At 71.5% G+C, this 57,671-nt stretch carries 52 protein-coding genes, 3 tRNA genes, 1 other RNA gene and 2 pseudogenes (1 of these 58 running past the window's edge); 22 read left to right on the forward strand and 36 right to left on the reverse strand.

Features of this window, described 5'->3' with window-relative positions:
* The 3 genes from ABD951_RS12880 to ABD951_RS12890 all read left to right on the forward strand — a co-directional run.
* A partial coding sequence (locus ABD951_RS12880; RefSeq protein ID WP_345345344.1) for a molybdopterin-binding protein occupies positions 1–254 on the forward strand: 254 nt, incomplete at its 5' end.
* Entirely contained in the window at positions 247–660 is a 414-nt protein-coding gene (locus ABD951_RS12885; protein ID WP_345345346.1) for a molybdenum cofactor biosynthesis protein MoaE, read from the forward strand. The genes ABD951_RS12880 and ABD951_RS12885, both read left to right, overlap by 8 nt.
* 244 nt (positions 661–904) lie before the next feature.
* Positions 905–2,488 (forward strand): DEAD/DEAH box helicase, encoded by a 1,584-nt coding sequence (locus tag ABD951_RS12890; RefSeq protein WP_345345347.1) that lies wholly within the window; start codon positions 905–907, stop codon positions 2,486–2,488.
* A gap of 3 nt (positions 2,489–2,491) precedes the next feature.
* Here ABD951_RS12890 and ABD951_RS12895 read toward each other — a convergent pair whose 3' ends face one another.
* The 3 genes from ABD951_RS12895 to ABD951_RS12905 form a co-directional block, all read right to left on the reverse strand.
* Positions 2,492–3,541, reverse strand: coding sequence for a CobW family GTP-binding protein (locus ABD951_RS12895; RefSeq protein ID WP_345345349.1), 1,050 nt, complete (start codon positions 3,539–3,541; stop codon positions 2,492–2,494).
* 145 nt (positions 3,542–3,686) lie between these two features.
* The gene (locus tag ABD951_RS12900; protein ID WP_345345351.1) at positions 3,687–4,865 is read right to left on the reverse strand and encodes an N-acetylmuramoyl-L-alanine amidase; all 1,179 of its coding nucleotides are present in this window, start codon (positions 4,863–4,865) and stop codon (positions 3,687–3,689) included.
* 167 nt (positions 4,866–5,032) lie between these two features.
* Entirely contained in the window at positions 5,033–5,914 is an 882-nt protein-coding gene (locus ABD951_RS12905) for a LysR family transcriptional regulator (RefSeq protein ID WP_345345353.1), read from the reverse strand.
* A gap of 78 nt (positions 5,915–5,992) precedes the next feature.
* Here ABD951_RS12905 and ABD951_RS12910 point away from each other — a divergent pair, with 78 nt between their 5' ends.
* Positions 5,993–7,564, forward strand: coding sequence for an EamA family transporter (locus ABD951_RS12910; protein ID WP_345345355.1), 1,572 nt, complete (start codon positions 5,993–5,995; stop codon positions 7,562–7,564).
* 130 nt (positions 7,565–7,694) lie between these two features.
* Here ABD951_RS12910 and ABD951_RS12915 read toward each other — a convergent pair.
* From ABD951_RS12915 to ABD951_RS12925, 3 genes are all read right to left on the reverse strand, one after another.
* Positions 7,695–7,767, reverse strand: a tRNA-Ala gene (locus ABD951_RS12915).
* 218 nt (positions 7,768–7,985) lie between these two features.
* Positions 7,986–8,732 (reverse strand): DsbA family protein, encoded by a 747-nt coding sequence (locus ABD951_RS12920; RefSeq protein ID WP_345345357.1) that lies wholly within the window; start codon positions 8,730–8,732, stop codon positions 7,986–7,988.
* 43 nt (positions 8,733–8,775) lie between these two features.
* Positions 8,776–9,264, reverse strand: coding sequence for a MauE/DoxX family redox-associated membrane protein (locus tag ABD951_RS12925; protein ID WP_345345359.1), 489 nt, complete (start codon positions 9,262–9,264; stop codon positions 8,776–8,778).
* Between the two features lie 56 nt (positions 9,265–9,320).
* Here ABD951_RS12925 and ABD951_RS12930 point away from each other — a divergent pair, with 56 nt between their 5' ends.
* Complete coding sequence (locus ABD951_RS12930; RefSeq protein ID WP_425569838.1) at positions 9,321–10,100, forward strand: VIT1/CCC1 transporter family protein; 780 nt, start codon at positions 9,321–9,323, stop codon at positions 10,098–10,100.
* On the opposite strand, the gene ABD951_RS12935 is transcribed toward ABD951_RS12930, so the two are convergent.
* Genes ABD951_RS12935 through ABD951_RS12965 form a run of 7 tightly spaced genes read right to left on the reverse strand, consistent with a single transcriptional unit; the run spans position 10,017 to position 15,309 of the window.
* Positions 10,017–11,282 (reverse strand): MFS transporter, encoded by a 1,266-nt coding sequence (locus tag ABD951_RS12935; RefSeq protein ID WP_345345361.1) that lies wholly within the window; start codon positions 11,280–11,282, stop codon positions 10,017–10,019. The genes ABD951_RS12930 and ABD951_RS12935 overlap by 84 nt on opposite strands.
* 21 nt (positions 11,283–11,303) lie before the next feature.
* Positions 11,304–12,947 carry a phosphoglucomutase (alpha-D-glucose-1,6-bisphosphate-dependent) gene (gene pgm, locus ABD951_RS12940; protein WP_345345363.1) on the reverse strand — a complete coding sequence of 548 codons (1,644 nt, stop codon included), beginning with the start codon at positions 12,945–12,947 and terminating at the stop codon, positions 11,304–11,306.
* 54 nt (positions 12,948–13,001) lie between these two features.
* Positions 13,002–13,478 (reverse strand): hypothetical protein, encoded by a 477-nt coding sequence (locus ABD951_RS12945; protein WP_345345365.1) that lies wholly within the window; start codon positions 13,476–13,478, stop codon positions 13,002–13,004.
* The gene (gene crcB / locus ABD951_RS12950; RefSeq protein ID WP_345345367.1) at positions 13,475–13,843 is read right to left on the reverse strand and encodes a fluoride efflux transporter CrcB; all 369 of its coding nucleotides are present in this window, start codon (positions 13,841–13,843) and stop codon (positions 13,475–13,477) included. The genes ABD951_RS12945 and crcB (ABD951_RS12950) overlap by 4 nt, the downstream gene beginning before the upstream one ends.
* Positions 13,840–14,202, reverse strand: coding sequence for a DUF190 domain-containing protein (locus ABD951_RS12955; RefSeq protein WP_345345369.1), 363 nt, complete (start codon positions 14,200–14,202; stop codon positions 13,840–13,842). Before ABD951_RS12955 ends, crcB (ABD951_RS12950) begins: the two co-directional genes overlap by 4 nt.
* Positions 14,195–14,614, reverse strand: coding sequence for a fluoride efflux transporter CrcB (gene crcB, locus ABD951_RS12960; RefSeq protein WP_345345371.1), 420 nt, complete (start codon positions 14,612–14,614; stop codon positions 14,195–14,197). Before crcB (ABD951_RS12960) ends, ABD951_RS12955 begins: the two co-directional genes overlap by 8 nt.
* Positions 14,614–15,309 (reverse strand): LON peptidase substrate-binding domain-containing protein, encoded by a 696-nt coding sequence (locus tag ABD951_RS12965; protein ID WP_425569839.1) that lies wholly within the window; start codon positions 15,307–15,309, stop codon positions 14,614–14,616. Before ABD951_RS12965 ends, crcB (ABD951_RS12960) begins: the two co-directional genes overlap by 1 nt.
* A gap of 72 nt (positions 15,310–15,381) precedes the next feature.
* Between ABD951_RS12965 and ABD951_RS12970 the strand changes: the two genes are divergently transcribed.
* Positions 15,382–18,633, forward strand: a complete 3,252-nt coding sequence (locus ABD951_RS12970) for an arabinosyltransferase domain-containing protein (RefSeq protein WP_425569840.1) — start codon at positions 15,382–15,384, stop codon at positions 18,631–18,633.
* Positions 18,634–18,732: 99 nt separating this feature from the next.
* Entirely contained in the window at positions 18,733–19,920 is a 1,188-nt protein-coding gene (locus ABD951_RS12975) for a lipase family protein (protein ID WP_345345373.1), read from the forward strand.
* Positions 19,921–19,927: 7 nt separating this feature from the next.
* Here the strand turns inward: ABD951_RS12975 and ABD951_RS12980 are convergent, their stop codons facing one another.
* Positions 19,928–20,260: a hypothetical protein gene (locus ABD951_RS12980; RefSeq protein ID WP_345345375.1), complete on the reverse strand. Its 333-nt coding sequence runs from the start codon at positions 20,258–20,260 to the stop codon at positions 19,928–19,930.
* A 55-nt stretch (positions 20,261–20,315) separates the two neighbouring features.
* Here ABD951_RS12980 and ABD951_RS12985 point away from each other — a divergent pair, with 55 nt between their 5' ends.
* A complete protein-coding gene (locus tag ABD951_RS12985) occupies positions 20,316–20,480 on the forward strand; it encodes a hypothetical protein (protein ID WP_345345377.1) in 165 nt (54 codons plus the stop codon).
* 63 nt (positions 20,481–20,543) lie between these two features.
* Here the strand turns inward: ABD951_RS12985 and ssrA are convergent.
* Positions 20,544–20,914: a transfer-messenger RNA gene (gene ssrA, locus ABD951_RS12990) on the reverse strand.
* A gap of 188 nt (positions 20,915–21,102) precedes the next feature.
* On the opposite strand from ssrA, the gene ABD951_RS12995 reads away from it, so the two are divergent.
* From ABD951_RS12995 to ABD951_RS13005, 3 genes are all read left to right on the forward strand, one after another.
* Positions 21,103–21,897, forward strand: coding sequence for a hypothetical protein (locus ABD951_RS12995; RefSeq protein ID WP_345345379.1), 795 nt, complete (start codon positions 21,103–21,105; stop codon positions 21,895–21,897).
* 168 nt (positions 21,898–22,065) lie between these two features.
* Complete coding sequence (locus ABD951_RS13000; protein WP_345345381.1) at positions 22,066–23,187, forward strand: membrane dipeptidase; 1,122 nt, start codon at positions 22,066–22,068, stop codon at positions 23,185–23,187.
* Positions 23,188–23,269: 82 nt separating this feature from the next.
* The gene (locus ABD951_RS13005) at positions 23,270–25,321 is read left to right on the forward strand and encodes an elongation factor G (protein WP_345345383.1); all 2,052 of its coding nucleotides are present in this window, start codon (positions 23,270–23,272) and stop codon (positions 25,319–25,321) included.
* 12 nt (positions 25,322–25,333) lie between these two features.
* Here ABD951_RS13005 and ABD951_RS13010 read toward each other — a convergent pair whose 3' ends face one another.
* From ABD951_RS13010 to prfB, 7 genes are all read right to left on the reverse strand, one after another.
* Positions 25,334–26,194, reverse strand: coding sequence for an EamA family transporter (locus ABD951_RS13010; RefSeq protein WP_345345385.1), 861 nt, complete (start codon positions 26,192–26,194; stop codon positions 25,334–25,336).
* Between the two features lie 55 nt (positions 26,195–26,249).
* Positions 26,250–26,726, reverse strand: a complete 477-nt coding sequence (gene smpB, locus ABD951_RS13015; RefSeq protein WP_345345387.1) for an SsrA-binding protein SmpB — start codon at positions 26,724–26,726, stop codon at positions 26,250–26,252.
* Between the two features lie 67 nt (positions 26,727–26,793).
* Entirely contained in the window at positions 26,794–27,699 is a 906-nt protein-coding gene (ftsX, locus tag ABD951_RS13020) for a permease-like cell division protein FtsX (RefSeq protein ID WP_345345389.1), read from the reverse strand.
* Between the two features lie 51 nt (positions 27,700–27,750).
* Entirely contained in the window at positions 27,751–28,440 is a 690-nt protein-coding gene (ftsE, locus tag ABD951_RS13025; RefSeq protein ID WP_345345391.1) for a cell division ATP-binding protein FtsE, read from the reverse strand.
* Positions 28,441–28,534: 94 nt separating this feature from the next.
* Positions 28,535–28,984 (reverse strand): Rv3103c transmembrane domain-containing protein, encoded by a 450-nt coding sequence (locus ABD951_RS13030; RefSeq protein WP_345345393.1) that lies wholly within the window; start codon positions 28,982–28,984, stop codon positions 28,535–28,537.
* Entirely contained in the window at positions 28,981–29,871 is an 891-nt protein-coding gene (locus ABD951_RS13035; RefSeq protein ID WP_345345395.1) for a mechanosensitive ion channel family protein, read from the reverse strand. The genes ABD951_RS13030 and ABD951_RS13035 overlap by 4 nt, the downstream gene beginning before the upstream one ends.
* Positions 29,872–30,975 carry a peptide chain release factor 2 gene (prfB, locus tag ABD951_RS13040; protein ID WP_345345397.1) on the reverse strand — a complete coding sequence of 368 codons (1,104 nt, stop codon included), beginning with the start codon at positions 30,973–30,975 and terminating at the stop codon, positions 29,872–29,874.
* 68 nt (positions 30,976–31,043) lie between these two features.
* Here prfB and hisN point away from each other — a divergent pair, with 68 nt between their 5' ends.
* A complete protein-coding gene (gene hisN / locus ABD951_RS13045) occupies positions 31,044–31,844 on the forward strand; it encodes a histidinol-phosphatase (protein ID WP_345345399.1) in 801 nt (266 codons plus the stop codon).
* 150 nt (positions 31,845–31,994) lie between these two features.
* Here the strand turns inward: hisN and ABD951_RS13050 are convergent, their stop codons facing one another.
* The 5 genes from ABD951_RS13050 to ABD951_RS13070 form a co-directional block, all read right to left on the reverse strand.
* Positions 31,995–33,479, reverse strand: coding sequence for a DUF4153 domain-containing protein (locus tag ABD951_RS13050; protein WP_345345401.1), 1,485 nt, complete (start codon positions 33,477–33,479; stop codon positions 31,995–31,997).
* Positions 33,480–33,591: 112 nt separating this feature from the next.
* On the reverse strand, positions 33,592–34,578 hold the full coding sequence (locus ABD951_RS13055) for a HAMP domain-containing sensor histidine kinase (protein ID WP_345345403.1): 987 nt from the start codon (positions 34,576–34,578) through the stop codon (positions 33,592–33,594).
* The gene (locus ABD951_RS13060) at positions 34,575–35,258 is read right to left on the reverse strand and encodes a response regulator transcription factor (protein WP_345345405.1); all 684 of its coding nucleotides are present in this window, start codon (positions 35,256–35,258) and stop codon (positions 34,575–34,577) included. The genes ABD951_RS13055 and ABD951_RS13060 overlap by 4 nt, the downstream gene beginning before the upstream one ends.
* A 156-nt stretch (positions 35,259–35,414) precedes the next feature.
* The gene (locus ABD951_RS13065) at positions 35,415–36,242 is read right to left on the reverse strand and encodes a mycofactocin-coupled SDR family oxidoreductase (RefSeq protein ID WP_345345407.1); all 828 of its coding nucleotides are present in this window, start codon (positions 36,240–36,242) and stop codon (positions 35,415–35,417) included.
* A gap of 1 nt (position 36,243) precedes the next feature.
* Complete coding sequence (locus tag ABD951_RS13070) at positions 36,244–37,128, reverse strand: amidohydrolase family protein (RefSeq protein ID WP_345345409.1); 885 nt, start codon at positions 37,126–37,128, stop codon at positions 36,244–36,246.
* A 325-nt stretch (positions 37,129–37,453) separates the two neighbouring features.
* Between ABD951_RS13070 and ABD951_RS13075 the strand changes: the two genes are divergently transcribed.
* The 4 genes from ABD951_RS13075 (at position 37,454) to ABD951_RS13090 (ending at position 44,019) form a co-directional block, all read left to right on the forward strand.
* Positions 37,454–38,890, forward strand: a complete 1,437-nt coding sequence (locus ABD951_RS13075; RefSeq protein WP_425569841.1) for an acyl-CoA dehydrogenase family protein — start codon at positions 37,454–37,456, stop codon at positions 38,888–38,890.
* A 26-nt stretch (positions 38,891–38,916) separates the two neighbouring features.
* Positions 38,917–40,122: an acyl-CoA dehydrogenase family protein gene (locus ABD951_RS13080; RefSeq protein ID WP_345345413.1), complete on the forward strand. Its 1,206-nt coding sequence runs from the start codon at positions 38,917–38,919 to the stop codon at positions 40,120–40,122.
* 419 nt (positions 40,123–40,541) lie between these two features.
* A complete protein-coding gene (locus tag ABD951_RS13085; RefSeq protein WP_345345415.1) occupies positions 40,542–41,999 on the forward strand; it encodes a DUF1254 domain-containing protein in 1,458 nt (485 codons plus the stop codon).
* Positions 42,000–42,396: 397 nt separating this feature from the next.
* The gene (locus tag ABD951_RS13090; protein ID WP_345345417.1) at positions 42,397–44,019 is read left to right on the forward strand and encodes an acyl-CoA synthetase; all 1,623 of its coding nucleotides are present in this window, start codon (positions 42,397–42,399) and stop codon (positions 44,017–44,019) included.
* Here the strand turns inward: ABD951_RS13090 and ABD951_RS13095 are convergent.
* The 5 genes and pseudogenes from ABD951_RS13095 to ABD951_RS13115 form a co-directional block, all read right to left on the reverse strand.
* The gene (locus ABD951_RS13095) at positions 44,005–44,961 is read right to left on the reverse strand and encodes an NAD(P)/FAD-dependent oxidoreductase (protein ID WP_345345419.1); all 957 of its coding nucleotides are present in this window, start codon (positions 44,959–44,961) and stop codon (positions 44,005–44,007) included. The two genes, ABD951_RS13090 and ABD951_RS13095, sit on opposite strands and share 15 nt — an antisense overlap.
* 129 nt (positions 44,962–45,090) lie before the next feature.
* A complete protein-coding gene (locus tag ABD951_RS13100; RefSeq protein WP_345345477.1) occupies positions 45,091–45,462 on the reverse strand; it encodes a type 1 glutamine amidotransferase in 372 nt (123 codons plus the stop codon).
* A gap of 55 nt (positions 45,463–45,517) precedes the next feature.
* Positions 45,518–45,823, reverse strand: a pseudogene (locus ABD951_RS13105) (glutamine amidotransferase-related protein); the annotation flags it as partial.
* A gap of 53 nt (positions 45,824–45,876) precedes the next feature.
* Positions 45,877–45,953: transfer RNA gene (locus ABD951_RS13110), tRNA-Met, on the reverse strand.
* A 255-nt stretch (positions 45,954–46,208) separates the two neighbouring features.
* Positions 46,209–46,285: transfer RNA gene (locus ABD951_RS13115), tRNA-Met, on the reverse strand.
* Positions 46,286–46,768: 483 nt separating this feature from the next.
* Here ABD951_RS13115 and ABD951_RS13120 point away from each other — a divergent pair.
* Entirely contained in the window at positions 46,769–47,347 is a 579-nt protein-coding gene (locus tag ABD951_RS13120) for a transglycosylase family protein (RefSeq protein WP_345345421.1), read from the forward strand.
* A 65-nt stretch (positions 47,348–47,412) separates the two neighbouring features.
* Here ABD951_RS13120 and ABD951_RS13125 read toward each other — a convergent pair whose 3' ends face one another.
* On the reverse strand, positions 47,413–50,340 hold the full coding sequence (locus ABD951_RS13125; RefSeq protein WP_425569846.1) for a UPF0182 family protein: 2,928 nt from the start codon (positions 50,338–50,340) through the stop codon (positions 47,413–47,415).
* Positions 50,341–50,481: 141 nt separating this feature from the next.
* On the opposite strand from ABD951_RS13125, the gene ABD951_RS13130 reads away from it, so the two are divergent.
* Positions 50,482–51,117 carry a PPA1309 family protein gene (locus tag ABD951_RS13130; protein ID WP_425569842.1) on the forward strand — a complete coding sequence of 212 codons (636 nt, stop codon included), beginning with the start codon at positions 50,482–50,484 and terminating at the stop codon, positions 51,115–51,117.
* Positions 51,118–51,173: 56 nt separating this feature from the next.
* Here the strand turns inward: ABD951_RS13130 and ABD951_RS13135 are convergent, their stop codons facing one another.
* The gene (locus ABD951_RS13135; RefSeq protein ID WP_345345425.1) at positions 51,174–52,196 is read right to left on the reverse strand and encodes a YlbL family protein; all 1,023 of its coding nucleotides are present in this window, start codon (positions 52,194–52,196) and stop codon (positions 51,174–51,176) included.
* 118 nt (positions 52,197–52,314) lie between these two features.
* Here ABD951_RS13135 and ABD951_RS13140 point away from each other — a divergent pair, with 118 nt between their 5' ends.
* The 4 genes and pseudogenes from ABD951_RS13140 to ABD951_RS13155 all read left to right on the forward strand — a co-directional run bounded on the left by ABD951_RS13140 (position 52,315) and on the right by ABD951_RS13155 (position 56,808).
* Positions 52,315–53,697, forward strand: coding sequence for a zinc-dependent metalloprotease (locus ABD951_RS13140; RefSeq protein WP_345345427.1), 1,383 nt, complete (start codon positions 52,315–52,317; stop codon positions 53,695–53,697).
* 100 nt (positions 53,698–53,797) lie between these two features.
* Entirely contained in the window at positions 53,798–54,700 is a 903-nt protein-coding gene (locus ABD951_RS13145) for a hypothetical protein (protein WP_345345429.1), read from the forward strand.
* Positions 54,701–54,707: 7 nt separating this feature from the next.
* A complete protein-coding gene (locus ABD951_RS13150) occupies positions 54,708–56,036 on the forward strand; it encodes an ABC1 kinase family protein (RefSeq protein ID WP_345345431.1) in 1,329 nt (442 codons plus the stop codon).
* Positions 56,037–56,087: 51 nt separating this feature from the next.
* Positions 56,088–56,808, forward strand: a pseudogene (locus ABD951_RS13155) (exodeoxyribonuclease III).
* 52 nt (positions 56,809–56,860) lie between these two features.
* Here ABD951_RS13155 and ABD951_RS13160 read toward each other — a convergent pair.
* Positions 56,861–57,103 carry a WhiB family transcriptional regulator gene (locus ABD951_RS13160; RefSeq protein WP_345345473.1) on the reverse strand — a complete coding sequence of 81 codons (243 nt, stop codon included), beginning with the start codon at positions 57,101–57,103 and terminating at the stop codon, positions 56,861–56,863.
* A gap of 537 nt (positions 57,104–57,640) precedes the next feature.
* Positions 57,641–57,671 carry the final stretch of an ATP-dependent DNA helicase UvrD2 gene (locus ABD951_RS13165; protein ID WP_345345433.1) on the reverse strand. 2,144 nt of this gene lie beyond the right edge of the window, so the window shows 31 of its 2,175 coding nt (coding positions 2,145–2,175); its start codon lies beyond the right edge, outside the window; it ends in the stop codon at positions 57,641–57,643.

Below are 57,671 nucleotides of genomic sequence, written 5' to 3' on the forward strand. Positions count from 1 at the left end.
ACCGGACCCCGGAGGCGACCGCCGCCGTCCTGGACCGCGAGCTGCCGGGTGTCGCGGAGGCCATGCGCCGCAAGGGAACCGAGAAGACCGTCCATGCGTCCCTGAGCCGCGGGCTGGTGGGCCTGGCCGGCCGGACCGTGGTGGTGAACCTGCCCGGGTCGCCGGGCGGGGTCCGAGACGGAATGGCGGTGCTGGAGCCGATTCTCGACCACCTGCTCGCGCAGGTGTCAGGTGGAGGGATGCACGATGCGTGACCTGCTGGCCGCGATCTCCGACCAGCCGCTGGATCCGGCCGCGGTGGACGCCGCCGTCGCCGGACCCGAACACGGCGCGGTGGTGGTGTTCACCGGAGTCGTCCGCAATCACGATGGCGGACAATCTGTTTCGGCGCTCGAGTACCAGGCCCATCCCGACGCCGAGAAGTTCCTCCGGCGCTGCTGCGAGCAGGTGTCGACGGAGTCGGGGCTGCTCGTCGCGGCGGTGCACCGCGTCGGACCGTTGACGGTGGGCGACCTCGCCCTCGTCGCCGCGGTCGCGGCCCCGCACCGCGCCGAGGCGTTCGCCGCCTGCGCGCTGCTCGTCGAACGCATCAAGGCCGAGGTCCCGATCTGGAAGCGGCAGCACTTCGACGGCGGCGTCACCGAGTGGGTGGGCCTGTAGCGCGAGTGTGACCCAGGCAACGGCTGAGCGACCGAGCGGTCGGCTATGCTGGGTGCCACTTGGTGCGAGCCTCATGGCACCAGCCGTCGTGGAACCGTTTTCACGTGCCCAGCACGAACTCTTCTTACGGCGATCGATTTTGCCCACCGGCAATCTCGCCACACTTGTGCTGACGAAGGCGCGTGGACCTGCGGGTTCGTGTGCTGCCGGGCGCAACCCGATGCCCGAAAGGCACTCGACGACAATGACCGCTTCCTTCGCCGAACTCGGCGTGCCCGCTCCCCTCGTGACGGCGCTCGCCAACGGCGGAATCACCGCCCCCTTCCCGATCCAGGTCGACACGCTGCCCGACACCCTCGCCGGGCGTGACGTCCTCGGCCGAGGCAAGACCGGCAGCGGCAAGACCCTCGCGTTCTCGATCCCGATGGTCGCGCGCCTGTCCGGCGACCTTGCCGGCCCCCGCCGGCCCGGCAAGCCCCGCGGCCTGGTGCTCGCCCCGACCCGTGAGCTCGCCACCCAGATCACCGCGACGCTGCAGCCGCTCGCCGATGCCGCCGGGCTGCGGGTCACCACGATCTTCGGCGGTGTCAACCAGAACCGCCAGGTCAAGGCCCTCGACGCCGGCGTCGACATCGTCGTCGCCTGCCCCGGCCGACTCGAAGACCTGATGAAGCAGGGCCTCGTCTCCCTGGGCTCCGTCGTGGTCACGGTCCTCGACGAGGCCGACCACATGGCCGACCTCGGCTTCCTGCCGGGCGTCACACGGATCCTGAAGGCCACCCCGGACACCGGGCAGCGGCTGCTGTTCTCCGCGACCCTCGACAACGGCGTCGACGTCCTCGTCAAGAAGTTCCTGCACAACCAGGTGCTGCACTCGGTGGACGAGGCCAACTCCCCGGTCGCCGCGATGACCCACCACGTCTTCGACGTCGCCGGGGCCGCGGACAAGAAGGATCTCGTGCACAAGCTCGCGTCCGGCACGGGCCGCCGAATCCTGTTCATGCGCACCAAGCATCAGGCCCGCAAGCTCGCCAAGCAGCTCACCGAGGCGGGCATCCCGTCGGTGGACCTGCACGGCAACCTCTCCCAGAACGCCCGGGACCGGAACCTGGCCGCGTTCTCCTCGGGTGAGGCGCGGGTGCTCGTCGCCACCGACGTCGCCGCGCGCGGTGTGCACGTGGACGAGGTCGAACTCGTCGTCCACGTCGACCCGCCCGCCGAACACAAGGCGTACCTGCACCGTTCGGGCCGCACCGCCCGCGCCGGCAGCGCCGGCGACGTCGTCACCGTGGTGCTGCCCGATCAGCGCAAGGACCTCGCCGTGCTGATGCGCAAGGCGAAGATCAACGTCACTCCCCAGCAGGTGACGGCCGACTCCCCCGCGGTGACCGAACTCGTCGGCGAGATCGCACCGCACGTCATCCCGGCACCGAAGCCGGCCACCCAGCCCGCCGGTCAGGGCGGCGGACGCCGTGGTGGCGGTGGTGGCCAGCGCGCTGGCGACGGACAGCGGTCGGGCGGGCGGCGCCGCGGTGGGTCCGCTGCGGCCGGCCGCACCTCGACCGAGGGCGGCACGGCCGGCCAGGGCGGCCGCGCCGGCGGTGCCGGTCAGGGCGCACGTGGACGCGGTCGGGGCGCGGTGGCCGGAAGTCGCGGCGGCGCACAGGCTTCCGGCGTCGGCCGGACGACCGGCGGTGGCCGCGGGCGCGGGCACGGTTCGGCCGGACCGACGACGGTCTACAGCAGCGAGACACCGGGATCCGGTGCCGGCGAGTCGACGCGCACGGGCGCCGGCAACCAGCGTCGGCGACGCGCCACCCGCCCCTAGGGGTCAGACCTCCACGACGTAGCGGTGCACGCCGGTCATGGCCTCTGCACCGCTGCGGACCGGGCCGGCGACGCACTCGGCGAGGCGGCGCTCGATGCCGTCGACGTCGATGCCCGAGCCGATCAGCACCAGTTCGGTGCCGCGGCCCGCACCCCGGCCCCACGGCGCCACGTCGAACCGGATTTGCCGCCCCACCGTCTGCAGCAGATACCGCTGCATGTGTCCCGGAACCCCGAAGTACACAAAACCTTTCACGCGATACAGCCCTGCCGGCGGTTCCTCGAGGAACCGCACCAGCGACCGCGGATCCATCGGTTCGGCGCTCGTGAACGTCACGCTCCGGTACTGCTCGTGCAGGTGCCGATGACCGCAGTGCCCGTCGCCGCAGTCGTGGCCCTGTTCTCGTTCGACGAGGAGTTCGTCGAGGGTCAGCTGGCGGGGGCCGTCCTCGACCCGCACCACCTCGTCGAACAGCAGTCGCGGATCGATCCGGCCGTGCGTCGTCTCCAGCACCGGCGAGCGGTCGTTCAGTGCCGCGACCCGGTCGCGCACCGCCGCCGCATCGTCCACGGCGAGCAGGTCGATCTTGTTGAGCACCACCAGGTCCGCCATCCGCACGTGCAGATCCAGCTCCGGGTGACGGACCCGGTTGCTCTCGAACTCGGCGGCGTCGACGAGCACCACGAGGCCGCCGTGGCCGACCCGCGGGTTCTCGCTGCCGAGGATCAACCGCACCAGGGTGCGGGGCTCGGCGAGCCCGCTGGCCTCGACGACGATCACGTCGATGCCGGACCTCGGCTGTGTCAACCGGTCCAGCATCGCGTCCATCTCGCTGACGTCGACCGCACAGCACAGGCAGCCGTTGCTCAGCGACACCGTCGAGTCCACCTGACCGGCGACCATCATCGAGTCGATGTTGACGGAGCCGAAGTCGTTGACGATCACACCGATTCGCACGCCGTGGTTGTCCCGGAGCAGGTGATTGAGCAGGCTCGTCTTGCCCGAGCCGAGGAAGCCGGCCACCAGCACCACCGGAATCCGCCGCCGCACCACCACACCTCCGCCGTCGATCGGTGGTCCATCGTAGTGCGGCCGGTCCCGGCGCTCGCATCCGCACACCCGGACTCGGGCGAACGCGAGGGCCGGACACCACCGTCGGTGTCCGGCCCTCGTCGTGGTTGGCCCGTGTCGGAACCCGTCAGCCGAGCGCCTTCAGCAAGGCGCCGAGCAGGTCGGCGAAGATGCCGAGGTTCCCGGCCGTCGCGAAGTCCTTCAGCCCGTCCAGGCCGTACCCGGACAGCAGGGTCTGCAGCGCGGACAGCCCCTCCGACAGCAGCGTCGCCACCGACGCCGGGGGCGCCTTCTCGGTCGTCGTGGTCGTGCTGGTCGTGCTGGTCGTGGTCGGCGCCGCCCCGGTGGAGTCCGCGGACTTCGCTTCGGGCGCCGCGGCGCTCGTCGGTGCCGCGGCCGTCGTCGTGGTGGTGGCGGCCGCTGCCGTCGTCGTGGCGGTGGCGGCCGCTGCCGTCGTCGTGGCGGTGGCGGCCGCTGCCGTCGTCGTGGTGGCGGCCGCGGCGGGCGTTCCGGTCTCCCCCATCAGGTAGTCGACCGCGCCGACGATGATCGCGACCGCGTGCTTGAGCCGGCCGTCCTGGCTGTCGAGGACCGCGGCGTCCTCGGGGTTGGATCCGTTGCCCATCTCGACGAACGCGAGCGGGACGGTGGTCAGTGCCGGCCCGGCGATGTCGCTGCGCGTCTGGATGCCGTCGACGACACCCGCGTAGTTCGCCGGGGTGAAGCCGCCCTTGACGTAGGCGTCCCGGATCGCGCGCGAGGCCGCCAGCCCCGGTCCCGACTGGACCGCGTCCACCTTCGGGTCCGGGATCGGCAATGTCGGCACGATCAGGTGGAATCCGCGCTTGGCCGTGTCCTCGCCGGTGGCCGTCGAGTCGGCGTGGATGCTCACGGCCAGGTCCGCACCCGACGCGCCGGCGGCGCGGGCCCGCTCGTCCACGCACCCGCCCCAGCCGGTGTCGTCCTGCCGGCTCAGTTCCACGGTGGCGCCGAGCTTCTCGAGGCCGGCCTTGACCAGCTGGGAGACGTCCCAGGTGATCGTGTGCTCGGGGGTGCCGCCGAGGGAGGTCATGCCGGTGGTCTGGCAGTCCTTGGTGCCCCCGCGACCGTCGGGGACCTGGCGGGACAGGTCTTCGTTGTGACCGGTCCCCTGGTGTCCGGGGTCGAGGAAGATCGTCTTGCCGGCCAGCGGCGTCGACACGGCCTCCGGCGCGGCGACCTCCGGCGCGGCGAGCGCGGTTCCCGGCAGCAACGCGGCGGTCAGGGCGGTCGCGGCGAGCCCGGCGAACAGGGAGACTTTCGGCATGGGTGATTGGACGCCGGTGGCGCCGCTCTCCTTCCGGGCAGGTGCAACGTCGGTCACACGGGTCACATTCGCCACACAGTGAACCAGAGCCGACCGGCCCGCCGGCACAACCCTCAACCAATAGTTGAGATTTTGTTACCGAGCGTCGCACCACGAACAGGGCACGGTCAACGTGGCGGCGTCGGCGATGGCAGCCTCTCGACGAGCGCCCGCGCGGCGGGCGCGGGGTTGAAGTCGCTCCAGGCCAGGTACTCGATGCGAGTCGGGCCACCGGACACCGGGATGGTGCGCAGGTCCGGGTCGGCGGGGACGACGGCCGGGGCCAGGAAGGCGATCACCAGGTTGTGCCGGATCAGGCCGAGGATGAGGTCGATGCTCATGGCCTCGAAGGCGACTTCGCGGTGAATGCCCGCCGCCTGGAACGCGAGGTCGGAGGGGGCACGGCCGGGGGTGCCTGCCGGAAAGTCGACGAACGTCTCGCCGGCCAGGTCCGGCAGCCGCAGTCGGCGGCGCCCGGCCAGTCGATGCTCGGCGGAGACGACCGCGACGAGGCGTTCGCGCGCCAGCTCCCGGGTCGCGACTCCGGTGGGCGGCGAGGAATCGGGGAGGCCGAGCACCGCGACGTCGATGCTGCCCTCCGCGATGCCGGCGACGAACTCGTCGCTGCCTCCGCCGCGGAGCCGGATCCGCACGGCGGGATGATCGCGATGAAACCCGGCGAGCACGGCGGGGATGTCGATCGCGGTGACGGTGGGGATCACGCCGACGGTCAGGGTGCCGCGGATCCGCCCGGTCGCGGCGGCCGCATCGGCGACGGCACGCTCCGCCGCCTCCAGGCTCGCACGGGCGGCGTGGAGGAACGCATCGCCCGCAGCGGTCGGCTCGACGCGGCGGCTGGTGCGAGCGAACAGTGTGACGCCGAGCTCCCGCTCGAGCGCCTTGATCTGGTGACTGAGGGCGGATTGCACGACGAAGCACCGTTCGGCGGCGCGGGTGAAGCTGCGCTCCTCGGCGACCGCGACGACGTACCTCATCTGTTGGAGCTCCATGAATACATGATCGCTGTTCATCCTTGAAATGAAAAACATGCGTTGGACTCATCGACCTGTGCGGCCGACGATGGACCGGTGACCACGACCACGACTCCCGCACCCCTCACCACCACGGCGGCCCGCACCGGATGGACCGCGCTGACGGCGATCGCCCCGGCCGTGTGGGGCACGACCTACATCGTGACCACCCACCTGCTGCCGGCGGGACACCCGCTCTTCGCGGCCCTGATGCGGTCGCTGCCCGCGGGCCTGATCGCCCTGCTGCTGTCGCGCCGCCTGCCGCACGGCTCGTGGTGGTGGAAGAGCGCGGTGCTGGGCGTGCTGAACATGGGGGCGTTCTTCCCGCTGCTGTTCCTGGCCGCACAGCACCTGCCGGGCGGGGTCGCCGCCACGCTGGGCGCCGCTCAGCCGATCGTCGTCGCCTTCCTGGCCGTCGCGATCCTCCACGAACGCCTCTCGACCTGGCGGATCGCCTGGGGCGTCGTCGGTGTCCTCGGCGTCGCGCTGGTCGTGCTCGGCCCCGGGGCCGCCCTCGACCCGATCGGCCTTCTCGCCGGGCTGGCCGGGGCCGTGTCGATGGGCACCGGCGTCGTCCTCACGAAACGATGGGGGCGCCCCGACGACGTCGGCGCGCTGGGCCTGGCCGGATGGCAGCTCACCGCGGCCGGACTCGTCCTCCTGGCCCCCGCACTGCTCGTCGACGGCATCCCGCCCGGGATCGACGGCCCGGCCGTGGCCGGGTACCTGTGGCTCGGCCTCGTCGGGGCCCTGCTCAGCTACACGATCTGGTTTGCAGGCATCCGCCGCCTTCCGGTGACCGCGACCGCCCTGCTCGGGCTGCTCTCCCCGCTGGTCGCCGCGATCCTCGGCGCCACCCTCGCCGGCGAAGCCCTCACGCTCGTCCAACTCGCCGGCTTCGCGGTCGCTCTGACCGCGATGGTCGCCGGCCAGTTCACCCCACGACACGCCCCCGTCAACGAAGAAGGGACCCACCCCGTCATGAAGATCGCCGTCTTCGGCGCCACCGGCATGGCCGGCAGCGCGATCGTCACCGAAGCCCTCACCCGCGGACACGTCGTCACCGCGCTCTCCCGTCGCCCCGACGTCGAGGTCGACAGGGACCGGCTCGCGGTGCAGGCACTCGACGTCGCCGACCCGGACACGCTGGACCCGGTGCTGGCCGAGGTCGACACCGCCGTGCTCAGCATCCGCCTCGCCCCCGGCGACGAGCAGCGGCTCGCGCCGCTGACCCACGGATTCCTCGACGCCGCCGCCCGATCCGGCACCCGCGTCCTGGTGGTCGGCGGCTCGGCGCCGCTGCGCTCCCCGGACGACCCGGACCGCCTCGTCATCGACGACCCGAACCGCGTCCCCGACGGATGGAGGGCCGTCGCCCAGGCGAGTCTCGACCAGTTCCGCGTCTGCCAGGACCACCCCTACGGGGAATGGACCTACGTCAGCCCACCGGCGGTCCTGGAACCCGGGGCCCGCGCCGGCCGCTACCGGCGCGGCGTCACGACACTCCTGACCGACGACTCCGGAGACTCGCGCATCACCGCCGGCGACCTCGCGATCGCCGTGGTCGACGAGCTCGAATCCCCCGGCGACGACCGGCACTTCACGGTCGCCCGCGACCACACCGCCTGACGCCCCCCGCACACGACACTGCCCCGCGATCCGGCGGGGCAGTGTCGTTCTTCCCGGCGCACTCTCGGCCCACCGGAACTCCGCAACAACGAAGACCGGGTCGGACGAATGTCCGACCCGGTCTTCTCGGTGGAGCTAAGGGGACTCGAACCCCTGACCCCCACACTGCCAGTGTGGTGCGCTACCAGCTGCGCCATAGCCCCGTGTTCAGTTCTCGAACCCGCTCTCGCGGCCCCGGCGGGAGCGTCTCGGCCGTTTCGGGCCGTTCCGCTCTCGCCTGGAAAAAGTTACACCACCACCGGTCGGCGCAACAAATCGGCTGGTCACAGCGATTTCAATGGCGAAAGCCGAAGCGCCGGAACCCGCACACCCTCACAGGAGAGTGGCCGGTTCCGGCGCCGGTGGACTCGGTCCGCGGGTGTCAGTTCAGCGTGGACACCCAGTTCGGATCGCCGAGCGCGTCGATCACGGTGCCGTCCTTGATCACCGCGGGCGTGCCCGCCGCACCGGTCGCGGCGAGGGCCTGGCGACCGGTCTGCGCGGCCGCCGCCGCCCGATCGACATTCGCACCGTCGGCGATGCAGGTCACGGTCTTGTCGTCGGCGCCGGCGTCCTTCGCCATCTGCGCGAGGTCGGCGTTGCTGTGATCCGACTTGCCGTTCTCCGCCGGCTGGTTCTCCGGCGCGAACAGCGCGGTGTGGAACGCGGAGTACACGATCGCGTTGCCGCTGTCCGCGACGCACAGCAGCGCGCCGGCCGCCCGGGTCGAGTAGTCACCGCTCGCCGAGAGCCGGTTGAGGAAGTCGAGCGTGTGGTAGCGCACCGCGAGCGCACCCTCGTCGATCTTCTGCGCGACCTCCTGCCCGTTGGTGTGCTCGAGCTGGCCGCAGTACGGGCACATCGGGTCCTCGAACAGGTCGATCGTGGTGCGGGCGTCGGGGGTCCCGACCCGGACCACTCCGGCCGCGTCGGTGGTGACCTGCACCGCGGCGTTCGACACCCCGCCGTACCCCCCGTTGCGAGGCTTGCTGCGGTTGCTGCTCCACAGGACGCCCGCGATCACGATCACGGCGATCACGACGACCGCCAGCCCGCCGAGAATGTACGTCGATCGGCTCGACGTCGCCTGGGGTGCGGCCTTGACGGGCTTGACCTTCTTCGTGCTCACGGGTGCGGTCCTCCGGTCCGGTTGGTCCTGTTCGAATTCGGCATCACTCTGCCATTTCTTGCTGTGCGGGAACTGAGAGGGCGCTGCGCGACCCCGGACCGAGCGCACCCGGGCTGCGTGGGTGGACGATCAGCCACACCGCCAGCACGAGGAAGCCGACGTCGCGGGCGATTTCCCGCGCGTAGTCCCAGCCGTCCACGTCGGCGGTGCCGCCGCCGCCGAAGCATCCGCAGTCGATCGACAGTCCCCGGGCCCACACCGAGACGATCACCGCGATCAGGACCAGCAGCATTGCCGCCGACGCGACCGCGGTCCACCGCACCGCGAGCCCGATCAGCAGCAGCAGGCCCAGCGCGATCTCGAACATCGGCATCGTCGCGGCGACCGGCCGCACCAGGCCCTCCGGGAGCAGCTGGTAGGCACGGACCGCGACGACCGTCTGCGTCGGGTCGGCGAACTTGATGCCGCCGGAGACGAGCCACACAGCCGCGAGTCCCAGGCGAGCGAGCAGGCTGACGAGGGGTTTCCACACGCCTCTCACCTTATCGACGAGCGGCGTACCCACAGGGCCGCGCGTACATTCAGGCCATGGACGATGCGTCGGTTCCCCACCCGGGCACGTCACCGCGGCCGGGTTCGCCACAGCCGGGTCTGCCCCACGGCGCGCTGCCGCACGAGTTCGACCACACGCACGCGGACGTCTCGGGGGGCTGGCTGCGCGCGGCGGCGTTCGGTGCGATGGACGGCCTGGTCACCAACACCTCGCTGCTGGCCGGTGTCGGCGGCGCCGGTCTCGGCGCGCACGAGATCGTGATGAGCGGGATCGCGGGTCTGGCGGCCGGCGCGTTCTCGATGGCGCTCGGCGAGTTCGCGTCGGTCTCGACCGCGAACCATCAGATCGACGCGGAGGTGAAGGTCGAGACGCGGGCACAGGCCCGGCATCCGGTGTCCGAGCAGACGGAACTGGTCGGCACCTTCGTCGAGATGGGGATGAGCGAGGAGACGGCCCGGGTCGCGGCCGCCGAGGTGCACCGGGATCCGAAACAGGCGGTGACGCTGCACCTGACGCACGAACTGGGTGTCGACCCGACCGAGAAGCCGTCACCGCTGGTGGCGGGCGCGTCGTCGTTCGTGATGTTCGCGATCGGCGCGATCGTCCCACTGATCCCGTACCTGCTCGGGTTCTCGTCGTTGGTGGCGGGACTGGCCGTCGGCTGCGTGGGTCTGATGGTGGTCGGCGCGGTCACCGCGCACCTGACGTCGCGGCCGCTGGTGCGCGGTGCGCTACGGCAGCTGATGTTCGGTCTCGTCGCGGTCGGCGCGACGTACCTCGTCGGGCTCGCGGTCGGGGTCGGCGTCACGGGTTGACCCGGCGGCGAGCAGCCACGCGATCAGCGCAGGCACGGTCAGCGCCCCGGTCACCGCGAACGCGGCGGAGTACGAGAACCGCTCGGCGAGCAGGCCTGCGACCAGTGGCCCGACCACCGACCCGACGTCGGAGGCCATCTGGAACGCGGCGAGGACCGGTCCGCCGCGCGCCTTCGACCCGACGACGTCGGCGACGGCGGCCTGCTGGGCCGGATTCATCAGACCGGACCCGATGCCCGCGACCGCGGACACGGCCAGCATCGCCCACAGCGTCGGGCTGAACCCGATCGCCACCGTGCACACCCCGGTGATCACCAGTCCCGCGAGCACGAACGGGCGCCGGCCGTGGACGTCGGACAGCCGGCCGGCCTGGATCTGGACGAGCGCGTTGCCGACCGCGAACACGGTCAGCGCGATCCCGGCGTAGCGGTCGCTCGCGTGCAGCGCCTGCACGACGAACAGCGGCACCAGCGCGATCCGGACCCCGAACACCGCCCAGCCGTTCGCGAAGTTCGACAGCAGCGCGGCCCGGTAGACCGGCGAACGCAGGGCGGCGCGGAAGGTCATCGTCACGGCCTCGGCCTGGCGTTCCGGTGCGGCCAGCGGGGAATCCTTGAGCCGGAAGTACACGACCGCGGCGGCGACCAGCAGCGCGACCGCGTAGATCACGAACGGCACCCGCAACCCGAACCCGACGAGCGCCGCCCCGACCAGGGGGCCGCCGATCGAACCGAACAGGAACGCGGTCGCGTACAGGCCGGCGACGCGGCCGCGCAGCTGCGGCGGGCTGATCCGGATCAGCAGACCGAGCGCGGAGACCGTGAACATCGTCGAGCCGATGCCGCCGATGCCGCGAAAGACCAACAGCTGCCAGTAGTTCGACGCGAACGCGACCGCGCCGGTGGAGCCGGCGACGATCAGCAGCCCGGTCAGGTAGGTGGGGCGCTCCCCGATCCGCTGCACGAGGGATCCGCTGACCGGCGCGAACAGCAGTCGCATCAACGCGAACGAGGAGATGACGACCGTGGCGGCGAACGCGCCGACCCCGAAACTGACCGCGAACTGCGGCAGCGCGGGCGCGACGATGCCGAAGCCGAGGGCGATGACGAAGCTGGCGCTGACGAGGACCCAGATCTCGCTGGGAAGTCGGGTGGTCCGGGGGGCGGATGCGGGTGCAGTCATGACCGCCCCCAGGCTAGTCAGTCAGTCGACGACCCCCAGCGCCCGGGACACCAGCTCCCGTGCGGCGTCCTGCACCCGCGCGAGATGGTCGGGCCCCCGGAACGATTCGGCGTAGATCTTGTACTTGTCCTCGGTCCCCGACGGCCGGGCCGCGAACCACGCGTCGGCCGTGCACACCTTCAGTCCGCCGAGCGGTGCGCCGTTGCCGGGCGCGGCGGTCAGGATGGCGGTGATCGGTTCCCCCGCGAGTTCGGTCGCGGTCACCGCGTCCGGCGACAGTGCGGCCAGCGCCGCCTTCTGCGCCCGGTCGGCGGGCGCGTCGACACGCGCGTACACGGGGTCTCCGTGACGAACGGTCAGCTCGCGGTACCGCTGCGACGGGGAACGGCCGGTGACGGCGAGGACCTCGGACGCGAGCAGCGCCATCACGATGCCGTCCTTGTCGGTGGTCCAGACGCGGCCGTCGCGACGCAGGAGCGACGCACCGGCGCTCTCCTCGCCGCCGAACCCCAGCTCCCCCGACAGCAGACCTGGCACGAACCACTTGAACCCGACCGGCACCTCGACCAGCTCCCGTCCGAGGCCGGCGACGACGCGGTCGATCATCGACGAGCTGACCAGTGTCTTGCCGACCTTCGTCCCGGCACCCCACTCGGGGCGGTGCGTGAACAGGTGGTCGATTGCGACCGCGAGGTAGTGGTTCGGGTTCATCAGGCCGGCGTCCGGGGTGACGATGCCGTGCCGGTCGGCGTCCGCGTCGTTTCCGGTGGCGACGTCGAACCGGTCGCGGGCACCGATCAGCGAGGCCATCGCGTCCGGGGACGAGCAGTCCATCCGGATCTTCCCGTCCGTGTCCAGGGTCATGAATCGCCACGTCGCGTCCACGACCGGGTTGACGACGGTCAGGTCGAGGCGGTGCCGCTCGGCGATCGCACCCCAGTAGTCGACGGCGGCCCCGCCCATCGGGTCGGCGCCGATCCGGATCCCGGCACCGCGGATCGCGTCCACGTCGACGACGTGCGGCAGGTCGTCGACGTAGCTGCCGAGGAAGTCGAACGGCCGCGCGACCGTCGCGAGCGCGGTCGCGAGCGGCGCTCGCCGCACCCCCGCGAGGCCGGCCGCGAGCAGCTCGTTGGCGCGATCCTCGATGACCGACGTCGCGTCGGAGCCGGCCGGGCCGCCGCTCGGCGGGTTGTACTTGAACCCGCCGTCCCGCGGCGGGTTGTGCGACGGCGTGACGACGATGCCGTCGGCGAATCCCGACGTGAGCTGCTCGTTGTGCCGGAGGATCGCGTGGCTCACCGCCGGCGTCGGCGTGTAGCGGCCGGCCGCGTCGATCAGCACGTCGACGCCGTTGCCGCCGAGCACCTCGAGTGCGCTGGTCCACGCCGGCTCCGACAGCGCGTGGGTGTCGCGGCCGAGGTACAGCGGGCCGGTGTACCCGCGGCTCGCCCGGTACTCGACGATCGCCTGCGTCGTCGCCAGGATGTGGGCCTCGTTGAACGCGCCGTCGAGGCTCGATCCGCGGTGCCCGGACGTGCCGAACGCGACCCGCTCGTCGGGGTTCCCGGGGTCCGGGGTGCGGGTGTAGTAGGCCGTCACCAGGTGCGCGAGATCCTCGAGGTCCTCGGTGCGGGCGGGGGTTCCAGCTCGTTCGTGCGCCACGACTCTCCTTCTTCGAGGCGCTGCCGTGCATCGACAGGCCGCCCGGTCATTCGATCACGAGACCGGCGCGCGCGTCGCGGCGGCGACCGGCGTTCCGGCCCACCGCGTCACCAGCCGCGCGGTGACCACGGGCAGCACGGCGAGGGTCGCGAACACGGCGACCCCGCACACCGCGACGCCGAGGAGCCGAACCGTCCCCGTCCCGCCCAGATCGCCGACCTCCTCACCGGCCACCCCGACCGCGGGCACGCACAGGAACAGGGCACCGGCGGTGAGCAGCACCCGCGACACCAGCCGGGAGCCGGCCGCCGCCGCCAGCGCGCCGGGCACCATCGCGGCCGCGTACAGCGCGAGGATCCCGGCGGTCCCACCCGACGAGAAGCCCTGGGTCCCTCCCCCCACGACCGTCGTCAGGCTCATCAACGTGCGTGCGAGCACCCCGACGACCGCGCCGGCGACGACGGCCGCGGCCACCCCGGCGGCGAGTCTCCGCAGCGTCGGGTGTCGCACCCGGTCCGGTCCCCCGGTCACGCCGTCACCGCGTGCACGACCGCGAACCCGAGGGCGGCCGCGGCGAGCCCGGCCACGACCGTGACCACCACGTTGCCGACGGCGAACAGCCGCGCGCGGTCCTCGAACAGGCGGACCGTCTCGTACCCGAACGTGCTGAACGTGGTCAGGGCCCCGCAGAAGCCGGTCCCGACCAGCGTCCACAGCGCCGAGTCGTGGGCCGTCGCGGCGCCGGCCAGCGCACCGAGGATCAGCGAGCCGATGATGTTGACGCTCAGCGTTCCCCACGGGAACACGCTGTCGTGACGGGACTGCACCGTCCGGTCGAGGAGGAAGCGCGCGGGGGCACCGACGGCCCCGCCGAGCAGGACCAGCAGCACCGTCACGCCTGGTCGCCGCTCACGTGGAGCCGCTCGACCTCGTCGAGCGTCACGGTCGCCTGGGTGAGCAGTTCCGCGATCGCGTCCACGAAACCGCGGACCCGCTCGGGTTCGTCGACGAGAACGACCAGCACCGGCAACCCGTCGGCGAGGTCGAGCAGTCGGGCGGTGTGGATGTGGGACGAGGCGCCGTAGCCCTCGACCCCGCGCCACACGCTCGCGCCGGCGAGGCCGGCGTCCCGGGCACGCCGCACGATCTCCTGGAACTTCGGCCGGTGGTGCCACATGTCGTCGAGTCCGAGGATGATCGACAGCCGCAGTTCGGGCCGAGACACCACCGAGTGGGGGCGCTGCTCGTCAACCATGTCCCATTCCCTTCCCGACCCGGGCCGCGGCGACCGCACGGGTGACGAACAGTCCGGCCAGCACCGCGGCGAGCGAGGCCACGACGGTGCCGACGAGGTAGCCGGCCGCGAGCGCGGCGTGGCCGTCGGCGTAGAGCCCGCGGACCTCCACGGCGTACGTGGAGAACGTGGTGAAGCCACCGAGGACCCCGACCCCGAGGAACGGCCGCAGCAGCCGGTGGGCGGTCCACACCTCGGTGATCAGCACCATCAGGATCCCGATCAGGAAGCAGCCGGTCACGTTCTCGATCGCCGTCGCCCAGGGCACCTGCCCAGTGTGCACCGGGATCGCCTGCGACAGTCCGTATCGGGCGAGCGAACCGATGGCGCCGCCGACGGCGACGACCGCGACCAGGGCTCCGTCGCCCCGCATCACGTTTCCCTCGCGGCGTCGTCCCGGTCCGCACCGCCCGGGTCCGCGAGGCGGAATCGCAGTGCCGCGACGACGTCGGCGAGCGCGTCGGCGAGGGCGGGCACCCGCTCCGCGGGCCCCGGCGCCGAGAGCACCCGGAGCCGGTCGATCGCGCCGAGCGGCAGCGCCGCCGCCAACGCGAATGCGCGCGCGCCTGCGTCTCCGGGCAACGACTCCCAGTCCGGGAAGCGGGGCGGCGGCATCCCGCGGGTCCGCGCGAACGCCGCGGCGAGGTCGGTGAGCTCACCGACCCGATCGGTGAGTGTCGCGACGTCCGCGGCGTCCGGGTGCGAGTACTCGTCCGGCCACGGCCGCACCCGCGCCCGCGGGTAGGGGTCGTCGGGCAGCCAGTCGTCCACGCGGAGGCGCGCCTCGCCGACGCAGCCGAGGAGCACCCGGCCGCCGGCCACCGGCCGGCCGGACACGATCCGGGCGACGGTGCCGACGTCGGTGCGCTCGTCGCCGCCGCCGACCTCGTGTCCGCGTGCGATCAGCACGACCCCGAAGCGCATCCGGTCCGGTGTCGCGGTGCAGTGGTCGACCATCGTCAGGTAGCGCGGTTCGAACACCTGCAACGGCAGCGTCTCCCCCGGCAGCAGCGCGGTGCCCAACGGAAACATCGGCAGCACCGGCGCGCGGTCCTCGTCCCAGCCCACCGACACAGGCTAGCAACCCTCCCACCTGCGGGTCTGCAATGAGATCAGGACCGGTCGTTACCCTTTCGAGTCGTGACCGACACCAGAACGATCGCCGATCCGCCGCTGCCCCCACCCGGGGAGAGCCGTCCGCAGGCACCGCGCGCGGGCGTCGCCGGACCGCGCCTGGTGGCCGCGATCAGCGCCGCGATCGGCATCCTGCTGGCGATCACGATCCCGTTCCTGCCGGTCCGGCAGACCGAGGCGAGCGTGTCGTGGCCGCAGAACGGCACCACCGCCGGCGTGACCGCACCGCTGGTGTCCTACGCACCGACCGCGCTCGACATCGCGATTCCGTGCACGGCCGTCGACCGGCTCGCCGGGACCGGCGGCGTCCTGGTGTCGACGGCACCGATCGGCGCCCCCGACACCGAGCGGTACGGCCTGGTCGCGAAGGTCGTCACCGACTCCGACCCGCACCGCGTCGACGTCGTCGCCCGCGACCGGGTGCTGCTGTCCGCGCCGCTGACCGACCTCGGTCCGGGCTGCACAATCGTCGTGCACTCCTCTCCGACCGGAACGAGCGCCACCGTCGGATCGGTCACCGGCGCCGTCGACGACGACCTGCGCCCGCAGGTGGTCGGGGTGTTCTCGCAGCTCACCGGCCCGCCGCCGGACGGGCTCGCGGTCACCGCGCAACTCGACACCCGCTTCACCACGTCGCCGACCCCGATCAAGATCGCGGCGATGCTGCTGACCGTGCTCGCGACCGCGGTGTCGCTGGTCGCGCTGCACCGCATCGACGCCGCCGACGGCCGCCGCACCCGCCGGTTCCTGCCTGCCCGGTGGTGGACCTTCACCCGGATCGACGCGCTGGTGGTCGGCACGCTCGCCGTCTGGCACGTGATCGGCGCGAACACCGCCGACGACGGCTACCAGCTGGGGATGGCCCGCGCCGCGGGTGAGGCCGGGTACATGGCCAACTACTTCCGCTGGTTCGGGGTCCCAGAAGCGCCGTTCGGCACCCCGTTCTACGACGTCCTCGCGTGGATGACGCACGTGTCCACCGCGAGCATCTGGATGCGCCTGCCAGCCCTGTGTGCGGGTCTGCTCGGCTGGTGGCTGATCAGCCGCGAGGTCGCGCCCCGACTGGGTGCCGCCGCCCGCGCGTCGCGGGGCCCGCTGTGGACGGGGGCCCTGGTGTTCCTGGCGTTCTGGCTGCCGTTCAACAACGGCCTGCGCCCCGAACCGATCGTCGCGGTCGGCGTGCTCGCGACGTGGTGCTCGGTCGAACGCGCGGTCGCGACCCGGCGGCTCCTGCCCGCCGCGGCCGCGGTCGTGATCGGCGCGATCACGGTCACCGCCGGACCGTCCGGGATCATCTGCTTCGCCGCGCTGATCGCCGGCGCCCGCCCGGTCGCGCGGATCGTCGCGGCCCGCGCCCGCACCGCCGGCTACGCCGCCACCCTGCTGCCGTTGGTCGCGTCGGGTCTCGCGGTGCTGACCTTCGCGTTCGCCGATCAGACCGCCGCTGCCGTGATCGAGATGCAGAAGGTGCACGCGATCGGCCCCGACGTGCCCTGGTACATGGAGTACCTCCGCTACCAGTACCTGCTGCAGATCACGGTCGACGGGTCGCTCTCGCGCCGGTTCGCGATGTTCACGATGTTCCTGTGCCTGGTCACGGTGATCGTGGCGATGCTGCGCCGCGGCGGTCAGATCCCCGGGACGTCGCAGGGACCGACCCGCCGGATCGTCGGCGTCACCCTCGGTGCGCTCGTGCTGATGATGTTCGCGCCCACCAAGTGGACGCACCACTTCGGCATCTACGCGGGCCTCGCGGCCGGCGTCGCGATCGTCGCCGCCGTCGCGGTCTCCCCGGCGGTGCTGCGCTCGCGCCGCAACCGGGCCCTGTTCGCGGCCGCTGTCGCGTTCGTCGTCACGATGTCGTTCGTCAGCACCAACGGCTGGTGGTACGTCTCCAGCTACGGCGTCCCGTGGTGGGACAAGCCGCCGTCCGTCGCCGGGTTCGGGTTCGCGACCGCGTTCCTCGCCCTCACCGTCCTGCTGCTGGCGGTCGCGGCCTGGTACCACGTGCATCCGACCGCGGACCGGCGCCGCGACGCCGGCCGGGGGTGGGCGATCCCGCCGCTGACCGTTGCGGCGGCCGCGCTGGTGCTGTTCGAGGTGCTCTCCCTCGCGAAGGGCGCGATCGCGCAGTATCCGGCGTACTCGGTCGCACGGTCCAACGTCGACGCCCTGACCGGCGACGGCTGCGGCCTCGCGAACGACGTCCTGCTCGAAACCGATCCGAACGCCTCGACGCTGCGCCCGCTGTCCGGGGACGTGGGCGGCGCGCTGGCCGCCGGTGGGGCGGTCGGGTTCACCCCGAACGGTGTCGCGAGCGACCTCACGCCCGACGACGAGGACCTCGCGGCAGGCACCGCGAACACCGTCGACCGCACCTCCGACGCCCAGTCGTCCGCGGGCGCGGGCACCGGCGGCGGGTTCGGCGGCCGCGGCGTCAACGGCTCCACGGTCGCGCTGCCGTTCGGCCTCGATCCGGCGACCACCCCGGTGCTCGGCTCCAACGGCGCGAGCGGCGCGGCGAACGCGACCACCGACTGGTACCGCCTGCCCGACACCGACGCCGCCGGATCCCGCGGCGACCTGATCTCGATCGCGGTCGCCGGGCGGGTCCACTCGGTCGACGCCGACGGCATCGACACCTACGGTCAGCGCCTCGACGTCGAGTACGGCGCCACCGAAGCCGACGGCACCGTCCGCCCGCTCGGGTCGACCACGCCGATCGACATCGGCCCGGCCCCGTCGTGGCGGAACCTGCGGGTGCCGATGGACCGGCTCCCGGCGGAGGCGGACGTCGTGCGCATCGTCGCGGCCGACACCGACATCTCCGGCGACCAGTGGCTGGCGTTCACGCCGCCGCGGGTGCCGCAGACGCAGACCCTGCAGGAGGTCGTCGGCACCCGGACTCCGGTGCTGCTGGACTGGGCGGTCGGCCTGAACTTCCCCTGCCAGGCGCAGATGCTGCACCGGAACGGGGTCGCGCAGGTGCCCGCGTACCGGATCCTGCCCGACCGGCACGGCGCGATCTCGACCAACCTGTGGCAGGACCACAACGGCGGCGGGCCGCTCGGCTGGACCGGGCTGCTGCTCGGCGCCCGCACGATCCCGTCGTACCTCGCGCACGACTGGGACCGGGACTGGGGCTCGATCGAGCAGTTCGTGCCGATCGACCGGGGCGCCGGCCCGGCCTCGATCGAGACGGACACCGCCGTCCGGTCCGGCTGGTGGACCCCGGGACCGATCATCACCGCCTACTGAGCGGCTCCCTCGGCCCGTGAGTGATTTTCACCGCAATAGTGGCGAACATCACTCACGGGCGGCGCGGCCGCTTACCCTGTAGAGCGGAAAGGGACTTCCATGCGCACCTTGCTCTGGCGGTCCGCCGCCGCCTTGTTCGCGACACTGACCCTCCTCCTGATCGCCGGTCCGCCCGCCGAGGGGCAGCCGACGACACCCGCCGCCGACCCAGACGCCTTCTACTGGCCGCCACCGGACCTCGCGGCCCACCCGAACGGCGCCGTGCTCCGCACCCGGCCGGTCGACGTGTCCCGCTACGGCAACGCCGACGGCTGGCAGATCCTGTTCCGCTCCACCAACTCCGCGGGAGCCCCGATCGCCGCCACGACGACGCTGATGGTGCCGCGCGGCGGCGTCGACCGGCCGCTGGTGTCGTACCAGGCGATCATCAACTCGCTGGGCACCCAGTGCGGACCGTCGCACACCCTGTTCACCGGACAGTTCCAGGAGGCGCCGGCCCTGGGTCCTATCCTGGCCCGCGGATGGGCGCTCGCCGTCCCGGACCATCTCGGCCCGACCAGCGCCTACGGTGCCGCACGCCTCGGAGGACAGATCGTCCTCGACGGCATCCGGGCGGCGAAGCAGCTGCCCGAGATGCGCCTCGTGCGCAGCCCGGTCGGTCTCGTCGGCTACTCCGGTGGCGGCATGGCGACGGGCTGGGCCGCGGCCCTGGCCCCGACCTACGCGCCGGACCTGCCGATCGTCGGGGTCGCGCAGGGCGGCGTACCGACGAACCTGAACGAGATGGCGACCGGGCTCGGCTTCGCCCCGCACCCGCTGTTCGGGTTGGCGTTCGCGGCGACGCTCGGGCTCGAGCGCGAGTACCCCTCACGGTTCGTGGTGGAGCCGTTCCTGACCCCCGCCGGCGCGGCGTTGCGCGACCAGATCGTCAACGCCTGCTCGCAGCAGATCATCGACGACGGCGCCGGTCACAGCACCGCCGAGGTGACCCGCGATGCCGGTGCTGTCCTGACCGCGCCGCTGCGCGCGGTCTTCGACGACAACAGCCTCGTCGCGTCCCCGCTCGCCCCGCGGGCGCCGGTGTTCGCATGGCACGGTGCGGGCGACCAGTTGGCGCCGCTGGACTCGACGACCACGACACTGCGCCGATGGTGCGCCTCCGGCACCCGGGTGCTGCTCAACGTCCTCCCCGGCGACCACGGCCCCGCCGCGATCGAGGGCATCCCGGGCGCGTTCGGCTACCTGGGCGACCGGTTCGCGGGAGTGCCGGCGCCCAGCAACTGCTGATCCCCGGTCAGGTCCCCGGCCAGGGCGGCAGCGGCGGTTTCACCCAGGTGATCTTCTCGTCGGCGTGCGACCGCAGCGCCCGCGGATCGCCGGGATGAGCGCGCGCCCAGTCGTCCTTCTCGTCGAGGAGTTCGGCGACGACGGTCCACGTCTCGCGGGTGCTCGGCGGGTTGGCGCCGGCGGCGCGGGCGAGTTTGCGGAGCCGGTCGTCGGGCATCGCCAGCAGCTCCGCACCGGTGATCGCGTGGTCCCACGCGAAGCGGGCCAGACCGAGCGCCTTCTCCCGACGCCTGCGGCCCGCCTGCTCGGTGTGCGCGAAGTCGAGGTCGCCGGAATCCACGACGCCCAGGGTAGCCGTGCGCGACGAAACGGCCGCGAGAGTGGACACTCGAACCATGCCCCAGTGGATCGTCATCGCCCTCGTCGCGTGGATCGCGGTCTCGATCGTCACGGCGTTGGTGCTCGGCGCGGCGATCCGCCTGCGCGACACCCACGAGTCACCGCGGGACGCGAACACGGAATCGGACTCCGCCGAGGCCACCCGGTCGGACGATCCGTGACGTCGAGCGGTCCACCGGGAAAAGCGAAGCCCCCCACCTGCGATCGTGCAGGTGGGGGGCTCTGTGTGGAGCTGCCGGGAATTGAACCCGGGTCCTACGCAGCTTCGCCTGGGCTTCTCCGTGTGCAGTTCGCTATGCCTCTACTTGGATCTCCCGGTCTCGCGAACAAGCCGTGATGACGATCCCAGTCACTGTTTGATGTCCCGTCCGACTCCGTGACCGAGCCGACCGGTGGAGCCCTCTAGCTGATGCCAGTACCCGACCCGAGGGCGAGATCGGACTGACAGACACGCTTCGCTACTTAGGCAGCGAGAGCGTAGTCGCGCTGATTGGAATCGGCGCTTAATTGGTTGCAGCGACGCTCACGGTGGTCTCTTGCCTGCACCGACACGCTTCCCCTGACTCAACGTACGCAGTCGAAACCGTTCAGCCCCGTACGTTCCCAGCACCCTGCTGGGACCACACACTGTAACGCCCCGCGGCGGAGAAATCATCCTCGTTTCCGCTCCGGCGTGTCGCGGGCACTATTTTGGACAAATGTCCAGCAGCGGTTTACCCTGCGGAACCAATTCGGCAGATGATTTCGCCCACACACCGCTTCCCGGGGAGACGTGCGACACCCATGAGACCCGCAGCCCGCATCGTGACCGCCCTCGCCGTCGCCCTGTCGCTCGGGCTCGGCACCGCCGCCGTCGCCACGGTGGCCGCGGGCGCCGCACCCGCCCCGGCACCGACCGGCCCCGGCGACGACCCGGTCTTCGGCCTGGCGAACGGGTGCTACGCGCTGCGGTCCGAGCAGACCGGGTCCTTCACCCGCCTCACCCCCGACGGGTACCGCGTCGACGCCGCCGGCCCGGCCGACGCCGAGGCGTTCCGGATGCACGCCGCGCAACTGGGCCGGTTCATGTTCTACGGGCGCGGCGGCGACCTGCTCGCCCACGACGACGCCCACGCGATCATCGCGACCCGCGACGCGACGCCGGCGACGGACTGGACCCTCACCCACACCGACGGCGGTTACAGCATCACCGCGACCGCGACCGGCAACCAGCTCACGGCCCACGACGGCCTGCTGTTCTCGACCGACCCCGGGGTCGACCCGGCCGGCGGACGGTTCACCCTGGTCCCGACCACCGGGTGCGCGGACTTCCCCGACTCCGAGGTGAACGCGACCGGCACCCCGCTGTCGGGCACCGGCCCGAACGGCGAGGTGCGCGGCTTCATCGACGCGCACGTGCACCTCGACGCCAACCTGTTCATCGGCGGCCAGGTGCACTGCGGCACCCCGTTCGACCCCCAGGGCATCACCGTCGCCCTGCGCGACTGCGCCGACCACGGCACCGACGGCTTCCCGGCCCTGCTCGAGAACATCCTGTCGCACGGGACGCCGGTCGCCGGGCACGACACCGTCGGCTAGCCGACGTTCAAGGACTGGCCGAACGCCGATTCGCTGACCCACGAGCAGACCTACTACCGCTGGGTCGAGCGCGCCTGGCGCGGCGGCCTGCGCATCTTCACGAACCTGCTGGTCAACAACCGGGTGCTGTGCGACGTCTACCCGCTGAAGAACCGCTCCTGCAACGACATGGACACCATCCGCGCGCAGGCGGAGCAGGTCCACGAGATGCAGGACTACATCGACGCCCAGTACGGCGGTCCGGGCCGCGGCTGGTTCCGCATCGTCAGCTCCCCCGCCGAGGTCCGCAAGGTCGCCGGGGAGGGCAAACTCGCCGTCACCATCGGCATCGAGACCTCCGAGCCGTTCGGGTGCGGCCTCCGCGACGGCGTGCCGCAGTGCACCGAGGCCGACATCGACCGCGGGCTCGACGAGGTCTACGCGATGGGTGTCCGGCAGATGATCGTCACCCACAAGTTCGACAACGCGTTCGGCGGCGTCCGGTTCGACGGGGGTATCCAGGGTGTCGCCGTCAACGTCGGCAACTTCCTCGGCACCGGGAAGTTCTGGGAGGCCGAGCCCTGCACCGGCCCCGAGCACGACAACGAACTGCTCTCGGTCGGGGACGGTCCGGCCGAGGCGCTCGCGGCGCTGCCGCCGGGCGTGACCACCCCGGTGTACCCGTCGGGGCCGCTGTGCAACACCCGCGGGCTGACACCACTGGGCGAGCACATGGTCCGCGGCATGATCGACCGCGGCATGATCGTCGACATCGACCACATGGGCGTCAAGACCGCCGAGGACACCCTGCGGATCCTGGAGGCGGAGAAGTACTCGGGCGTGGTGTCGAGCCACAGCTGGACCGACCCGCTGAACTACGAACGGATCTACGCGCTCGGCGGGTTCGTCGCCGCGTACGCGTCGAGCCTGCAGGACGACCCGAAGAAGGAGGACTTCATCTCGACGTGGCGCAAGGCCCGCGACATGCGCAGCGACGGCTACTACTTCGGCTTCGGCTACGGCGCCGACACCAACGGCTTCGGGCCGCAGGCCCGGCCGCGCGCGAACGCCGCGAACAATCCCCTGCACTACCCGTACACCACCTTCGACGGCGGCACGGTGATGGACCGCCAGCGGACCGGCGAGCGGGTGTTCGACCTGAACGTCGACGGTGTCGCGCAGTACGGCCTGATTCCGGACTGGATCGAGGACATGCGGAACGTGGCCGGTGCCGACGGCGACCAGATCGTCGAGGACATGAGCCGCGGCGCCGAGGCGTACCTGCAGATGTGGGAGCGCGTGGCCAAATAGTGCTGTCGAATCCTCCGGTTGCGGTGGAGGTCCGGGCCTAGACTCGACTGCGAGCCGACACCGCGACCGCGAGGAGGCCGACGTGGCCGACCGAACCTCACCCCGTGCGAGCCAGGTAGTGCCCGTCACTTCACCCGAGCAGATCCGCAACGTCGTGCTCGTCGGCTGCAGCGGTGTCGGGAAGACGACGCTCGCCGAGTCCCTCGCCCTGGCCGCGGGGGCGGTCGGCAAGGCCGGGCGCGTCGTCGACGGCACCACCGTGTCCGACTACGAGGACATCGAGCACCAGCAGCAGCGGTCCGTGCAGCTGGCGGTGCTGCCGATCGACTGGAACGGTGTGCGGGTCAACCTGCTCGACCCGCCCGGCCACCCCGACTTCGACGCGGAACTGCGGGCCGGGCTGCGCGCCGCCGACGCCGCGGTGTTCGTGGTCTCGGCCACCGACCCGGTCACCGCACCGACCCGCGCGCTGTGGCGCGAGGCGGCGGAGGTCGGGGTGCCCCGCGCGATCGTGGTCTCGAAGCTCGACCTGGCGCGGGAAAGCTTCGACGATATCCTCACCGCCTGCCACGACGCGTTCGGGCTCGGGCCGGACACGCTGCGCGCGGTGTACGTGCCGGTGTTCCGGGACGGGTCACCCAGCGGGTCGGTCGATCTGCTGACCGGTCGCGGCTACGGGGACGTCGAGGCCGCCCCCGACACCTCGGCAGCCCGGGAGAGTCTCGTCGAGGCGATCTCCGGTCTCGACGACACCCTGATGGAGCGGTACCTCGCCGGCGAGGAGCTCGACACCGAGGCGCTGTTCGCCGGGCTGCGGCACGAGATCGTGGACTGCACGCTGCATCCCGCCCTCGCGGTCACCGAGGCCGGGTTCGGCACGGCCGAGCTCCTCGACCTGATCACCGGGTCGTTCCCCGACCCGACACGCCGGGTCGGTCCGGGGCCTTTCGCCGACCCCGATGCCCCGCTGACCGCGCAGGTCATCCGGATCACCGGGGACGCCTACGTCGGCCGGATCAACCTGGTGCGGGTGTACGCGGGCACCCTGCGCCCGGACACCCGCCTGCAGGTCCTCGGGGCCGACGGCGCCAACGAGGACCGGATCACGACGCTGGCCGGGCCGTTCGGGAAGTCGACCCATCCGGTCCCGGAGGCCGTCGCCGGCGACATCGTGTGCGTGCCGAAACTCGCGTCCACCCACATCCGCGACACACTCGCCGACGATCCCGCGACCACCCCGATGCCGGCGTGGCCGTTGCCGCCGGCGCTGCTGCCGATCGGGGTCGAGGCGCACAGCAAGGCCGACGAGGACAAGCTGTCACAGGCGCTGGTCCGGCTCACCGTCGAGGACCCGGCCCTGCGACTGGAGCAGAACCCGCACACCCACCAGCTGGTGTTGTGGTGCACCGGCGAGGCGCACGCAGAGGTGACGCTCGACCGGCTGCGCAACCGGCACGGGGTGCACGTCGACACGGTGCCCTACCAGGTGGCGCTGCGGGAGACGTTCGGTGCCAGCGCGTCCGGACACGGCCGGCTCGTCAAGCAGTCGGGCGGCCACGGCCAGTACGCGATCTGCGATCTCGAGGTCGAGCCGCTGCCTGCCGGGGAGGGATTCGAGTTCGCGGTCCGCGTCGTCGGCGGCGCGGTGCCGAAGAACTTCATCCCGTCGGTCGAGAAGGGGGTCCGCACGCAGCTGCGGGCCGGGGTCGCGACCGGCCACCCGCTGGTCGACGTGCGGGTCACGCTCGTCGACGGCAAGGCACACTCGGTGGACTCCTCGGACGCCGCGTTCCAGACGGCGGCGGCGCTCGCCCTCAAGGACGCCGCCAGCCACACCGAGATCCGGCTCCTCGAACCGGTCGCGGCGGTGCGGGTCATCGTCCCCGACGACTATCTCGGCGCGGTGCTCAGCGACCTGTCCGCGCGGCGCGCCCACGTGCTCGGCACCGAGACCCCCGAGCCCGGCACCGCGCTGCTGCGCGCCGAGGTACCCGAGATCGAGTTGGCCCGGTACCCCGTCGACCTGCGCTCGCTGACCCACGGCACCGCCGAGTTCGCCCGCGCCCACCTGCGGTACGAGATGATGCCGCAGGCGGTCGCCGCGAAGCTCACCGGCAACGGCGCCGCCCGCTGACCCGCGGTCCGCTCACGCGGCGGCGATCATCGCGACGGCGGCAAGCGCGAGCACCATCCCGACCTGCTGGAGCCGTCCGATTCGCTCCCCCAGCATCGTCATCGCCAGCAGCACCGTCGCCGCCGGATACAGCGACCCGATCACCGACACCAGCGACAGCATCGCCCCGGCGAACGCGTACAGCATCGCGCCGTTCGCGACGAGGTCGAGCAGCGCGATCCCGACCGCGAGCCTGACGACGTCGCGGGGTGGCCGGGTGAACTGCCGGGACCCGACCGCCACCGCCCACACGACGACGGTCGCGGTGGCCCGCGACACCACCAGCGGCCACAGTCCGGACTCGTCGCCGATCTGGTGCAGGAACACGAAGGCCAGCGCGAACGCGATCCCCGAGCCGACGGTCAGCCAGGCGACGGCCGGGGTGAACCGGGCCGGGTGACCGTCGACGGCCTCCCCCGCCGACTCCGGGGTCTCGCGGCTGACCAGTACGACGGCGACCAGCGCGAGCGCCACCCCGGCCAGGGCCAGGGCCCCGGGCCGCTCCCCGATCAGCAGTCCGACGAGGACCGGGATCCCGGCGACGAGGACCGCGGTCAGCGGCGACACCACCGACATCGGACCGTCGGCGAGTGCGAGGTAGAACCACCACACCGCGATGCCGCCTGCGATTCCGGACGCGGCGCCCCACAGCGCGGTCGAGGAGGTGAGCGTGCCCCCGAACAGCGGCGCCACGGCCAGCGCAATCAGCAGCGAGATCGGGTACGAGACGATCACGACCCGCAGGGCGGCGACCCGCCGGGACGCCAGGCCGCCGACGAAGTCGCTGACCCCGTACCCGACGGCGGCGACCAGGGCGAGCAGGATCGCCGTCACGGCTCGTGTCGCAGCCGCGACGGAGTCGGCGGCTCCTGTCGCAGCCGCGACGGGGTCAGCGGCTCATGCCTTTCACCCGCCGGCCCAGTTCGCGGGTCACCTCGCGCTCGGCGGTGCGGCGGGCGATGTCCTGCCGCTTGTCGTAGTCCTGCTTGCCCTTGGCGAGGGCGAGCTCGACCTTCACCTTGCCGTCGCTGAAGTACATCGACAGCGGCACCAGCGTCTGGTTGCCCTCCCGCGACTTGCCGACGAGGCTGTCGATCTCGCGCCGGTGCAGCAGCAGCTTGCGGGTGCGACGCGGCGAGTGGTTGGTCCAGCTGCCCTGCCCGTACTCGGGGATGTGCAGTCCACGCAGCCACACCTCGCCGTCGTCGACGGTCGCGAATGCGTCCACCAGCGAGGCCTTGCCCTCACGCAGGCTCTTGACCTCGGTGCCGACGAGCGCGATCCCGGCTTCGAAGGTGTCGAGGATGGTGTAGTTGTGCCGTGCCTTGCGGTTCTGGGCGATGACCTTGCGGCCCTTTTCCTTCACGTCGGGGCCCCTTCAGTACCTCAGCGAGAAATCAACACTGACCAGGATAGTTCGATCTGGCAATCGATTATTCCCGCACGTACAGCCGCAGCGTCACGTACGCGGTGATCGCGGCCATGCCGACGCCGACGAGCACGAGGAACGGCGAGACCAGCAGCACGTCGCTGTTCGAGATGCGGGCGACGATGTTGGCGTCGTAGACGTCGGTGAGCACGTCGTCGATGAACAGGTTCTTCGCGGTGAACAGTGCGACGATCGCGAGGACCGAACCGACGAACGCGGCGACGACCGCCTCGAGCAGGAACGGCAGCTGGGTGTACCAGCGGGTGGCGCCGACGAGCCGCATGATGCCGACCTCGGTGCGGCGGGTGAACGCGGCGATCTGGACCATGTTGGCGATCAGCAGGATCGCCGCGACGGCCTGCACGATCGCGATCGCGAACGCGGCGTTGCGGATGCCACCGAGCACGCTGAACAGGCGTTCGACGAGGTCGCGCTGGTTGAGCACGCTGTCCACGCCGGGCCGGTGCGCGAACGTGTCCTCGATCACCCCGAATCGTTCCGGGTCGGACAACCGCACCTTGAACGAGGCGGGCAGCGCCTCCGGGCTGACCATCGACGCGAGCTCCGGCTGGTCCTTGAACACGCGTTCCTTCGCGTCCGCGACGGCGTCCTCGCGGTTGAGGTACTGCACCGACACCACCGAGTCGGTGTGCTCGAGGTCCTCCCGCAGGCCGCGGCAGATGTCCTGGGTGCACCCGGGGTCGGTGGCGGACACGTCGTCGGTGAGGAAGAGCTGCACCTCGACCCGGTCGAGGAAGATCTGTTGGGTCTTGCCGGCCATCTGCACGACGAGGAGGCCGCTGCCGAACAGGGCGAGGGAGATCGCGGTGGTGAGGATCATCGCGATCGTCATGGTGATGTTGCGGCGCAGTCCGGTGAAGACCTCGCCGAGGATGAAGCTGGCACGCATCGGAAGTGGTGGTCCTTCGTGTGTCGGGGCGGGTTCGGGGCGTTCGGGCGGCTAGCGCCCCACGCCGTAGACGCCCCGCGCCTCGTCGCGCACCACGCGGCCGAGGTCGAGTTCGACGACCCGGCGGCGCATCGAGTCGACGATGTGGTTGTCGTGGGTGGCCATCAGCACGGTGGTCCCGGTCCGGTTGATCCGTTCGAGCAGCAGCATGATGTCGCCGCTCGTGTCGGGGTCGAGGTTGCCGGTCGGTTCGTCGGCCAGCAGCACCAGCGGCCGGTTGACGAACGCGCGGGCGATCGCGACCCGCTGCTGCTCGCCGCCGGAGAGCTCGTGCGGCAGGCGGTCCGCCTTGCCGGACAGCCCGACCAGGTCGAGCACCTCGGGGACGGTCCGGTCGATCGTGGCGCGCGGCTTGCCGATCACCTCGAGCGCGAACGCGACGTTCTCGGCCACCGTCTTGCTCGGCAGCAGCCGGAAGTCCTGGAACACGCAGCCGATCGACTGCCGCAGCTTCGGCACCCGCCGCGCGGCGAGCTTGTTGACGTGGAAGTCGGCGACGTGGATGTCGCCCGACGTCGGCGTCTCCTCCTTGAGCAGCAGCCGCATGAAGGTGGACTTCCCGGAGCCGGACGGTCCGATCAGGAAGACGAATTCGCCCTTGTCGATCGAGACGTTCACCTTGTCCAGGGCGGGACGCGAGGACGCCTTGTAGGACTTGGACACACTCTCCACGCTGATCACGAGGAGCCAGTGTAGACATGCCCGGCGGCCCGCCGTGGCCCTGTGAGCGGCCACCGGTCGCCGAGCGGGACGCATGTCGACGGGTCGACGCGGGTCAGGACGTCGGCGGTGTCGCGGTCGCGGTCGGCGCGGTGGTCTCGACGGCGACGCCCGGGGGCAGTTCGACTCCGGGTGGGACCAGACCCGGCGGCAGCACGATCAGCGGCGACGTGGTCGGCGTGCCGCTCGTGCCGACGGTTCCCGACGGAGGCGACGCCGGCGCCGTCGTGCTCGGTGTCGGGGCGGTCGGGGTCGTGCTCGTCGGGTGCGGGGTCGTGCGCTGCGGCGCCGGGGCCGGGGTGGTCTGCACCGGCACCACCACCTCGCCCTGCGGCTCGTCCAGTTCCGCCTCGCTGATGAAGTAGCCGCGCAGCAGCGCGGTCGCGATGAACGCGAGCACCATGACGACGGTCGACGTGCGGAACCGGCCCAGGTGCCGCGGCCACGTCCAGGTGCGGGCCGCGGTGTGGTCCGGCGTCGGGTCCGCGCCGGCGGGGCGCGTCATGTCGCGTCTCCGTTGTCGGTGGACAGGTCGGGGCCGACGAAGATGCCCTCCCGGCGCAGCGCCGCCGCGACCCGGATGCGGAGCGCGCGCCCGACCTCGAACTGCTTGCCGGGCAGGGTGCGGGCGACGAGCCGGATGTTGACGGTGTCGAGTTCGATCGACTCGACCCCCATCACGGTGGGGGTGTCGAGCAACAACGGTTCGAGGTCGAGGTCGGCGAACGCGTCGCGGCCGACGGTGCGGAGCACGTCGTTGACGTGGTTGAGGTCCGCGGACGCGGGGATCGGGACGTCCACGACCGCGCGCGCCCAGTCCTTCGACAGGTTGACCGCCTTGACGATCTGCCCGTTCGGGACGGTGATCACCTCGCCGTCGGACGAGCGCAGCCGCGTCACCCGCAGGGTCACGTCCTCGACGGTGCCGTACGCGTCGTCGCCGGAGCCCGTGATCGCGATCTTCACGACGTCACCGAAGCCGTACTGCTTCTCCGCGATGATGAAGAAGCCGGCCAGGATGTCCTGCACGACCCGCTGCGCGCCGAAACCGAGCGCCGCACCGAGCACCGTGGCGGGCGCCACGAGACTCCCGATCGCGAACCCGAGGCGCTGCAGCACCTCGATCGCGACGAGCACGTAGACGATCGAGATCAGCACCCAGGTGATCACCTGCGCCAGCGCGTGCCGGTGCTTGGTGGCCTCGGACCGCACCAGCGCGTCGCCCTGGTTGTAGTTCAGGTCGATCCGGTCGGTGATGCGGCCACCGAGCCAGCTGAGGAACCGCCCGGCGAGCAGGCCGCCGAGAACGTACAGGACGATCTCGAGGCCACTCGACTCGAGCCAGTTCGAGAAGTCCGTCTCCGGACCCCAGCCGAACGCGAGGACGGCCAACTAGTCCTGCTCCCCGCGCATGCGCCAGCGGATCCCGGACTCGATGAAGCCGTCGATGTCGCCGTCGAGCACCGCCGACGGGTTGTTGACCTCGTACTCGGTGCGCAGGTCCTTGACCATCTGGTACGGGTGCAGCACGTACGACCGCATCTGGTTGCCCCACGAGCTGCCGCCGTCGCCCTTGAGGGCGTCCATCTCGGCGCGCTCCTCCTGACGCTTGCGTTCGAGGAGCTTCGCCTGCAGGACTCGCATCGCGGACACCTTGTTCTGCAGCTGCGACTTCTCGTTCTGGCAGGTGACGACGATGCCGGTCGGGATGTGCGTCAGCCGGACCGCGGAGTCGGTGGTGTTGACGGACTGGCCGCCGGGACCCGACGAGCGGTAGACGTCGACGCGGACGTCGTTCTCGTCGATGTCGATGTGGTCGGTGGTCTCGACGACGGGCAGCACCTCGACCTCGGCGAAGGAGGTCTGGCGGCGGCCCTGGTTGTCGAACGGGCTGATCCGCACCAGCCGGTGGGTGCCCATCTCGATCGACAGGGTGCCGTACGCGTAGGGGGCCTTGACCGCGAACGTCGCGGACTTGATGCCCGCCTCCTCCGCGTACGAGGTGTCGTACACCTCGACCCCGTAGCCGTGCTTCTCCGCCCAGCGGATGTACATGCGCATCAGCATCTCGGCCCAGTCCGCGGCGTCGACACCGCCGGCACCGGACCGGATGTTGACCAGCGCGTCGCGCTCGTCGTACTCGCCGGAGAGCATCGTCTTGACTTCCATCGCGGCGATGTCGTCGCGCAGCTTCACCCGCTCGGCGTCGGCGTCGGCGACGGCGTCGCCGCCCTCCTCCTCGGCGAGCTCGTACAGCACCTCCATGTCGTCGAGGCGGGAGCGGAGCTCCTCGACCCGGCGCAGTTCGGCCTGCGCGTGCGACAGCTGGCTGGTGACCTGTTGGGCGTGTTCCTGGTTGTTCCACAGGTCCGGGTCGGCCGCCTGGTGTTCGAGCTCGTCGATGCGGCGGCGCAGCTCCTCGACGTCGAGCACCGTCTCGACGGTGGTCAGGGTGGTGTCGAGTTCGGCGAGGTCAGCGGAAACGTCGGGATGCACAACAAAAGGTTACCGGGTGCGCGGAGTGCCCCGACTGGCGGAGTGAGCCGCCGGTAGCCTGTGACCCCGTGACCGATCTCTCCACCGACCTGCACCTCGCCCTGCGCGTCGCCGACGCCGCCGACGCCATCACCCGGGACCGGTTCGGGGCCCTCGACCTGCGGGTCGACGACAAGCCCGACCTGACCCCGGTGTCGGACGCCGACCTCGCGGTGGAACGGGAGGTGCGGGCGATCCTGTCGCAGGAGCGGCCGGAGGACGCGGTGCTCGGTGAGGAGTTCGGCGGCGAGGCCCGGTTCGAGGGCCGGCAGTGGGTCGTGGACCCGATCGACGGCACCAAGAACTTCGTCCGCGGTGTGCCGGTGTGGTCGACGCTGATCGCACTGCTGCAGGACGGGGTCCCGGTCGTCGGGGTGGTCAGCGCTCCCGCCCTGTCGCGACGCTGGTGGGCGTCCGCAGGCGCCGGTGCGTTCACGACGTTCGACGGCGGCGCGCCGAAGCGGATCTCGGTGTCCGCGGTCGACCGCCTCGGGTCGGCGAGCCTGAGCTTCTCGAGCCTGAGCGGCTGGCGCGACCTCGGCATCCGGGACCGCTTCCTGGACCTGACCGACGCCGTGTGGCGGGTCCGCGGCTACGGCGACTTCTACTCCTACTGCCTGCTCGCCGAGGGCGCCCTCGAGATCGCGGCCGAACCCGAGGTGTCGCTGTGGGATCTGGCGCCGCTGGACCTGCTGGTCCGGGAGGCCGGGGGCCGGTTCACCGCGCTGGACGGCACGCCGGGCCCGCACGGCGGCAGCGCGGTCGCCAGCAACGGGCTCCTGCACCGGGCCGTGCTGGATCGGCTCGGCACCGGCGCCGACCGGGCGTGACCCGCGCGCCGGGGGCGCTCCCCCGCGACCCCCGGCCGTGACCGGATCACACCGCGCTCGGCGGGCGGTCGCGGTGAGAGCTCGTGCACACCGCCGAGCGCATCGGCCGGGTGCGGCCGCCGCCGTGGTGGATCCGAACGGGCGGACACCTCACCCCCACACCGGCTCGCACCGACCGATCGGGCGCTCGCGCAGGATCTCCCGGGCACGCGAGCGCGCGGCGTTGTACTCGTACCAGGCCCCGTCGGCCCCGATGTCGACACCGGCCAGCGCGCAGGAGCGGGCCGGCTCCGGCAGCCGGTCGAGGGCGGGCACCGCGTCGGCCGACAACCCGCGCAGGTATCCGACGTCGAGGTCGCCGGTCCGCTCGTACCGCTGGACGTTCCGCTCCGCGATGTACCCGTCCGGGTTCACCACCGCCAGCGCGAGGACCCCGGCCACCGCCGACACCAGCACCGCCGTCGGCAGCCACCGCCCGCGCAGCCGCCACCCCGCCGCGAGCAGCAGCCCGACGATCGCGCCGAACCACAGCTCGGCGACCATGACGCCCAGCCTCAGCCGGGTGAGGCCGAACACGGTCTCGTACAGCGACATCCGATGGACCGCCGATGCGACGACGACCAGCGAGAGCAGGCACAGCGCGCCGAGGACCAGGCGGGCGAGGACCCGGTCCCGCGGCCGCGTCCGGTCGATCCGCCGGACCGCGACCGCGATCACGACCAGGGTCAGCGCGGTCACCGCGCACAGCTGCCAGAAGCCCTGCCTGGCATAGCCGGCGTAGGTCAGGTCGGTGCTGCGCAGCACGTGCCCGCGGCCGCCGAACAGCTCCCGCAGCTGCACCGCGACGAACCCGGCGAACAGCAGGTCGAGCGCCGCCACCGGCACCGCCCACTCCCAGCGGGCGCTGGGGCGACCCGGCGCGGGAGCGAACGCGTCCGGCCGCGGCGGCCGGCGCCGCAGGTACGCCGCGGACAGCGCGACGGCGGCCACCGCGGCGCCGACGGCCAACCGCCCCAACGGATTGCGCACCCGCACACTCGGCACGAGCGCGTCGAAGACCGCGCCGAACTCGGGGTCGGCGCTGACCAGCAGGGCGCCGAACACCGCGACCAGCGCGACACTCACCGCGGCCACCACCAGAACGCGGCCGAGCGGCACGCCGCCCCCGGATCGCGTGCGCCCCCGGCGCACCCAGCCCGCCACCCGCAGCGGGGTGCACCACGGGACGAACGGCGCGAGCGCGTGCCCGGTCCAGGTCCGCGTCCCGAGCAGCGCGGCGGTCCACACCAGCCAGCTCAGCAGGACGCAGGCGAGCACCAGCCCGGGCGCGTCGCGGAGCGCGGCCACCACGAGCAGCGCCAGCGCGGCCGCGGCGCCCACCAGCAGCGCGGGCCGAGGGCGCGGCGGGACGGTCGCGAGCACCGTCGCGGCCACCGCGATGCCCGTCAGCGGGTAGGCGACGCCCGCCACGGACGGCTGCAGGGTGAGCGCGCCGAGCAGGCCGACGCCGAGCGCCGCGCCCACGGTGGCCCGCGGCGGGATCGACGTCCGGTCGGGTCGCCACACGTCCCGGGGCCACATCAGCGGGTCGGGCACTGCGCCCGCCGCGGGGCGGTGCGGGATGGTCGTGGTCATCGTGGATCCTCCTCGTCCACGCCCGCCCCGGATCCGGGCAGGCGCCCTCGCGGGACGGCGATCTCGTCGTACCGAATGGGTGAATCGTTCTGTCGGGGTGGGTACTTCGGCGTTACGGCGGCGGCAGCACGACCCGGATGCAGCAGCCGGTGTCGGTGTCGACCACCTCGATCCGGCCGCCGTGCAGCTCGACGGCCCAGCGGGCGATCGCCAGCCCCAGCCCGGTGCCGCCGTCGGGTGAGCCGCCGCGGGTGAAGCGCTCGAACACCCGGGTGCGGTCGGCCACCGCGATGCCGGGTCCGTCGTCGTGGACGTCGACGACGAGCGCGCCCGCCTGGCCGGTCCGGGCCCGCACGGTCACCGGCGCGGGCGCCGAGCCGTGCCGTGCCGCGTTGTCCACGAGGTTGGCCACCACCTGGTGCAGGCGTGCGGGGTCGGCGTGGCCGCGCAGGCCGGGCGGCTGGACGTCGATCCGCACCTGCGCGGGGTGCTCGGGGTCCGACGCCTGCCGGACCACCTCCTCGAGGAAGGGACGCACGGCGAAGCCGACCCGCCGCAGCGGCACCGCGCCGCCCTCGAGGCGAGAGAGGTCGAGCAGGTCGGCGACCAGCCCGCCGAGGCGCTCGGTCTGCGACAACGCCACCCGCAGGGTCTGTTCGTCGGGTTCCTGCACCCCGTCTACCAGGTTTTCGAGCACCGCGTGCAGCGCGGCGATCGGGGTGCGCAGTTCGTGCGAGACGTTGCCGATCAGCTCCCGGCGGTACCGGTCCTCCGCCTCCAGGTCGGCGGACATCTGGTTGAACGCCGACGCCAGTTGCCCGATCTCGTCGCGCGAGGTGGCCCGCACCCGGCGCGAGTAGTCGCCGGTCGCCATCGCCCGCGCGGCCTCCGTCATCTCCCGCAGCGGCGAGGTCATCCCGTGCGCGAGCACCTGCGTGACGACCAGGGACACCACCAGCGCGGTCAGCAGGGCGAAGCGGAACTGCCACTGGGCCGTCACCCAGAACGTGACCGAGGAGAACAGCAGCGACGCAGCCACGAGCAGGCCGGTCTTGACCTTGAAGGACCGGAACGGGTCGAGCGGCCGCGGCCACCTCATCGCGGCGGCTCCAATGCGTAGCCGACGCCGTGCACGGTCCGGATCAGGTCGCCACCGAGCTTGCGCCGCAACGCCTTCACGTGGCTGTCCACGGTCCGGCTGTTCGCCCCGTCGGCCCACCCCCACACCTGCTCGAGCAGCGATTCACGGGCGATGGCGGCCCGCGGTCTGGAGGCGAGGTGCGCGAGCAGGTCGAACTCGGTCCGGGTCAGGTGCACCTCCGCGTCCCCGAGCCGGACCCGCCGCTGGGTCAGATCCAGCGACACCGTCCCGAACACCATCGGATCCGGTTCCCGCGCCGCGTCGGCGGTGCGCTGCGCCCGGCGCAGCAGGGCGGACACCCGGGCCACCAGCACGCGCATGCTGAACGGCTTGCTCAGGTAGTCGTCGGCGCCGACACCGAGCCCGATCACCATGTCCGTCTCGTCCGCACGGGCGGTGAGCATCAGCACCGGTACCGGGTCGGCGGCCTGGATGCGCCGGCACACCTCGAGGCCGTCGAAGCCGGGGAGCATGACGTCCAGCACCACCACGTCGGGGGCGAACTCGGCACACCGGGCGACCGCGTCGGGGCCGTCGTACGCGGTCCGCACCTCGTATCCCTCCGCGCGCAGCCGCGCGGCGATCGACTCGGAGATCGTGCGTTCGTCGTCGACGACGAGCACTCTTCGCTGGGTCATGCACCCGACTGTATTGCCCGGATGAGGGGATCCTCGGGGGGCCGTGTGAAGGTTCGGTGCAGGTTCGCGGGCGATGCCGGAGCGCCGGCCGGGCAGCCGGGCGTCGACCCCCCACCAGCCCGGTCACGCGCGCCACGCCGTGCGAGCGCCGCGGCGTCAGGTCCGGTTCGCCGAGCTCCCCAGATCGACCTCGAGGACGGCGCCGCTGGTGTGGGTGGCGCCGACGAAGTACAGCACCGCGCGGGTGATCTCCTCCGGCTCCACCCAGGGCTGCCGCATCGGCGTGATTCCGGCGAACCGGGGTCGGGCGTCGTCGAGCGTCGGATGCTCGAGTTCCGGGCAGAAGACGCGGAACGTGCTGTCGTTGAGCACCATCGGCGTCGCGACGGTGGTCGGGCAGACGACGTTCGCGGTGATCCCGTCGGTCGCGACCTCCAGCGCCACGGACTTGACGAGCCCGATCAGACCCCACTTCGAGGCGGCGTAGTGCGCGAGGTTGCGCATGCCGCCGCGGCCCGCCCCGGACGAGATGGCGACGATCCGGCCGAACCGGCCCCGCCGCATCAGCGGAACGGCGGCCCGGATGCACCGGAAGGCCCCGGCGAGGTTGGTCTCGACCATGTCCGACCACGCCTCGTCCGAGATCTCGTGGACCTGCGCGAAACCGCAGATGCCTGCGTTCGCGACGAGGACGTCCAACCGCCCGTAGCGCGCGTCGACCTCGTCGAACAGCGCCTGCACCGACGCCGAATCGCGGACGTCGGTGACCACACCGATCGCGGTACCGCCGGCCGCGGCGATCGCGGCGACGGTCTCGTCGAGGTCGGCTCGGGTGCTCATCGGGTAGGCCACCGTCGGGACCTGGTCCGCGATGTCGGCCGCGACGACCGTCGCGCCCTCGGCGGCCAGGGCGAGGGCGTGGGCCCGCCCCTGCCCGCGTGCGGCGCCGGTGACCACGGCGATCTTCCCGTCCAGAGAACCCATGTCAGTGCTCCTCGGTGGTGTCGAGTCGGTAGAGGCGGCGCGCGTTCGTCTCGAACAGCGCCGCCCGGTCGCCGGCCTCGAACTGTGCTGCGGCGTCGAGATATCCGTCGTAGAGCCGGTCGAACTCGCCGTACATGCGGTCCACCGGGAAGTTGCTGGCGAACATCGCCCGACGCGGACCGAACACGTCCAGGCAGCGCTGCACCCACGGTCGCTGCACGGCGGCGTCGAGGGTGTGCAGGGTCATCCCGAGCCCGGAGATCTTGCAGTGCACGTTCGGGCGCTCGCCCAGCCGGGCGAGCGCGGCCGACCAGTCGTCGAAGTCCGTTGCCGCGATGGGCCATCCGGCGTGCTCGAGCACCACGGTCAGGTCCTCGTGGTCGCGCAGGACCTCGGCCCACGCGGGCATCGAGTGCGGGTGGGCGACGAGGTCGAAGACCAGCGAGTGCCGCCGCAGGTGGTCGAGCAGCCGCCCCGTCACCGGCGCGGCCGGATCGAGCCCGCGCAGCACCCGGATCCCGCGGAAGAGCGGGCTGCGGCGTTGCGCGTCGAGCTGGGCTTCGATGCTCGACCAGTCGGAGTCCGGGTCCACGGCGCCGACCGCCGCGGCCGGCCAGCCGCTGTCGCGGGCGAGTTCGTCGAGCCAGGCCAGCTCGTCGAGGTGGGCGCCCGGCCGGCTGGTCGCGGACACGTGCACGATCGCGGTGACGTCGTAGCCGGCGGTGTCGGCCCGGTAGTCGGCGGCGGTGTAGTCGTGGGCCATCCTCGTCAGGTCACCCAGCGTCGACGGCCGGGCCTCGTCCGGTTCCTGCATCAGCGGATACCACCGCTGCACGGACGGCAGCCAGTGGTGGACGTGTGGATCGACGATCGGGAGTTCCGCCATCTGGACGAGCCTGCCCTACCCGCCGTCGACGTCCAAGCTCGTCACCCGCTGACCGGAAATCCGAGGGTCCCGCGGACCGGAAGGCCGCCCGCGTGGCCCGACGGGAACGGGCCGTCCCGGTCGGCGAATCGCATTCAGGCGCCGACGAATCGGGGGCACGCTTCTCCCGGAACGCGGCGACCGCCTCGGCGGAATCGCGAATGGACCGCACGACGGCCTGCTCCGCGGCGACCGTCGACAGCGCGGGGCCACCGCAGAACGCTCGACTTCACTTCTTACTCTGAAGTAAGATAGCGACGTCCCAAGACCGAACACCGAGAAACTGGTGATCATGAGCAAGCAAGACAGCGTTGTGAATACGAACGGTGCCGCGCGACACGCAGACGATTCGGCGGCTCGCCGCAAGCGCGACACCTCCGCGGTCGGCCTCAACCCGATCAAGCGAGACGCGATGGGCGCCGCCATGCGCGTGCTGACCAAGATCACCGGGTCGGACATCGCCGAGAAGTACAACCTCCGCGAGCCGATCAACCGGGTCACCTACGAGGGCACCAAGACCGGGTTCAAGACGCTCGGCGCGGCCACCCGCACCTTCGCGAAGGTCTCCGGCGGCGGCAAGCCCACCCGTCTGCCCGACGGCGAGGCGAAGAACGCCGACTACTTCGATCTCACCCCCACCGACGAGCAGCAGATGATCGTCGACACCGTGCGGGAGTTCGCGGCCGAGATCCTGCGCCCCGCCGCGTACGACGCCGACGCGGCCGCCTCCTCCCCGGCCGACCTCGGCACCCGTGCGGCCGAACTCGGCATCACGCTGATCAACGTGCCGGAGGAGTTCGAGGGTGTCGCCACCGAGCGCGGCGCCGTGACCAACTCACTGGTCGCCGAGGCCCTCGCGCACGGCGACATGGGGCTGGCGCTGCCGATCCTCGCGCCCAGCGGTGTCGCGGTCGCGCTGACCCAGTTCGGCTCCGAGGCACAGCAGAAGACGTACCTGCCGTCGTTCACCGGCGAGAACGTCCCCGCCGCGGCGCTGGTCGTCACCGAGCCCCGCGCGCTGTTCGACCCGTTCGCGTTGCAGACGAAGGCGGTGCGCTCCCCCAGTGGCTACCGGCTCAACGGCGTCAAGTCCCTCGTCCCGGCCGCCGCGGACGCGGAACTGTTCGTCGTCGCCGCCGAACTCGACGGGCGCCCGGCGCTGTTCATCGTCGAGTCCGACTCCAAGGGCCTTGTCGTGGAAGCCGATCCGAGCATGGGCCTGCGTGCGGCGGGCCTCGGCCGGCTGAACCTCACCGACGTCGCGGTGCCCGAGTCCGCGATCCTCGGCGAGGGCGACGCCGATCAGCGCGCCGCCGACTACGCCGACGCGATCCGCCTGGCCCGCCTCGGCTGGGCGTCGCTCGCGGTGGGCACCGGACAGGCCGTCCTCGACTACGTGATCCCGTACGTCAACGAGCGCGAGGCGTTCGGCGAGCCGATCAGCCACCGCCAGGCGGTGGCGTTCATGGTCGCCAACATCGGCATCGAGCTCGACGGCCTGCGGCTGGTGACGCTGCGCGGCGCGTCCCGTGCCGAGCAGGGCCTCTCGTTCGGCCGTGAGGCCGCCCTCGCCCGGAAGCTGGCCACCGACAAGGGCATGCAGATCGGCCTCGACGGTGTGCAGCTGCTCGGCGGGCACGGCTTCACCAAGGAGCACCCGGTCGAACGCTGGTACCGAGACCTTCGCGCCATCGGCGTTGCCGAGGGCATCGTCCTCATCTGACGCCGACGCCACAGGAGAAACAGACAATGATCAATCTCGAACTTCCCAAGAAGCTGAAGGCGTCCGCGAACCAGGCGCATCAGGTCGCCGCGCAGATCCTGCGCCCCGCCTCGCGCAAGTACGACCTCGCCGAGCACGAGTACCCGGTCGAGCTCGACACCATGGCCGCGATGGTCGAGGGCCTCAACGACTCCGGTGTCGGCGCGTCCGGCGCGGCGCTGGGCCGAGGCGACGCCCCGTCGGTGATCGGCAACGCCAACGGCGGCAACATGGCGTCCCTGATGAACGTCATCGAAACCTGTTGGGGTGACGTCGGTCTGACCCTGTCGATCCCGTACCAGGGCCTCGGCAACTCGGCGATCGCCGCGGTCGCCACCGACGAGCAGCTCGAGCGGTTCGGCAAGGTGTGGGCGTCGATGGCCATCACCGAGCCGAGCTTCGGCTCCGACTCGGCGGCCGTCACGACCACCGCGGTCCTCGACGGGGACGAGTGGGTCCTCAACGGGGAGAAGATCTTCGTCACCGCCGGCGAGCGCTCCACCCACGTCGTCGTCTGGGCGACCGTCGACAAGTCCAAGGGCCGCGCGGCGATCAAGTCGTTCGTCGTGCCGCGCGACGCACCGGGACTGTCCGTCGCCCGGCTCGAGCACAAGCTCGGCATCAAGGCGTCCGACACCGCGGTCCTGCTGCTGCAGGACTGCCGGATCCCGAAGGACAACATTCTCGGCAATCCCGAGGTGAACGTCGAGCAGGGCTTCGCCGGCGTGATGCAGACCTTCGACAACACCCGCCCGATCGTCGCGGGCATGGCCGTGGGCCTCGGCCGTGCGGTGCTCGAGGAGCTGCGCACCGTCCTGTCGGAGGCCGGTGTCGAGGTCTCGTACGACATCCCCGCGAACAACCAGCACGCCGCGGCGGCCGAGTTCCTGGCCCTCGAGGCCGACTGGGAGGCGGCGTACCTGCTGGCGCTGCGCGCCACCTGGATGGCCGACAACAAGAAGCCGAACTCGCTCGAGGCGTCGATGTCGAAGGCGAAGGCGGGCCGCACCGGCACCGCGGTCTCCCTCAAGGCCGTCGAACTCGCCGGCACCGAGGGGTACTCGCAGCGTCCGCTGCTCGAGAAGTGGGCCCGGGACAGCAAGATCCTCGACATCTTCGAGGGCACGCAGCAGATCCAGCAGCTGATCGTGGCGCGGCGCCTGCTCGGCAAGTCGTCGACCGAGCTCAAGTAGCCTGCGCAGCAGCTTTTTTCACGAGACGATCCGCCCCGGTCGCATCCACTGCGACCGGGGCGGAATTGTCGCTGCACCACTTCTCGTCCGGCCCCGAGATCGTGTCGCGCCTGCTCGGTGACGTCACCGAGGAGCGTTTGCGTGTCGTCGATGCGCACGAGCCACACCGCGGTCGCCAGGGCGACCGCGCTCGGGGCGGTGACCAGTCGGCCCCGCCAGGTCATCGGAGCACCGGCGTCAGCGGGTCGGGCCGGTCACCCCGCCATCGTTGCATCAGATGCAACGGGACCTCCCTCGACGCGGCGCCCCGATGCAGTGACAGGAGAAGGACGAGAGACCATCCCTGACGGGTGAGGCGGACCGGCCCGGTGTCCACCAGAGTCGGACGTGTTCAGCAATGACACACGGACGGAGCGGCAATGACCGAGGCGGCGAAGGCGACAGAGGCGGAGACCGGCGGTGTCCGAGACGACGAGCCGATGTCCCCGCTCCTGCGGCAGATCAACGGCGGCCGGTGGTTCCCTGAGGAGGAAGCGGAAGCGTTGCGTGCGGAGTTGTACTACCAGCGCGCGGTGCACGCCTACACCACGATGCTTCCGGCGTTGAACGTGATCGGGATGCGCGACGGCTCCGAGGCCACGTTCGGCAGGGGCTACCACGTCCTGCCGATCTGGAAGGATCGGATGGACAGCCGCACCTGGGTACCCACCCCGAACGCGGACGTCATCTACGCCATGAGCTACCTCGACCTGGGCAAGACCGGGCCGCTGGTGGTCAACGCACCGGCGAACGTCATCGGCATGTTCACCGACTTCTTCCAGCGCACCCTCACCGACGTCGGCGCGGTCGGGCCCGACCGCGGGCGCGGTGGCCTGTTCCTGTTGCTGCCCCCGAACTACGACGGACACGTTCCGGCGGGCTACTACACGTTCGAGTCCTCGACCTACAACGTCTTCCTGTTCTTCCGCACCATCATGGGACAGGGCGACGGCGAACCGGACCCGTCGGCAGGTGTCGCTGTGGCCGAACGCACCCGCGTCTACCCGCTGTGGGAGACGGAGAAGGACGTGCCTGCGATGGAGTTCCCCAATGCCAGCGGCGTCCGGGTCAACATGATGTACCCGACGGACTTCACCTTCTGGACCAAGCTCAACGAGTTCGTGGACTACGAGCCGGTCGCCGCGATCACCCCGGAGCTGCGTGGTGTGCTGGCCTCGATCGGGATCGTCAAAGGCCGGCCGTTCGAGCCCACCGACTGGCAGCGGGCTCAGCTCGAACGCGCTGTCGTCGACGCGCCGAAGATGATCCTCGCCAGCGCCCAGCTCGGCCGTCCCGACGAGCGCAACCTCTACTACGACGACCGCCAGTGGGAGGCGGCCTGGGCGGGCGGCACTGCGGAGTGGATGCAGCGGTCCTATCTCGACATCGACGCCCGCGCGCGGTTCTTCCAGTACGCGTACTCGTCGGCGCCGGCGATGAACATCCACACCACCGGCGCCGGCGCCAAGTACCCGTACGCGATCCGGGACCGCGACGGCGAGTTCCTCGACGGATCCCACACCTATCGGCTGCATCTGCCGCCGAACCCGCCGGCGGGCCTGTTCTGGGCGGCGACCGCCTACAACGTCACCGACGGCACGATGCCCGAAACCGACGAACTACTGCCCTCGACCAACGGCTACTACGACATCCCGAAGAACGAGGACGGTTCGATCGACCTGTGGTTCGGACCCGACAAGCCCGACGGCGTGGCCGACGCAGCGTTCGTCAAGGTGATCCCCGGACGCCACTTCGTCGGCGTGTTCCGGCTCTACGGCACCGGCGCCGAATTCTACGACCAGTCCTGGAAGCCCGACGATTTCGTGAAGACGACATAGGACACCGTGCCTGCCGCCGGCGCAACAAGACTCGTCAAGATGGCGGCGGACGCCCCGCCGTCGCCGTTCCACGCCGTGTCACGCTTGCGATGAGTCTCACGAGATGAGCGGAAGGCCCGGCCTTCGCCGGTTGTATCCCGTCGAACAATGCCCGGTCTGCCGGTGCTCGCACGCCGTCCACCCACCGTCTCGTCGCCTCCTCGTGGTGGGCCACCGCCACGACCCCGATCCTGCCGGCACCACGCGCCAGTGCGTCCGAACGAACTCCCTCCGGCGTCCACCGGAAGGCGCCCCCGACCGCGGCTTCGGCGCGGGGGCGCCTTTCGGCGCGTCCGCGGGCCCGCGACGGTCTAGTCTGTGACCGTCGACGCACCGGAGCCTAGGTCAGGGGGACGCGATGCCGGGCCTACGGACCAGGGTCACCGACACGTTCGGTGCGGTCCGGGTGATGGTGCGCTCGGGTCTGGTCCCGTTCCCGCGCCTCGACCGCGGCCTCGCGTCGATCCGTGCCGCCGGGACGTACGGACCCTTCGCCGGCGCGGTCCACGCACACGCCGTCGCCGGTCTCGACGCGGTCGCGATCGTCGACGAACTCGGCCAGCTCACCTACGCCGACCTCGACCGCAGGTCCAACGCGCTGGTGCGGGCGTGGGCCGCGGACGGGATCACCGCCGGTTCGGTGGTCGGCGCGATGTGCCGCAACCACCGTGGTCTGGTGCTGACGATGATCACCGCGTCCAAACTCGGTGCGAAGCTGGTCCTGATGAACACCGGATTCGCGGCCCCGCAGTTGGTGGATGTGGCTGCGCGCGAACAGGTCCGGACGTTGGTGTTCGACGAGGAGTTCGCCGCGGTGGCGGCGGCGCTGCCCACGGACGTGCTCCGCTACCGATCGTGGGGCGAACGCGCCGAGACGGTCGCGCACCTCGACGACCTGATCGACGGCCGGTCCACCGACCCGGTGCCGACACCGTCCGCCCACGGCAGCTTCGTGCTGCTGACCAGCGGCACGACCGGCACGCCGAAGGGCGCACCTCGCGAGCGGACGTCTCCGCTGGCGTCCGCCCAGTTCCTCGACCGGGTGCCGCTGCGGCCCGGACAGACGATGGTGATGGCGGCGCCGGCCTTCCACGGCACCGGCCTCTCGCAGCTCGGGCTGGCGCTGGCACTCGGGCAGACCGTGGTGCTCCAGCGGCGATTCGACCCGCTCCGGGCGGTCGAACTGACCGCGGACAACCGCGCCGACGTCCTGGTCGTCGTGCCGACGATGCTCCAGCGCATCGTCGATCTCGGGCCCGACGTCCTGTCCCGGCACGACACGACCAATCTGTCGGTGATCTTCGCGGCCGGGTCGGCGATCTCCCCCGACCTGTGCCGTCGCACCACCGCGGCGTTCGGCCCGGTCCTGCACAATCTGTACGGCTCGACGGAGGTCGCGGTCGCGACGGTCGCGACACCCGCCGACCTGGCCCTCGCTCCCGGCACCGCGGGTCGCGCCCCGGTCACCTGCCACGTCGCGCTGTACGACGACGCCGGCACCCGGGTCACCGAACCCGAGGTGGTGGGCCGGATCTTCGTGGCCAGCGGCCTGAGCTTCAACGGCTACACCGACGGCCGGGACAAGGAGCGGATCGACGGCCTGCTCTCGACCGTCGACGTCGGGCACTTCGACCGGAACGGTCTGCTGTTCGTCGACGGCCGCGACGACGACATGATCGTCTCCGGCGGCGAGAACGTCTACCCGCTCGAGGTCGAGAACCTCCTCGCCGAGCACCCCGACGTCGCGGACGCGGCGGTGATCGGGGTCGAGGACGCCGAATTCGGCCAACGGTTGCGGGCTTTCGTGGTCGCGGCCCCCGAATCAGACCGCGACGCGCAGGCCCTCGAGACGTTCGTGAAGGGCCACCTCGCCCGCTTCAAGGTGCCGCGCGAAGTGGTGTTCGTGGACGACCTGCCCCGCAACGCGACCGGCAAGCTGGTGCGCGGAGCGTTGCGGGACCTGGATCTACCGGGCGACTGAGTACTCGGCGACCGCGGCCGCGACGTCCTCCTCGATCAACGCGGCGTTGATCATCGCGCCGACCGCGACGCCCTGCGCGGCGGCCGAGATGACCTGCGCGCGTGGATCGGTGACGTTTCCGGCCGCCCACACCCCCGCCGCGGCGGTCGCGCCGGTCTGATCGGCGGCGAGGTACGTGCCGATCACCTCCCCGCCCATCTGCTGCGTCGCCGGTTCGAGACCGAGACCGTCCAGGAAACCCATGCGGGCGGCGAACTTCGGCGGCACGACGAGCGCCTCGCGGGCGACGACCGCACCGTCGGCGAGCCGGATCCCGGTGAGCCGGTCGTCGGTCACCTCGAGTCCGGTCACCTCCCCGTCGACCACGCGGATGCCGCGGGCGGCGAACTTCTCCAGGTCCGCGGCGTCGAAGGCCGCCGCCGTGTGGGTGAACAGCACCACGTCGTCGCTCCACTGCCGCCACATCAGAACCTGGTGCACCGCAAGCGGACTCGTGGCGAGAACTCCGATCGGCCGGTCGCGCACCTCCCAGCCGTGGCAGTACGGGCAGTGCAGCACGTCCCGACCCCAGCGCTCCCGCACTCCGGGCAGGTCGGGAAGCTCGTCGACGAGACCGCTCGCGACGAGGAGCTGCCGTGCCGCGACCTCGCGGGAATCATGCAGCGCCACCAGGAATCCCCGCTCGACACGGCGCACCGCGACCACGTCGCCGGCCGTGAACTCGGCCCCGTATCCGGCGACCTCGTCGCGGCCGGTCCGGAGCAGATCGCCCGGCGCCGCACCCTCCCGCCCTAGATAGTTGTGCATGTGCTCGGCCGGCGCGTTGCGGGGCTCGGCAGCGTCGATCACCAGCACCGACCGGCGCGCCCGCGTCAGGGACAGCGCCCCACCGAGTCCGGCCGCGCCACCGCCGACGATCACCACGTCGTACCTGTCGTTCATCAGTTCCTCCGTTTCGAATCCGCGGTCACCGACCACTGTCCGACCCGCCATCCCGTTTCCGCAAGTGTATTTGCCACATCAGCAAGAAGGTGCGCCGAGTCACCCCGTCTTCGGATTCGCGAGGTACCCCTACGCCGGGTCGAGGACGTTGCCGATCAATCGTCGGCCGACACTCTCGACCGCGCCGAGGCGGTCGGCGTCGGGCACGGTGCCCGAAGGCATGTGCTCGACCAGCGCCGGCAGCTGCGCGGCCGTCAGCTCCACGTGGAACTGCAGGCCGTAACCGGTCTCGCCGACCCGGAAGGCCTGGTGCGGGTACCGGTCGCTGCTCGCCGGCAGCACCGCCCCGCCGGGCAGGTCGAACGTGTTGCCGTGCCAGTGCACGACCGGCACCGTGGTCCCGAGGCCGCCGAACACCGCGTCGCGGGCGGCGTCCGGGGTCGCGGTGACGAACCCGGCACCGAACTCCCCCGTCCGGGGTCGCGGTGACGAACCCGGCACCGAACTCCCCCTCCGGCCCGGCGTACACCCGGGCGCCGAGCGCCGCGGCGATCAGCTGCGCACCGAGGCACACCCCGAGCACCGGCACACCACGCCCCAGACAGTTCGCGATCGGCTCCCGCTCGGCGGCCAGGTGCGGATGGGCGGCGTCGTCGAGCGCGTTCGTCGGCCCACCCATCACGACCAGGCCGGCGCAGTCCGCCGCGGACGGCAGCGGCTCCCCGGCAAACGGCGCACAGGTCTCGTGGCGAATCCCCTTGGCGTCCATCATGGTCGCGATCAGCGCGGGCCCCTCGAACGGGACGTGGGTGACGATCCGCCAGTGCATGCGAGCATCCTCACACAACCGCGCGAGGGCCATCGACCGCAGAGACGACGAAGGCCCGGTCTCGTGTGAGACCGGGCCTTCGTCATTGGTAGCGGGGACAGGATTTGAACCTGCGACCTCTGGGTTATGAGCCCAGCGAGCTACCGAGCTGCTCCACCCCGCGCTGCATCACCTACTGTACACGAACTTCGGAGCACTCCTGACCACCCCTCCCGAGGGTTCCCCGATGTCACATTCGCTCACCCGAAGTGACCCGCTGCGACATCAGGGGACCGTGCGACGGGGATCACACCCGAGCCCGGAACGCGGCGAGCCGGAACATCGGGCACCCGGACGCCGGCGAGGGCGGGGAGGACGGACCGAGGAAGGCCGGAAACGACAGAAGACCCGGTCTCGGGTGAGACCGGGTCTTCGTCATTGGTAGCGGGGACAGGATTTGAACCTGCGACCTCTGGGTTATGAGCCCAGCGAGCTACCGAGCTGCTCCACCCCGCGCTGCATGAACGAAGTTACACGAACGGATGAAGCGAACACAAATCGCCAGGACGGCTGTCCACGCCCACGTCCGCGAGCCCTCCGACGACGACGCGGCACGCGCCCCCGACCCCGCACATCGGAGTGACGCACTCCACAGAAATCGGGTGATCCCCGCCACATAACGGTGGGGTAACAAAGATACTGCCGAGTAGCCAGGACGCCCGATGACCTGGCGAAAGTCGCGTTACATCGATGACTTGCGTTGCGGCAGGCCACAGTTCGACGGGGATGACCCGTCGCGGATTGTTGGCTAGCGTCGTTTCCGGCCCGAAACGACCGGGCTCAGCCGACCCGCCGCTGCTCGACTCTGCCCCGCGGGATCGGAACCCCGAAACCTTCGAGGGGCAGGGACGGCGAGCCACTCGCGAACGCCTGGCGACGAACAGCAGTCTGTCCGCCACGGCCGGCCCCGTCAGCAAGCGCGGAGAGGATTCACCCCGCATGACCACTCGCAAGACAACCACGCGCGCCCTGGGCGCCGTCGCCGCGACCGCGGCGCTCGCCGCCGTCCCGATGGCCCTCAGCGCCGGCACCGCCTCCGCCGCCACCCACAACTGGGACGGCGTCGCGCAGTGCGAGAGCGGCGGCAACTGGTCGACCAACACCGGCAACGGGTACTACGGCGGCCTGCAGTTCTCGCAGAGCACCTGGTCCGCCAACGGCGGCACCGGTTCGCCGCACACCGCGTCGAAGGCCGAGCAGGTCCGCGTCGCGGAGAACGTGCTCAGCACCCAGGGTGCCGGCGCGTGGCCGGTGTGCGGTCAGTACCTGACCGCCGGCGAGCCCGAGCCCGCCCCCGCCCCGGCTCCTGCGCCGACCCCGGTGTCCCAGGTTCCGGGCGCGATCGCGCCGGTCGCCACGGCCCCGGCCCTGCCCGCGGGCATCCCGGCCCCGACCGCCGACCAGATCAAGGTGGCCACCGACCGCGCCGTCGCGACCGCCGCGCAGTTCGGCTACGGCGACCAGGCCCGCTCGCTGGTCGATGCCAACAGCGTCCTCCTGGCCGGCCTCACCCGCTGACCTGAAGCACCAAAGAGGCGCCCTGCCAACCGGAATCGGTCGGCAGGGCGCCTCTCGTCGTGTCGCTACTTGGGCAGGCCCTGGTACGCGGTCACGGCCTTCTGGAGCCGGTCCAGCGCGGCGCCGTAGGCGTTGAAGTCACCGCTCTGCTGAGCCGACTTCAACGCGGCCAGCGACGCGTCGATCTCGGCGAGCGCCTTGTTCACGTCGCCGGACGGCGCGGGGGGCGCGACCGGCACGGCGGGTGCGGGAGCCTGCGCCTGCTGCTCCGATTGCCCCGGCGGCTGCAACTCGGACGGCGTCGCCGACGGCGCGGTCGCCAGCGCACCGGCCCCCGGGAACACCTGGCTCAACGCCTCCGACAGCGTCGGCGCGTACCCGACCCGGATGCCGTTGGTGTCGCTGAAACTCACCAGCACACTGGTCAGCTGCGGGAAGGCGTTCGCCGAGTTCCGCTGCGTGTACAGCGGCTCGACGTACAGGATCCCGCCGTCGGAGATCGGCAGGGTGAGCAGGTTGCCGTACTGCACCCGGTTGGACTGCTTGAGCAGGGTCAGCGAACTGGCCACTCGGGAGTTCGACGTCATCGACGACTGCGCCTGCTGCGGGCCCTGGGTCTGGGTGTCCGTCGGCAGCTGCAGAACGGTGAACTTGCCGTAGTTCTGCGGGTCCGCGGCCACCGAGATGTACGCCGAGAGCAGTTCGCGGTTGTAGCCGACCATCGGGCTGGTCAGGCGGAACTCCGGCTTCGCGGTGTCCTGGTTGCCGAGCAGCACGTAGTACGGCGGCTGCGCCTTGTCCGTCTCGACGGTCGGATCGGTCGGCACCGACCAGAACGCGTTGTTGGTGAAGAACTCCTTCGGATCGTCCACGTGGTACTTCGCCAGCATCTCGCGCTGCACCTTGAACAGGTCCTCGGGGTAGCGGAAGTGCGCGCGCAGGTCCGGGGTGATCGCGCTCTGCGGCTGCACGGTCCCGGGGAACACGCCCATCCAGGCCTTGAGGACGGGGTCCTTCTCGTCGACCTGGTACAGCGTCACGGTGCCGTCGTACGCGTCGACGGTCGCCTTCACCGAGTTCCGGATGTACGAGACCTCCTTCTTCGGCAGCAGCCGACCGGTGTTGGCGTCGACGCTGTCGGCGACCAGGCCCTCCAGCGAACTGCGCTGCGCGTAGGGGTAGCTGTCGAGCGTGGTGTACGCGTCGACGATCCACTGCATCTTGCCGTCGACCACGGCCGGGTACACGGTCCCGTCGGTGGTCAGCCACGGCGCGACCTCGCCGACCCGGTCCCGGGGGTCACGGTTGTAGATGATCTTCGAGTCCGACCCGATCGCACCCGAGAACAGGATGTTGCGCTCGGCGTACTTGGCCGCGAATGCCACGCGGTTGAACCAGTTTCCGATCGGGACGCCGCCCTTGCCGGAGTAGGTGTACTTCGAGTCGTCGGTGTCGTACTCGCGCGGCGTGGCGCCTGCGGCGCCGACGATCGCGTAGTCGGCGTCCGTCTTGGCGATCACCTCGCCGAAGTAGATGCGCGGGTTGTCGACCTTGAGCACCGGATCGGCGGGCTGGGTCTTGAGGTCGCTGACGCTGTAGATCGGGTACCCACCGGTCGCGTTCTGGCTCTCGCCCTCGACCGCGGTGACCTGGTTCGCCGGCGCCGCGACGAAGCCGTTGCCGTGGGTGTAGACCGTGTGCCGGTTGATCCAGTCGGTCTGGTTGCCCTGCAGGTTCGACGGGGACAGCTCGCGGGCGGCGACCACGAAGTCGCGCAACTGTCCGTTGACGTTGTACCGGTCGACGTTCAGGCTCGGCGGGAACGCGTAGAAGTTCTTCAGCTGCTTCTGGGCGGTGAAGGTGGGCGAGAGGATGTTCGGATCGAGCAGCCGAGTGTTCGCGATCGTCGTCACGTCCGCGGGCAGGTCCTGGGGCTGCTTCTTCGCGACACCGCTGTAGTCGACGTACTCCACCTGGTCGTCGGTGATGCCGTACGCCTGGCGCGTCGCCTGGATGTTGCGCTCGATGTACGGGCTCTCCTTCTGCGCCGCGTTCGGCTTCACCGAGAACTGCTCGACCAGCATCGGGTAGACAGCACCGATCAGCACCGACGACAGCACCAGCAGGGCGGTCGCGAGCGCCGGGATCCGCATGTCCCGCAGGAAGATCGCCGCGAAGAACGCGAGCGCGCAGATCACCGCGATCGCCATCAGGATCAACTTCGCCGGCAGCACCGCGTTGATGTCGGTGTACCCCGCGCCGGTGAACGTCGGCTCCTTGCGGCCGCTGGAGAGCAGCGAGTAGCGGTCCAGCCAGTACGCGGCCGCCTTGAGCAGGATGAACGTTCCCGCCAGCACGCACAGCTGGATGCGGGCGGCACCGGTCAGCGCACCCTCGTGCCCCGACAGTCGCAGCCCGCCGAAGACGTAGTGGGTGACCAGGTTCGCGAGGAACGCGATCACCACGGCGACGAACAACCAGTTCAGCACGAGCCGGAAGAACGGCAGGTCGAACGCGTAGAAGCCGACGTCGAGGTGGAACTGCGGATCGTCGATGCCGAAGTCACCGCCGTGCAGGAACATCTGCACCGCAACCCAACTCGACTGCGCGACGAGGCCGGCGAGCGCGCCGATCACCACGGGCACGACAATGCCGAACAGCTTCAGGCGGCCCATCACCGTGGTGCGGTAGCGGGCGATCGGGTCGTTCGGGCCCGCCGCAGGCACGAACACCGGACGGGACCGGTACGCCATCAGCATGCCGGCGAACACCGCACCGCCGACGACCAGACCGACGACGAGGAAGAGCACGAGCCGGGTGAGCAGAACCTTCGTGAAGACGCCGCGGAACCCGACCTCGCCGAACCACAACCAGCTCACGTAGGCATCGATGAGCCGTGGCCCGATCAGGAGCAGTACCGCCGCAACGAGTGCCAGTACCAACAACACTCGGCTCCGTTTGGACAACGAAGGTAGTCCGGTGGGGGGCCGCATGCCCACGTGTCACGCTCCCGTGGTCGGGCGGCACGACGAGCGGGCCGCGGGGGTTTTGTCCCACTCTACGTTGGTTTCCTGTGTGGCCTCCGGCGTCGTCCGGGTTGTCCGGGTGCCGTGTCCGGGTGCGAGGATGACGGGGTGAGCGACTTCGACGGCGACTACACCCACCCCGGCCCGTCCGGCGCCGAGACCTACTCGGCGCAGGCCCTGGCCCGGTGCGTGCGGGAGGTGGCGGACCACGTGGACGCGGGCGGCTGGGGCCAGCCCCCGCAGATGTTCGCGCTCGTCCCCACCGCGGCCCTGGCGGCCGCGGAACCCGACCTGCTCGACCAGCTGGAGGACGGTGCCGAGCTGACCCCGGTCGAACAGGAGCCGTTCCCCGAGGACGTCGGCGGCGGCTCCCCCGCGCTCGACGAGTTCCTCGCGACGACCAGCTGGCCGGCCGGGGTCGTCGGCTGCGTCCTGGTCCAGGAGATCGTCGTGCTGCCGCCGGACGCCGCGTCGGCGCTCGATTCCGCGGTCGCGCCGGTGCTGGCGGACGAGCACGCCGCCGACGAGATGGCCCGCGCCACCGCGGGCGCGCATCCGGAGCGGCGCGACGCCCGCCTGATCGCGGCGGTGCTGCGCGACGGCCCGTCCGCGTGCGTGCTCGCCCTCAAACCCGACGAGGACGATCCCGACGCCGAGCCGGAACTGCTCACCCACGAGGATCTGGCCCCGAACCTGGTCAACGCCCTCTACGCGACGTTCGACGTCACCGACGACGACTGGTGAGGTGGCCCCCGGTCACGTGAACCGAACGCCGGGCACCGCGCTCACCCGCGTGGGCGTCAGCAGGACGGGGCGTCCGCGCCGGAGTTCAGCGCGTCGAGGGCGCCGACCGCGCCGTTCAGGTCGTCCACCCGGACCAGCCGCAACCCGTCCGGCACCCGCTGCCGGGCCTCGTCGCAGTTCTTCGCCGGGACCAGGAAGGTGGTCGCCCCCGCCTCGCGGGCGGCGATCATCTTGTACGGGATGCCGCCGATCGGCCCGACCTTGCCGTCCGAGTCGATCGTGCCGGTGCCCGCGACGAACCGGCCGCCGCTGAGCTCACCCGGTGAGAGCTTGTCGATCACGGCGAGGGTGAACATCAGGCCCGCGGACGGACCGCCCACCTCGGCGAGGTTGAAGTCGACGGTGAACGGCACCTCGGGCCGCTCGGTCGGGGTGATGCCCAGGTAGCCCTTGTCCGCGTGCCCGGGCCGGGCACCGAGCGTGACCGGGACGGCGACCTGCTGCCCGCCCCGGTCGACGACGATCGTCGCGGTCGTGCCCGGGGCCAGGTCGGCGACGGCCCGTTGCACGTCGCCGGTGGTGCGTACCGCGGTGCCGTTGACGCTGACGATCCGGTCGTCCACGTGGAGCAGGTCGTGCGACGGCCCGTCCTCCGCCACGTCGGTGATCACCAGCGCGACCGGTTCCCCCAGGTAGTGCAGGGCGGCCAGCTCGGCGGACTCCTCGGACTGCGCGAAGTCGGCGGCGTTCTCCTGCCGGACCTCGTCGCGGCTGCGGTCCGCCGGATAGACCTCCTCGCGCGGGACCAGGCCGTAGCGGCCGCTGAGCCAGAACCCGAACGCCTCGAAGACGTTCAACCCGTCCCGCACCGAGACCGTGGTCATGTTCAGATTCCCCGACGTCGGATCCAGCTCGGTGCCCTCGATGTCGACGACCTGTTTCCCGTCCACCTGGCCCAGGGTGTTGAACGTCGGGCCCGGCCCCAGCGCGACGAACGGCACCTGCACCACCGTTCCCAGCCCGAGCAACGCCACGACCGGCACCAGCGCCGCGAGCAGGGTGAGCATCCGTCGATTCACCCGGCCCAGCGTAGAGGTCGGCGCGGCACCGACCGTCCGGACCGGGCGGCGCGCCCTGTTCGCGCTCGGCGTGATTTCCGCTGCGGCCCGGCCGCGCCGCGCCTTGTACCGTTGACGTATGAGCAATCAGCCGTTCGGCTTCTCCAACTCCGACGACGACCCCGACCGCGACAAGAACGCCGGTGGCGGTCCGACCGGCCCCGGCGGAATGCCGTTCGGGTTCGGCGCCGAGGGCTTCGACCCGGCCGCGCTCGGGCAGATGCTCACCCAGTTCGGGCAGATGCTGTCCGGTATGGGCAGCGCGATGGGCACCGGCGGCCAGGACGGACCGGTGAACTACGACGTCGCGAAGAAGCTGGCGTTGCAGCAGATCGGTTCGGTCACGCCGGTCCCGTCGAGCACCGCGTCCGCGGTCACCGACTCCGCGCACCTGGCCGAGGTCTGGCTCGACGGCGCCACGACCCTGCCTGCCGGCGCGACCCGGACCGAGGCGTGGACGGCGGCCGACTGGCTGGAGAACACCCTCGACACCTGGAAGCGGCTGTGCGATCCGGTCGCGGAGCAGGTCTCGGGCATGTGGGTGTCGGGCCTGCCGGAGGACGCGCGGCAGATGGCCGGACCGATGCTCGGCATGATCGGGCAGATGGGCGGCCTGGCCTTCGGGTCGCAGCTCGGTCAGGCGCTGGGCCAGTTGGCGTCGGAGGTGTTGACGTCCACCGACATCGGCCTTCCGCTCGGACCGGCCGGCGTCGCGGCGCTGCTGCCGACCGCGATCGAGAAGTTCAGCGAGGGACTCGAGCAGCCGGACCGGGAGATCCTGGTGTTCCTGGCCGCCCGCGAGGCCGCGCACCAGCGCCTCTACGTGCACGTGCCGTGGCTGCGGCAACGCCTGCTCGCGACGGTCGAGGACTACGCCCGCGGCATCACGATGGACTTCTCCGCGATCGAGGAGGCCGCCCAGAACCTCGACCCGAGCGCGCTGGCCGACCCGTCCAAGCTCGAGGAACTGCTGCAGCAGGGCACCTTCGAGCCGCAGACGACGCCGGAGCAGAAGCAGGCGCTCGAACGCCTCGAGACGCTGCTCGCGCTGATCGAGGGCTGGGTGGAGACGGTGGTCGCGCAGGCCCTCGGCGACCGGCTGCCCGGGGTCGCCGCGCTGAGCGAGACGCTGCGCCGGCGCCGCGCGACCGGTGGACCCGCCGAGCAGACGTTCGCGACGCTCGTCGGCCTGGAACTGCGCCCCCGCAAGGTCCGCGAGGCCGCGCAGCTGTGGAGCCGGCTCACCGATGCCGCCGGCATCGAGGGCCGCGACGGCGTGTGGGCACACCCCGACCTGCTGCCGGATTCGAGCGACCTGGACAGCCCTGCCGCGTTCGTCGACCGCGTGGTCGGCGGCGGCACCAGCACGATCGACGACGCGATCGCCCAGATCCAGGAGATGGAGGCCCGCGAACGCGAGGAGCGCGGCGTCACCGGAACCGGCGACGAACCGAACGAGTAGTCACCGCACCCGAACGTCGCAGGTCATCGGGCGTCGGGGGCTGTGGACAACCCGCTGCGACGCGGCGGTCGGCGACCGGTCGGCTGGGATGCTGGCCGGCATGGACACCCTCGTCGGCGGGCACACCGGTCCTCGGCTCGACCCGCGCATCCCGGTCCTGACCCGTCCCAGTGGCGCCCTGCAGCTCGGGTGGGATCCGGACACCGCGCTGCTGCTGCGGCCCCCGGCCGGCGTCGCCGCGGACACCCTCGCAGGCATCCTGCGCCTGCTCGACGGCCTGCACCGCGAGGACGAGGTCGTGTGGCAGGCCAACCGTGCCGGCATCGACGGCGTCGACATCGCGCAGATCCTCGCCGAGCTGGACGCCGCCGGCGCCCTGGTGCCGCCGCGCCGCGAACCGGCGGTGCGCTCGGTGCACCTGCACGGGCGCGGTCCACTCGCGGACGGGCTCGCGGCCGCACTCGGCGACGGCCGGGTGCGCGTCGCACGCTCCGTCCCCGACCGGTCCGGCGCCTGCCCCCTCTCGCACGGGGCGGACTGCGTCGTCCTGACCGACGAACTGGTGCCCGATCCGCGAACGGTCGCGGGCCTGGTCGCCGCCGGCGTCGCACACCTGCAGGTCCGATTCCGGGACGGCCGCGGCGTCGTCGGGCCGCTGGTGCTGCCGGGGCGCACGAGCTGTCTGCGGTGCGCGGACCTGACCCGCACGGGCCGCGACCCCGAGTGGCCGCATCTGGCCGCCCAGCTGCTCGGCCGGGTCGGGCACGCCCGGCCGGACACCGTCCTGGCGACCACCGCGCTCGCGGCCACCGAACTGTCCGCGCTGATCGACGCCGACCCGGCCCGGCCACCGGCCAGCCTGAACGCCACCCTGGAGCTGGACCTCGCGGCGACGCGTCTGGTCCGCAGGCCCTGGCGTCCCCACCCGAGGTGCGGCTGCCGTGGTGTCGCCCGGGATCGTGTCACCAGGGATGTAGGCGAACCCGCCGATCGTCCGCCATGATGGGGGCGTGCCCGACATTCCCCGCCGCAGCTCAGCCCGCACCGCCAAACTCGCGAGCATCCCGCTGGGGATCGCAGGCCGCGCGGCGGTCGGCTTCGGGCGCAAGCTGGCGGGCGGCGACCGGGCGGAGATCGACGCGAAGCTCACGCAGCAGGCGGCCGAGCAGCTGTTCACGGTGCTCGGCGAGCTCAAGGGCGGCGCGATGAAACTCGGGCAGGCCCTGAGCGTGATGGAGGCCGCGGTCCCGGAGGAGTTCGCCGAACCGTATCGGGACGCGTTGACGAAGCTGCAGGCCGAGGCGCCCCCGCTGCCGGCGGGCAAGGTGCACCGGGTCCTCGACCAGCAGCTCGGTACCCGGTGGCGGGAACGGTTCACCAGCTTCGACGACACCCCGACCGCGTCGGCGAGCATCGGGCAGGTGCACCGGGCGGTGTGGTCGGACGGCCGCGATGTCGCCGTCAAGGTGCAGTACCCGGGTGCCGACGAGGCATTGCGGGCCGACCTGAAGACCCTGTCCCGGATGGCGGGCATGTTCACCGCGGTCATGCCGGGCACGGACGTCAAACCGGTCCTCGACGAGCTCAGCGCACGCACCGAGGACGAGCTCGACTACCGGATCGAGGCGAACAACCAGCGGGCGTTCGCCGCGGCGTTCGCCGGGGACCCGAAGTTCGCGATCCCGAAAGTCGTTGCCAGCGCGCCGAAGGTGATGATCACCGAGTGGATGGCCGCGACACCGCTGTCGGCGATCATCGGCGACGGCACCCCCGAGCAGCGCAACACCGCCGGGGCCCGGCTGGCGGAGTTCCACTTCGCGTCGCCGACCCGGGCCGGGCTGCTGCACGGCGACCCGCACCCCGGCAACTTCATGCTCGGCGACGACGGCCGGCTCGGTGTCCTCGACTTCGGTGCCTGCGCCCCGATGCCCGGCGGCCTGCCCCCGGTGCTCGGCCGGATGGTCCGGCTCGCGCTCGACGAGCGGTTCGAGGAACTCACGGAGTTGTTGCGCGCCAACGGGTTCGTGCTGCCCGGCCGGAACGTCACCGACCGCGAGATCGCGGACTACCTGCGCCCGTTCACCGACCCGATCCACACCGAGTCGTTCCACTTCACGAGGGCGTGGCTGCAGCGCGCGGCGGGTACGGCGACCGACCTCTCGTCGGACCACTTCCGCACCGCCCGGGCGCTGAATCTGCCCCCGAAGTACGTGATGATCTTCCGGGTGCTGCTCGGGTCGGTCGGCATCTGCGCCCAGCTCGACGCGGAGGCGCCCTACATGGGGATCCTGACGCAGTGGCTGCCCGGCTTCACCGAGGACGTGCGCAGAGCGGAGTAGCGCGGACCGTGCCGGGCGGTGCGCGGCGGCAGGCACCTAGACTGTGCGCTCGTGCGGATCGCGACCTTCAACGTCAACGGAATCCGTGCGGCGCAGCGTCGCGGATTCGAGCAGTGGCTGCGCGAACGGGCACCCGACGTGGTCGCGGTGCAGGAGATGCGGGCGCGCGCGGACGCGATCCCGGCCGGGGTGTTCGGCTCCTACCACCTCGCCTACGACGAGGGCGTGCTGGCCGGACGCAACGGCGTCGCTGTACCTGCCGAAGGGTGGCCTTCCGGCGCACCTGCAGAAGCCGGGGCGGATGCGGGAGGCGCCGGACGGCGGCGCCCGGTACGAGCGCAAGATGCGCTTCCTCGACGCGTTCGCGCGCCAGCTGACGCGCTCGCGCCGCGACGCCCGCGCACGCGGCCGGGAACTGCTGCTGATGGGCGATCTCAACATCGCGCACACCCGCCACGACGTGCGGAACTGGCGGCGCAGCAACCAGGTCGAGGGACATCTCCCCGAGGAACGCGAGTGGTTCGGGTCGATCCTGTCCCCGCGGACGCTCGTCGACGTCGTCCGCAGTCGGTTCCCCGACACCGACGGACCGTACTCGTGGTGGTCGTGGCTCGGGGAGTCCTTCACGAACGATGTCGGATGGCGTATCGACTACCACCTCGCGACACCGGCACTCGCGCGAGCGGCCGTCGCCGCGGGCACCGACCGCGATCCGGCCGCCGACCGGCGGATCAGCGACCACGCCCCGGTCGTCGTCGACTACGCCCTCTGAGCCGCGCCGGCGCCGGTGCCCCGGCGGTCGGAAGAACCGCCGGGACAACCGGTCACGCGCAGACGGCCACCTTCCGGGGGCGGCCGCGCGGGCGCTTGCGGGCGATCACCACGCCGTGGTCGAGGATCTCGCCTCCCCAGACTCCCCACGGCTCGGCACGGTCGAGGGCGGCGCTGAGGCAGCGGGCCCGGACCGGGCACTGCGCGCAGAGGGACTTCGCCAGCTCCAGTTCTGCGGGGGTCTCCCCGAACCAGAGATCGGGATTGTCGGCACGGCAAGGCAATTCGCGCTGCATCGACCCGGTGGTGGTGGGTTCGGTGATGGTGCGGACTGTCGCGGTGGACACGTCGTGCTCCTTACGGACTCGTCGATGGGTTCGGGGTGCGAACCGATGACCCGTCCTGGAGCCACCTCCCCGACGGGGAAGTACTCGAAAACACGAAAGGCCACGGTTCGCTGGGGCGTCCGTGGCCGGTGCGGAAACTGCTACCGAGTGTGGTCTCGGTGTGCGATCCGGGACACGGACGACTGAGCTGCTGCATGTGCGCGACGTCGGATGACGCGCTTCGGCGCCTCCGCCCACATGGCGGCGGGCAGGTGAGCGGCGCCGCCGACCAGTGCGGACGGCGCGAGCCACTGAGTGGCCGACGCATATGCCTGCGCGCTGCTGTTCCGATCGATCATGGTTCCGATCACCTCCCTTGTCGTTCGTGCGGTCCCACCGACGCGCGAGCGTCGGGGGCTGGCCATGACGGCAGGCCGAAAGCCCGCAACGTCGGAATCCAGGGTAAGCGGTACCGCGGGAACCGCACAACCCATTTTTGACCTGCGGTTATGCGTCCTCGATCAGGCTCGGCTGGCCG

Source organism: Rhodococcus olei (genome assembly GCF_039540555.1).
Taxonomy (GTDB): domain Bacteria; phylum Actinomycetota; class Actinomycetes; order Mycobacteriales; family Mycobacteriaceae; genus Rhodococcus_G; species Rhodococcus_G olei.

Coding starts and splice junctions, on each gene's coding strand:
- ABD951_RS12885 (WP_345345346.1), top strand. CDS start 247: ATGCGTGACCTGCTGGCCGCGATCTCCGACCAGCCGCTGGATCCGGCC.
- ABD951_RS12890 (WP_345345347.1), top strand. CDS start 905: ATGACCGCTTCCTTCGCCGAACTCGGCGTGCCCGCTCCCCTCGTGACG.
- ABD951_RS12900 (WP_345345351.1), bottom strand. CDS start 4,865: ATGCCGAAAGTCTCCCTGTTCGCCGGGCTCGCCGCGACCGCCCTGACC.
- ABD951_RS12905 (WP_345345353.1), bottom strand. CDS start 5,914: ATGGAGCTCCAACAGATGAGGTACGTCGTCGCGGTCGCCGAGGAGCGC.
- ABD951_RS12930 (WP_425569838.1), top strand. CDS start 9,321: ATGGACGATGCGTCGGTTCCCCACCCGGGCACGTCACCGCGGCCGGGT.
- ABD951_RS12935 (WP_345345361.1), bottom strand. CDS start 11,282: ATGACTGCACCCGCATCCGCCCCCCGGACCACCCGACTTCCCAGCGAG.
- ABD951_RS12955 (WP_345345369.1), bottom strand. CDS start 14,202: ATGGTTGACGAGCAGCGCCCCCACTCGGTGGTGTCTCGGCCCGAACTG.
- crcB (WP_345345371.1), bottom strand. CDS start 14,614: ATGCGGGGCGACGGAGCCCTGGTCGCGGTCGTCGCCGTCGGCGGCGCC.
- ABD951_RS12975 (WP_345345373.1), top strand. CDS start 18,733: ATGCGCACCTTGCTCTGGCGGTCCGCCGCCGCCTTGTTCGCGACACTG.
- ABD951_RS12985 (WP_345345377.1), top strand. CDS start 20,316: ATGCCCCAGTGGATCGTCATCGCCCTCGTCGCGTGGATCGCGGTCTCG.
- ABD951_RS12995 (WP_345345379.1), top strand. CDS start 21,103: ATGAGACCCGCAGCCCGCATCGTGACCGCCCTCGCCGTCGCCCTGTCG.
- ABD951_RS13000 (WP_345345381.1), top strand. CDS start 22,066: ATGGACACCATCCGCGCGCAGGCGGAGCAGGTCCACGAGATGCAGGAC.
- ftsX (WP_345345389.1), bottom strand. CDS start 27,699: ATGCGTGCCAGCTTCATCCTCGGCGAGGTCTTCACCGGACTGCGCCGC.
- ABD951_RS13030 (WP_345345393.1), bottom strand. CDS start 28,984: ATGACGCGCCCCGCCGGCGCGGACCCGACGCCGGACCACACCGCGGCC.
- ABD951_RS13050 (WP_345345401.1), bottom strand. CDS start 33,479: ATGACCACGACCATCCCGCACCGCCCCGCGGCGGGCGCAGTGCCCGAC.
- ABD951_RS13055 (WP_345345403.1), bottom strand. CDS start 34,578: ATGAGGTGGCCGCGGCCGCTCGACCCGTTCCGGTCCTTCAAGGTCAAG.
- ABD951_RS13060 (WP_345345405.1), bottom strand. CDS start 35,258: ATGACCCAGCGAAGAGTGCTCGTCGTCGACGACGAACGCACGATCTCC.
- ABD951_RS13065 (WP_345345407.1), bottom strand. CDS start 36,242: ATGGGTTCTCTGGACGGGAAGATCGCCGTGGTCACCGGCGCCGCACGC.
- ABD951_RS13070 (WP_345345409.1), bottom strand. CDS start 37,128: ATGGCGGAACTCCCGATCGTCGATCCACACGTCCACCACTGGCTGCCG.
- ABD951_RS13080 (WP_345345413.1), top strand. CDS start 38,917: ATGATCAATCTCGAACTTCCCAAGAAGCTGAAGGCGTCCGCGAACCAG.
- ABD951_RS13085 (WP_345345415.1), top strand. CDS start 40,542: ATGACCGAGGCGGCGAAGGCGACAGAGGCGGAGACCGGCGGTGTCCGA.
- ABD951_RS13090 (WP_345345417.1), top strand. CDS start 42,397: ATGCCGGGCCTACGGACCAGGGTCACCGACACGTTCGGTGCGGTCCGG.
- ABD951_RS13095 (WP_345345419.1), bottom strand. CDS start 44,961: ATGAACGACAGGTACGACGTGGTGATCGTCGGCGGTGGCGCGGCCGGA.
- ABD951_RS13120 (WP_345345421.1), top strand. CDS start 46,769: ATGACCACTCGCAAGACAACCACGCGCGCCCTGGGCGCCGTCGCCGCG.
- ABD951_RS13125 (WP_425569846.1), bottom strand. CDS start 50,340: ATGCGGCCCCCCACCGGACTACCTTCGTTGTCCAAACGGAGCCGAGTG.
- ABD951_RS13140 (WP_345345427.1), top strand. CDS start 52,315: ATGAGCAATCAGCCGTTCGGCTTCTCCAACTCCGACGACGACCCCGAC.
- ABD951_RS13145 (WP_345345429.1), top strand. CDS start 53,798: ATGGACACCCTCGTCGGCGGGCACACCGGTCCTCGGCTCGACCCGCGC.
- ABD951_RS13160 (WP_345345473.1), bottom strand. CDS start 57,103: ATGCAGCGCGAATTGCCTTGCCGTGCCGACAATCCCGATCTCTGGTTC.